General features: G+C 71.3%; 41 protein-coding genes (1 of these 41 running past the window's edge). 20 read left to right on the top strand and 21 right to left on the bottom strand.

Annotated features, from left to right (window positions below; genetic code table 11):
- Positions 1–156: the 3' end of an undecaprenyl-diphosphate phosphatase gene (locus GTY96_RS26295; RefSeq protein ID WP_143902548.1), read on the top strand. 738 nt of this gene lie to the left of the window's left edge; only the last 156 of its 894 coding nucleotides appear in the window; its start codon lies off the left edge, out of view; its stop codon occupies positions 154–156.
- 14 nt (positions 157–170) lie between these two features.
- A complete protein-coding gene (locus tag GTY96_RS26290) occupies positions 171–794 on the top strand; it encodes an NUDIX hydrolase (protein WP_161666172.1) in 624 nt (207 codons plus the stop codon).
- A gap of 85 nt (positions 795–879) precedes the next feature.
- Here the strand turns inward: GTY96_RS26290 and GTY96_RS26285 are convergent, their stop codons facing one another.
- From GTY96_RS26285 to GTY96_RS26260, 6 genes are all read right to left on the bottom strand, one after another.
- On the bottom strand, positions 880–1,485 hold the full coding sequence (locus tag GTY96_RS26285; protein ID WP_143902544.1) for a hypothetical protein: 606 nt from the start codon (positions 1,483–1,485) through the stop codon (positions 880–882).
- A 3-nt stretch (positions 1,486–1,488) separates the two neighbouring features.
- Positions 1,489–3,852: a BamA/TamA family outer membrane protein gene (locus GTY96_RS26280; protein WP_235685878.1), complete on the bottom strand. Its 2,364-nt coding sequence runs from the start codon at positions 3,850–3,852 to the stop codon at positions 1,489–1,491.
- Positions 3,853–3,984: 132 nt separating this feature from the next.
- The gene (locus tag GTY96_RS26275) at positions 3,985–5,340 is read right to left on the bottom strand and encodes a sigma-54-dependent transcriptional regulator (RefSeq protein ID WP_161666171.1); all 1,356 of its coding nucleotides are present in this window, start codon (positions 5,338–5,340) and stop codon (positions 3,985–3,987) included.
- Complete coding sequence (locus GTY96_RS26270; RefSeq protein ID WP_161666170.1) at positions 5,337–6,572, bottom strand: sensor histidine kinase; 1,236 nt, start codon at positions 6,570–6,572, stop codon at positions 5,337–5,339. Before GTY96_RS26270 ends, GTY96_RS26275 begins: the two co-directional genes overlap by 4 nt.
- Before the next feature lie 522 nt (positions 6,573–7,094).
- Positions 7,095–8,567, bottom strand: a complete 1,473-nt coding sequence (locus GTY96_RS26265) for an MBOAT family O-acyltransferase (protein WP_161666169.1) — start codon at positions 8,565–8,567, stop codon at positions 7,095–7,097.
- A 3-nt stretch (positions 8,568–8,570) separates the two neighbouring features.
- Positions 8,571–11,309 (bottom strand): GDSL-type esterase/lipase family protein, encoded by a 2,739-nt coding sequence (locus tag GTY96_RS26260; RefSeq protein WP_161666168.1) that lies wholly within the window; start codon positions 11,307–11,309, stop codon positions 8,571–8,573.
- Positions 11,310–11,487: 178 nt separating this feature from the next.
- Here GTY96_RS26260 and GTY96_RS26255 point away from each other — a divergent pair, with 178 nt between their 5' ends.
- The 4 genes from GTY96_RS26255 to GTY96_RS26240 all read left to right on the top strand — a co-directional run bounded on the left by GTY96_RS26255 (position 11,488) and on the right by GTY96_RS26240 (position 18,214).
- Entirely contained in the window at positions 11,488–12,549 is a 1,062-nt protein-coding gene (locus tag GTY96_RS26255; protein ID WP_143902533.1) for a mannose-1-phosphate guanylyltransferase, read from the top strand.
- Positions 12,550–12,764: 215 nt separating this feature from the next.
- On the top strand, positions 12,765–15,692 hold the full coding sequence (locus GTY96_RS37895; RefSeq protein WP_235685877.1) for a protein kinase domain-containing protein: 2,928 nt from the start codon (positions 12,765–12,767) through the stop codon (positions 15,690–15,692).
- Positions 15,693–15,860: 168 nt separating this feature from the next.
- Positions 15,861–17,231, top strand: coding sequence for a phosphomannomutase/phosphoglucomutase (locus GTY96_RS26245; protein WP_143902531.1), 1,371 nt, complete (start codon positions 15,861–15,863; stop codon positions 17,229–17,231).
- A gap of 50 nt (positions 17,232–17,281) precedes the next feature.
- Positions 17,282–18,214 (top strand): ROK family protein, encoded by a 933-nt coding sequence (locus tag GTY96_RS26240; RefSeq protein ID WP_143902529.1) that lies wholly within the window; start codon positions 17,282–17,284, stop codon positions 18,212–18,214.
- A 143-nt stretch (positions 18,215–18,357) separates the two neighbouring features.
- Here GTY96_RS26240 and GTY96_RS26235 read toward each other — a convergent pair whose 3' ends face one another.
- From GTY96_RS26235 to GTY96_RS26225, 3 genes are read right to left on the bottom strand one after another with little or no spacing between them, the layout of a single operon-like run.
- Entirely contained in the window at positions 18,358–19,419 is a 1,062-nt protein-coding gene (locus GTY96_RS26235; protein ID WP_161666167.1) for a WD40/YVTN/BNR-like repeat-containing protein, read from the bottom strand.
- A 19-nt stretch (positions 19,420–19,438) separates the two neighbouring features.
- Positions 19,439–21,094 (bottom strand): DUF4135 domain-containing protein, encoded by a 1,656-nt coding sequence (locus GTY96_RS26230; RefSeq protein WP_143902525.1) that lies wholly within the window; start codon positions 21,092–21,094, stop codon positions 19,439–19,441.
- A gap of 9 nt (positions 21,095–21,103) precedes the next feature.
- Positions 21,104–21,997 carry a DUF547 domain-containing protein gene (locus GTY96_RS26225; protein ID WP_255442247.1) on the bottom strand — a complete coding sequence of 298 codons (894 nt, stop codon included), beginning with the start codon at positions 21,995–21,997 and terminating at the stop codon, positions 21,104–21,106.
- Between the two features lie 108 nt (positions 21,998–22,105).
- On the opposite strand from GTY96_RS26225, the gene GTY96_RS26220 reads away from it, so the two are divergent.
- The gene (locus tag GTY96_RS26220; RefSeq protein WP_143902523.1) at positions 22,106–23,140 is read left to right on the top strand and encodes a Rieske 2Fe-2S domain-containing protein; all 1,035 of its coding nucleotides are present in this window, start codon (positions 22,106–22,108) and stop codon (positions 23,138–23,140) included.
- 50 nt (positions 23,141–23,190) lie between these two features.
- On the opposite strand, the gene GTY96_RS38380 is transcribed toward GTY96_RS26220, so the two are convergent.
- The gene (locus GTY96_RS38380) at positions 23,191–23,322 is read right to left on the bottom strand and encodes a hypothetical protein (protein ID WP_268903979.1); all 132 of its coding nucleotides are present in this window, start codon (positions 23,320–23,322) and stop codon (positions 23,191–23,193) included.
- Between the two features lie 222 nt (positions 23,323–23,544).
- Positions 23,545–24,930: a TolC family protein gene (locus GTY96_RS26210; protein ID WP_143902519.1), complete on the bottom strand. Its 1,386-nt coding sequence runs from the start codon at positions 24,928–24,930 to the stop codon at positions 23,545–23,547.
- A gap of 202 nt (positions 24,931–25,132) precedes the next feature.
- Here GTY96_RS26210 and GTY96_RS26205 point away from each other — a divergent pair, with 202 nt between their 5' ends.
- Entirely contained in the window at positions 25,133–25,618 is a 486-nt protein-coding gene (locus GTY96_RS26205) for a MarR family winged helix-turn-helix transcriptional regulator (RefSeq protein ID WP_143902517.1), read from the top strand.
- Positions 25,619–25,651: 33 nt separating this feature from the next.
- Here GTY96_RS26205 and GTY96_RS26200 read toward each other — a convergent pair whose 3' ends face one another.
- The 4 genes from GTY96_RS26200 to GTY96_RS26185 all read right to left on the bottom strand — a co-directional run bounded on the left by GTY96_RS26200 (position 25,652) and on the right by GTY96_RS26185 (position 28,808).
- Entirely contained in the window at positions 25,652–26,446 is a 795-nt protein-coding gene (locus GTY96_RS26200) for an energy transducer TonB (RefSeq protein ID WP_143902515.1), read from the bottom strand.
- A gap of 13 nt (positions 26,447–26,459) precedes the next feature.
- Positions 26,460–26,897 (bottom strand): ExbD/TolR family protein, encoded by a 438-nt coding sequence (locus tag GTY96_RS26195; RefSeq protein ID WP_143902513.1) that lies wholly within the window; start codon positions 26,895–26,897, stop codon positions 26,460–26,462.
- A 3-nt stretch (positions 26,898–26,900) separates the two neighbouring features.
- Positions 26,901–27,593 (bottom strand): MotA/TolQ/ExbB proton channel family protein, encoded by a 693-nt coding sequence (locus GTY96_RS26190; protein ID WP_143902511.1) that lies wholly within the window; start codon positions 27,591–27,593, stop codon positions 26,901–26,903.
- A gap of 219 nt (positions 27,594–27,812) precedes the next feature.
- Positions 27,813–28,808: an aldo/keto reductase family protein gene (locus GTY96_RS26185; RefSeq protein WP_161666166.1), complete on the bottom strand. Its 996-nt coding sequence runs from the start codon at positions 28,806–28,808 to the stop codon at positions 27,813–27,815.
- A gap of 156 nt (positions 28,809–28,964) precedes the next feature.
- Between GTY96_RS26185 and GTY96_RS26180 the strand changes: the two genes are divergently transcribed.
- From GTY96_RS26180 to GTY96_RS26135, 10 genes are all read left to right on the top strand, one after another.
- Positions 28,965–30,494 (top strand): hypothetical protein, encoded by a 1,530-nt coding sequence (locus GTY96_RS26180; protein ID WP_161666165.1) that lies wholly within the window; start codon positions 28,965–28,967, stop codon positions 30,492–30,494.
- Positions 30,495–30,513: 19 nt separating this feature from the next.
- Positions 30,514–31,512 carry an AAA family ATPase gene (locus GTY96_RS26175; RefSeq protein WP_143902505.1) on the top strand — a complete coding sequence of 333 codons (999 nt, stop codon included), beginning with the start codon at positions 30,514–30,516 and terminating at the stop codon, positions 31,510–31,512.
- Positions 31,505–33,280, top strand: a complete 1,776-nt coding sequence (locus tag GTY96_RS26170) for a hypothetical protein (protein ID WP_328701012.1) — start codon at positions 31,505–31,507, stop codon at positions 33,278–33,280. The genes GTY96_RS26175 and GTY96_RS26170 overlap by 8 nt, the downstream gene beginning before the upstream one ends.
- Positions 33,277–34,260, top strand: coding sequence for an ABC transporter ATP-binding protein (locus GTY96_RS26165; RefSeq protein ID WP_161666164.1), 984 nt, complete (start codon positions 33,277–33,279; stop codon positions 34,258–34,260). The genes GTY96_RS26170 and GTY96_RS26165 overlap by 4 nt, the downstream gene beginning before the upstream one ends.
- Positions 34,257–35,774 carry an ABC transporter permease gene (locus GTY96_RS26160; protein WP_161666163.1) on the top strand — a complete coding sequence of 506 codons (1,518 nt, stop codon included), beginning with the start codon at positions 34,257–34,259 and terminating at the stop codon, positions 35,772–35,774. The genes GTY96_RS26165 and GTY96_RS26160 overlap by 4 nt, the downstream gene beginning before the upstream one ends.
- Positions 35,775–35,782: 8 nt before the next feature.
- Positions 35,783–36,631, top strand: coding sequence for a DUF58 domain-containing protein (locus tag GTY96_RS26155; RefSeq protein ID WP_201756401.1), 849 nt, complete (start codon positions 35,783–35,785; stop codon positions 36,629–36,631).
- 126 nt (positions 36,632–36,757) lie between these two features.
- The gene (locus tag GTY96_RS26150; protein ID WP_161666161.1) at positions 36,758–38,491 is read left to right on the top strand and encodes a vWA domain-containing protein; all 1,734 of its coding nucleotides are present in this window, start codon (positions 36,758–36,760) and stop codon (positions 38,489–38,491) included.
- Positions 38,488–41,232 carry a VWA domain-containing protein gene (locus GTY96_RS26145; RefSeq protein ID WP_161666160.1) on the top strand — a complete coding sequence of 915 codons (2,745 nt, stop codon included), beginning with the start codon at positions 38,488–38,490 and terminating at the stop codon, positions 41,230–41,232. Before GTY96_RS26150 ends, GTY96_RS26145 begins: the two co-directional genes overlap by 4 nt.
- 107 nt (positions 41,233–41,339) lie before the next feature.
- Positions 41,340–43,028, top strand: a complete 1,689-nt coding sequence (locus GTY96_RS26140; RefSeq protein ID WP_161666159.1) for a hypothetical protein — start codon at positions 41,340–41,342, stop codon at positions 43,026–43,028.
- Between the two features lie 98 nt (positions 43,029–43,126).
- Entirely contained in the window at positions 43,127–44,107 is a 981-nt protein-coding gene (locus tag GTY96_RS26135) for a DNA alkylation repair protein (RefSeq protein ID WP_161666158.1), read from the top strand.
- Positions 44,108–44,163: 56 nt separating this feature from the next.
- Here the strand turns inward: GTY96_RS26135 and GTY96_RS26130 are convergent, their stop codons facing one another.
- From GTY96_RS26130 to GTY96_RS26120, 3 genes are all read right to left on the bottom strand, one after another.
- Positions 44,164–45,480, bottom strand: coding sequence for a hypothetical protein (locus GTY96_RS26130; protein ID WP_268903978.1), 1,317 nt, complete (start codon positions 45,478–45,480; stop codon positions 44,164–44,166).
- Between the two features lie 111 nt (positions 45,481–45,591).
- Complete coding sequence (locus GTY96_RS26125; RefSeq protein WP_161666157.1) at positions 45,592–50,352, bottom strand: translocation/assembly module TamB domain-containing protein; 4,761 nt, start codon at positions 50,350–50,352, stop codon at positions 45,592–45,594.
- Complete coding sequence (locus tag GTY96_RS26120; protein WP_255442239.1) at positions 50,349–52,520, bottom strand: BamA/OMP85 family outer membrane protein; 2,172 nt, start codon at positions 52,518–52,520, stop codon at positions 50,349–50,351. Before GTY96_RS26120 ends, GTY96_RS26125 begins: the two co-directional genes overlap by 4 nt.
- A 165-nt stretch (positions 52,521–52,685) precedes the next feature.
- On the opposite strand from GTY96_RS26120, the gene GTY96_RS26115 reads away from it, so the two are divergent.
- Complete coding sequence (locus tag GTY96_RS26115; protein ID WP_143902484.1) at positions 52,686–52,988, top strand: hypothetical protein; 303 nt, start codon at positions 52,686–52,688, stop codon at positions 52,986–52,988.
- Positions 52,989–53,049: 61 nt separating this feature from the next.
- On the opposite strand, the gene GTY96_RS26110 is transcribed toward GTY96_RS26115, so the two are convergent.
- Positions 53,050–54,603, bottom strand: a complete 1,554-nt coding sequence (locus GTY96_RS26110) for a 4-alpha-glucanotransferase (RefSeq protein ID WP_161666156.1) — start codon at positions 54,601–54,603, stop codon at positions 53,050–53,052.
- A 660-nt stretch (positions 54,604–55,263) separates the two neighbouring features.
- Between GTY96_RS26110 and GTY96_RS26105 the strand changes: the two genes are divergently transcribed.
- On the top strand, positions 55,264–55,809 hold the full coding sequence (locus tag GTY96_RS26105; protein WP_161666155.1) for an FmdB family zinc ribbon protein: 546 nt from the start codon (positions 55,264–55,266) through the stop codon (positions 55,807–55,809).
- Between the two features lie 511 nt (positions 55,810–56,320).
- Here the strand turns inward: GTY96_RS26105 and GTY96_RS26100 are convergent.
- Together GTY96_RS26100 and GTY96_RS26095 are read right to left on the bottom strand one after the other, a co-directional pair.
- A complete protein-coding gene (locus tag GTY96_RS26100) occupies positions 56,321–56,791 on the bottom strand; it encodes an NUDIX hydrolase (RefSeq protein WP_161666154.1) in 471 nt (156 codons plus the stop codon).
- A partial coding sequence (locus GTY96_RS26095) for a DUF2380 domain-containing protein (RefSeq protein ID WP_161666153.1) occupies positions 56,788–57,671 on the bottom strand: 884 nt, incomplete at its 5' end. The genes GTY96_RS26095 and GTY96_RS26100, both read right to left, overlap by 4 nt.

Below are 57,671 nucleotides of genomic sequence, written 5' to 3'. Positions count from 1 at the left end.
ACCACCTTGGTGTTCGTGGTGTACCGCATCGCGCTGGGCGTGCTGCTCCTGGGGCTGTTGCAGGCGAGCGTGCTCAAGCCGATGTCCGGCGTGGAGAACCTGGCCACGCCCGAGGCTCCAACCAAGCCGCCCGTGGAGAAGCAGGTCACGGATTGAGGAAGGGGTAGGTCGTGCGCGTGGAGGTCCTGTTCGATGCGCTGGAGGCGCGGCTGAAGGCGCGGCCGGCGCGGACGTTCGAGCTGCCTGGCCGGGCGCTGCGCGAGGCCGCGGTGCTGCTGCCGCTGTTCGAGCGGCAGGGCGTGCCCTACGTCCTCTTCACCCGGCGGCCCACGAACCTGCGCACGCACGCGGGCCAGTACGCGTTCCCGGGCGGGGGGCAGGAGGCGCGGGACGTCACTCCGCTGGAGACGGCGCTGCGCGAGACGGAGGAGGAGCTGGGCATCGCGCGCGGCGACGTGCGCGTCCTGGGCCTGCTGGACGAGACGCCGACGACGTCGTCGTACCGCATCCGTCCCTATGTGGGCGTCATCCCCGGTGACGGGAAGTACGTGCCGAATCCGATGGAGGTGGACCTGGTGCTGGAGGTGCCGCTGGCGGCGCTGCTGGACCCGTCCATCGTGCGCGTGGAGCGCCACATGTGGGAGGGTTTGGAGCACGACGTGCACTTCTACACGCACGGCGAGCACGTCATCTGGGGCGCCACGGCGCGCATCCTGCGCAACTTCCTTCAGCTCGTGGTGGACGTGCCGGACGTGCGCGACCTGCTGGACGCTCCCCTGCCTGCCGGCCCCTGAGCCGCGCGGCCCAGGGGACGTTTCTTGCGAGGCGCTGGAGAAGGCGCCTGCCGCGACCGGAGAGGGCATCGCGCAGGCGCCGCTCTCAAGGCTGCCGGCTCACGTCGCAGCGGGTGGACGCCTGCCGCGCGAGGTCCTCCGCGACGGAGCGCAACAGGCTCCCCAGCAGCGGTGTCCGGACCTCGGAGTCCGCGTCCGGCGCCTCCCCCTGGGTGAGCCACCGCGCCATGCGGCCCAGGCTGGCGGCCGTCACGACGTGCAGCCGCACCTCCACCTGCACGAAGAAGTGCTCGTCCGTGGCCACCCGCGCATCCAGCGTCCAGGCCACGCGCTCCAGCTCCAGCGTGCCCACGCCTTCCGTCAGGAGCCGTCCATCCAGCAGGTAGCTCGCGCGGGTGAACGCGAGCACCTGGGTCACGCGCGCGCTGTCCACGCGCGTGTCGAACCAGAAGGCGCGGCGCCGCCAGAGCGTCAGCTCCACCTCCAGCTTCCCCGCGAGGCCCAGGCGGATCAGCCGGTCCAGTTCGGGTGAGATGAAGGCGCTCGCCTCCGGCCGGACCACCACGCGCCGTCCGGAGACCGTCGCGGTGCAGGAGGCGGAGGCCTCCTCCGCCCGAACACCGGAGGCGAGCAGGCCCGCCGCGACGACGAGCGCCGCGCCACGCCTTCGCTGTGTCTCGAACCTTCCCATGGCTCAGAAGGTCCGGACGAAGAGCAGCCGCGCCTCGGGCGTGACCCGGACCTGGTCGTCGATGCGCCACGCGGCCTCGAAGCGCACGCCGTCGCCGAAGTGGAAGCTGCCGCCCAGGCCCAGCTGCGCGTCCGTCCACGCCCCCGCGGTGTGCACCGAACCCAGGTCCGCGAAGACGCCCAGGCCGTGCCAGCGGTACTCCGCGCTCGCCAGCACCGAGCTGTCGCCGTCGCGAAACTCCTTGAAGCCGAAGCCGCGCAGCGCGCTCCAGCCGCCCAGCGCCTCCTGCTTCTGGAGGGGCAGGTTGTGGCCCGTCGCGGCCCGCAGGCGCAGGCTCAGGCCGGTGTGCCAGCTGACGGGCATGTCCATGGCGACGTCGCCCACCAGCTTCCAGAAGCGCTCGTTCTGGCCGATGGCTCCAGGGCCTTCGCCCACCTCCAGCGTCACGAAGCCGCGCAGCGAGGGGTCACGCTTCCGGCGTTCGAGGTGCTCGAAGAGCGGCGTCTCCGGCGTGCGGAAGAGGGAGCCCACGCGCGTGTCGCGCTCCGCGTTGCCGCTGTACTCCAGGCGCACCACCGCCGAGCGGAAGCGCCCTTCGTTCACCGGCGCGTTCGGGAAGGGCGCGGTGCCGCGCCGGAAGAGGCTGAGGGGCGGAGTGAAGGACTGGAGCGTGCTGACCGTGTCTCCACGCACCTCCACGCCCGCGAGCCACGCCCGCGCCCAGCGCCAGGTGGCGAAGGCCACGAAGCCCTGGCGGCGGAAGTAGTCCCGGTCCGGCCGGTTGATGAGGAACGAATAGAAGTACGAGTCGAAGTCGCCCAGCCGCCAGCGGTCGAGCGTGTCGATGAAGTCGTGCGCCTGCGCGCCCAGCTCCGCGAGCCCCAGCGCGGGCAACTGCACCTTGACGCCTCCCAGCAGGTTGACGTGGCGCTGACGGCGGGTGCCTTCCGGATCATCCGGCAGGCGCTGCCCGCCCAGCCGCAGGGGGATGAAGAAGGCCCCCTCCAGCGTCGTGTGCACGCGGTCCTTGGAGTCGAAGAAGCGCAGGCTCGCGGAGAGCCCTGGCGCGAAGCCCGTCACCTGCGTGTGCACGGGCAGCAGGTCCACGTCCAGGTCCGGACGCCGCGGGCGCATGTGCACCACCAGCCGCTTCCCCTCCAGGGTGAGGCCATCGCTCCCGCCGTCCCACCCGTGGAAGAGGCGCCGCCAGCCCACCTCGAAGTCCACGTGCTCGCGGCGCCGCGACTCGCGCCGCGCCTCCTCCTGCGTGCGGAAGCGCCGCGTGCCGTCGGCGTCGCGCTCCTCGACGATGCGCACGCTCCCGCGCCGCTCCTGGAGGTCCTCGCCCTCGTCGGCCCTCAGGAAGGGCAGCCGCGACTCCAGCCGCTCCATGGCGCGGCGGGCATCGCTGCGCAGGAAGACGTCGCCCGGCTCCAGGCCCAGCGCTTCTTGGACGCGTACCGCCATCGCCGCGTCCACGCCCCGGACCTCCACGGCCTCCAGCTGGCCCTCGTCCACCTTCACGACCAGCCGTCCCTCGGGGGACAGCGTGGCGCTCAACGTCGCCAGCAGGTAGCCATCGTCCTCCCGGAGGGTGTTCAGCGCGCGCTCGAGCGCGGCATCCAGGCCGCCCAGCATGATGCCGGGGCGGAACGTTCCGGCCTCCGTGCGCGCCAGCCACCGCCGGGGCGGGCGCGGCATCGGACACGGGGTGACGACCCTCAGCGTCCCGCGGCGCTTGTGGAATCGCAGTGTGGCGCTCTGCTCCTCCGGGTCCTGCGCATCGTCGACGCCGGGGAAGCGCGACGGCAGCACGAGCAGCGCGTCCCGCAGCTCGTCCGGGCGGAGGTCCTGAAGGCCCTCGAACTCCACCGAGGTGACGGTGGGGTTCTCCGTGAGCAGGACCTCGAGCAAGGCGGGCCCCTGCTCGCTGACGCGAACGCGAGGCTCCACGCGGGCGAAGAGGCCGGTGCGCGCCAGCCGATGCAGCAAGGTCTGCACCTCGCTGCCCGACAGGGCGCGCGTGTCGTCCGCGGGCGGCGCTCCCACGAGCTTGCGCACCTGCGCGTCGGTGAGCCGCTGGAGCCCGCGAAGCTCCATCCCCATGGGGGTGAGGCCCCGGCCGTCGACCTCCACCTGCGTGGGCGCGAGGACCTTGGCGTCCGTGAACGCCCCGTCATCGTTGTTGAAGGAGTCGGGACACGTCGAGGTGTCGGAGTCCTCTCGCGCTTCGTCTTCCGGTGGAGGACGGGGCGCGGTGACGGCGTCCGGCATGCCGGCATCCGGTGGGGGTGGTTGGGCCAGGGCCGCGAGCGAGACGAAGCAGAGTGCCAGTGCGAGACGGTTCATGGCGGGAGGCAGGAGCATGCGCCGTTCCAGGCAGGGGCCCACGGCAAGTGCCCGGAACGACGAAGGGCGATGGGGTCGGCGGATGTCATGGACACATCCGGATGTCATGGGCGGTTGTGGCGGTGACATCACGCGGCTTCCGCGTCCCGGTCAGGAGGAGAGGGGCAGGCCCAGGGCCTTGATGCGGCGGTAGAGGTTGCCGCGGTCCACCTGGAGGAGGCGCGCGGCCCCGGCGATGCTCTCTCCCTCGCGGAGCGCGGCGCGGATCAGGTCCCGTTCGAAGTCCTCCACCTGTTCGCGGTAGCTCTTGTCGCCCAACGTCCTGCGCGGCGCGGGCGTGGCGCTCGTGGGCGAGGCCACCACGTCCGGGCGCAGCTCCAGCGGGCCGTCGCCGCGGAGCAGGTTCAGCCGCTCGATGACGTTGCGCAGCTCGCGCACGTTGCCGGGCCACGGGTAGGCGCGGAGCGCGGCCTCCGCTCCCGGCGCGAGCACGAGCGGCGTGCGGGGCCCCGCGAGCTCCGCGGCGAAGACGCGCGCGAGGGGCAGCAGGTCCTCCGGGCGCTCGCGCAGGGGCGGCAGGTGCAGCGGCAGCACATTGAGTCGGAAGAAGAGGTCCTGCCGGAAGCGGCCCTCGCTCACCGCGCGGCCCAGGTCCTGGTGCGTGGCCGCGAGGATGCGCACGTCCACGGGCACGGGCAGCGTGCCGCCCAGCCGTTCGACCTGACGGGTCTCCAGGACGCGCAGCAGCTTGGCCTGGAGCTCCAGCGGCATGTCTCCCAGCTCGTCCAGGAACAGCGTGCCGCCCTGCGCCTGCTCCACCCGGCCCACCCGCCGTGACACCGCGCCGGAGAAGGCGCCGCGCTCGTGGCCGAACAGCTCGCTCTCCAGCAGCGTCGCGGGGATGGCCGCGCAGTTGACCGCCACCAGCCGGCCCTTGCGTCCGGAGGCCTTGTGCAGCGCCTGCGCCACGCGCTCCTTGCCCGTGCCCGTCTCGCCGGTGATGAGCACCGCCGAGTCGCTGGGGCCCACGCGCGCGATGAGCTGGCGCAGCGCGTCCATGGCCGGGCTGTCGCCCACCAGGTGTCCCGGCCGGGCCAGCGCGTCCAGCAGCCGTTCCCGTTCCTCGCGCAGCGCGCCCAGCGCCAGCGCGTTGTGGATGGCGGTGAGGAGCCGCTCGGGAGAGGGGGGCTTCTCCACGAAGTCCGTGGCCCCCAGCTTCAGCGCCTGCACCGCCTCCGACGGAGAGGCCTCTCCCGACAGGACCACCACGGGCACGGACAGCGGCTTGGGCAGGCGCGCCAGCAGCTCCAGGCCTGTCTCGCCCGGCATGCGCAGGTCCAGCAGCATCAGCGCGAAAGGCGCGTCCTGCGCTTCGAGCAGGCGCATGGCGTCCGCGGTGGAGCGGGCCTCCAGGGGGGAGAAGCCCTCGTCCTCCAGCAACCCGCGCACGGCCCGGAGCACGCCGGGGTCGTCGTCGACGAGGAGGATGCGGGCCCCGGGCTTCACGCGGCCACCCCGGAGGATTCGGAGGAGAGAGTGCGCGGCAGCGTCACCTGCGCCTGGGTGCCACCTTGGGGGCCCGGCTCCAGGCGCAGGGTGCCGCCATGTTCGTGGGCGATCTTCTGCGCGATGGGCAGGCCGAGTCCGCTGCCACCGGGCTTGGTGCTGAACAGCCCTCGGGTGAGGACGGGGCCCTCCAGCACGCCGGAGACGCCGCTGCCGCCGTCGCGCACGGTGACGTGCACGCGTCCGTCTTCCTCCGTGTGGAGTGCGACGCGCACGGGAGGTGCGTTTGGCGGGGAGGCCTCGGTGGCGTTCTTCACCAGGTTGCCGAAGAGGCGGCGCAGTCCGTCCGGATCCGCGAGCAGCGACACGTCCTCGCCGGGCTCCAGCACCACGGGCACGGGGGAGGTGCCCGCGTACAGCGTGCACACCTCCGCGAGCAGGACGCGCAGCGACACGTCCTGGAAGCGGGGGGCGGGGAGGCGGGCGAAGGTGGAGAAGCTCTGGGTCATGCGCATGAGCAGGTCCACCTCTTCTTGGAGGAGCGCCACCGCTTCGGTGAGGCGCGCGGGGTCGGGCGGGGTGCTGGCATCCTGCCGGGACAGACGCGCGAGGGAGAGCTTCATTGCGGTGAGGGGGTTCTTCAGCTCGTGGGCGAGGGCGCGTGCGACGTCCTGCCACGCGGCGATCTGCTCGGCGGCCTTGAGGCGCTCCTGTTGGGCCAGCAGCTCGTGGCCCATGCGGTTGAACTGGCCCATCAGGAACTGGAGTTCGTCGCGCGCGGGTTCGGGGACGGGGAGGCGGACGGACAGGTCGCCGCGCGAGTAGGCCCGCATGCCCTCCAGGAGCGTGGACATGGGGCGGGTGAGCACGCGGCCGAGGAGCACCGCGGACACGGCGAGCACGACGGCGGCCACGATGCCGACTCCGGCGATGAAGACGGGCACGCGGCGCACGAGGGCACGCCGCGCCAGCTCCGCCTGCGCCAGGTTCAGCCGCGCCTCGTCGAGGGTGTCCGGTGGCAGGCCGCGGCGGATGAGCTCCTCGGACACGCCGTCCAGTACACCCTCCACGGGAGCGATGGAGACGGAGAGCACGCGCTCCAGCACGCCTTGGGCGAGCGCACCCAGCAACGCCAGCGGGATGAGGCCCGCGAGCAGCATCACCGCCAGCAGGCGTCGGCGGAAGCGGGACGGAGGCGGGGACGGACCCCTCTGCGGCGGTGCACGGCGCATGGCACGGTGTTCATACCGCAGCTGCACCAGCACAGGGGATGTGGAGGGGATTCACCTCGGCCTCCTTCCACTGGCATTCTGGATGGGTCGGCTTGTTTCAACGAGGCAGGTCAAGAAGCCATGGAGGTTTCATTGCGGCGCGCGCTTCTCCTGGCTCTCGTATCCGGACTGGCCTGTGCGAGTTCCAGGCTCTACTCCCTGCGCTCCGAGCTTCAAGATGGTGGAGTCGATGGAGGGGTGAGCGCTCCTGTCGAACCTGTAAATACGACTTACAAGTTGCCGCCTCGTCGAGTTCACCCTCCGCGAAGATGTCCTTCAGGTGCAGGGTGACGTTCTGCGGGGTCGTTTGGAACAGCTCCGCCATCTGTGCCTGGGTCAGCCAGAGGGTCTCTCCCTCGAAGCGGCACTGGATGCGCGTTCGCCCATCTTCGGTCTGGTAGAGGATGAGCCCGGAGCTGCTGGCCTCGTTGGTCATGGGGGGCTCTTCAGCGTGCGTCCCAGGCCCCCATCAACCGTCGAAGGTCAGAACTGGAGATACACGTACGGCCGCGTCTCCATCGTGGAGAGCTGCTTGATGCCCAGCCCCAGCAGCACCAGCACCACCGCCCGCGCGGGCGCCGGCAGCTTGAGGAACGCGAGCGCCGCGACGTCGTAGACCTTCATCGGCACGGCGTGCGCCGCCACCGCGATGGCCAGCATGCTCCACACCAGCGGGCCCACGTTCGCCAGCCCCGGGATGCCCTGCATCATCCGCGCGTAGAACTCACTCGCGTGCGCCATGTCCGGCGCCCGGAACACCACGCGCGTCAGCACCACCAGCGTGAACGTGGCCAACATCCCGAACGCCACGCGCACCGGGCCCGGCTCCTGCTCCTTGCCCTTGAACCACCACCAGCACCGCACCGCGCACAACGCCACGCCGTGCACCGCGCCCCACACCGCGAAGCGCCAGTCCGCCCCGTGCCACAGGCCGCCCAGCACCATCACCATCATCAGGTTGAAACACACCCGCGCCTTCGAGCGCCGGTTGCCGCCCAGCGGGATGTACAGGTAGTCCCGCAGCCACGACGACAGGCTCATGTGCCAGCGGTTCCAGAACTCGAAGAGGTTCTTCGCCAGATACGGCCGCGCGAAGTTCTCCGGGAACTTGAAGCCGAACAGCGTCGCCACGCCAATCGCGATGTCCGAGTACCCCGAGAAGTCGTAGTACAGCTCCAGCGTGTACGCGACCGCGGCCACCGCGCACTCCGCCGACGAGTACGCATGCGGGCTGCTGAACACCGGATCCACGATGCCGCTGCCCAGCACGTCCGCGATGACCAGCTTCTTCACCAGCCCCACCGCGATGCGGAACAGCGCCTTGTTCCCGTCATCCGACGACAGCGTGGGCACCTCGCGGAAGTGCGCCATCAGCTCCGACGCCCGCACGATGGGCCCGCTCAGCACGCGCGGGAAGAACAGCATGTAGAGCAGGTGCTCCACGAACGAGTGCTCCGGGCTCGCCTTCCCCCGGTACACATCCACCGTGTAGCTGATGGACTGGAAGACGAAGAACGCCAGCCCCACCGGCAACAGCAAGTGGAAGGGCTCCGTGCGCACCTCCACGCCCCAGGGGCCCAGCAGCGATACCGCCGTCTTGCGCAGCAGCTCCAGGTACTTGAAGCCCGCCAGCAGCCCCAGGTTGGAGACGACGGACACGACCACCAGCAGCTTGCGCACGCCCGGCTGGTCCGTGCGCCCCATGCCCTTCACCAGCAGGTGGTCGACCGTCACGCCCGCCAGGAAGATGAGGAGCGGCAGCAGCTTCACCGCCAGCACCCCGACGGGCAGGCCGCCCGCGAGCTCCGGCAGCGAGACCTGCAGGAACGACGCATACACCAGCAGGCTGGCCCCGAGCAGCACCAGCATGCGCGGCCAGTAGTACCGGTGCACCGCCCAGTAGAGGGCGAACACCCCGATGACGAAGACGACGTACTGGAGGCTGTGGGACAGCACGGCTCAGGGCGCTCCCGCGGCGGAGGCTGTCGGCTCGCCGCCCTTCTTCTTCGTGGACTCGTACGCCGCCATCAGGTCCTTCACGAACGCGTTCGCCAGCACGCCGTAGCCCGCGGGCGTCAGGTGCACCCCGTCCGAGTGGCCCAGCGGCTCCGGCTGCCGCTGCCAGCGCTGCATGGCGCGCTCACCGCCCATGGCCGCTCGCGCGGACCAGTACGCGCACCCCGCGTCCTTCGCCACCTGCGGCACCACCGCGAGCACCTTCCCCAGCGACGGCGCCTCCGCCCACCGGCCGTCCGCGTCCTGCTCGAGCCGGTCCGTGGGGCCGATGATCAGGCACTCCGCGCCCGTCGCCTTTCGCAGGCGCGACACCAGCGCCGCGTAGTCGTGGCGCAGGCCGTCCGCGTCCAGGCCCGGCAGCTCCGCCTCGTTGGTGCCGTACCAGAACACCAGCAGGTTCGGGCGGCGCGCCGAGAGCTGCGCGTCCAGCGCCGCCGCGTCCATGTCCCGCGCCGTGAAGACCGTGGCGCCGGGCAGGCCCAGCGCGTCGTACACCAGCCCTGGCGTGTCGTACTCCAGCGCCGCGCCCAGCACCGTCGCGCTCCCGCCACCCTCCGGCACCGTCACTTGCACCGTGTGCGCCACGCCCGTCACCGGGAAGGAGCGGATGCGCACCGTGGGGTGCGTCAGCGGTTCAGGAGGCGGCGCTTCGGGGGGAATCGCCTCGCCGTCCACCGTGATGTCCGGCGACGCGGCGCCCGGCGCGTCCAGCGCGTACAGGTCCAGCCGGCCCTGCCGGTCCTTGTCCGCAGCGCAGCCTTCGCAGAAGGAGATGCCCAGGCTCGCGCCGGGCGCGCCCACCGCGCGGATGCCGGTGAGGCCCCAGAGGCCGCCTGGCGTGCTCCTCGCGTCCTCCACCGTCCACGGGCCGTCCAGCGTGCGCGACACGTGCGCCGCCTCCAGCCGGGGCGAAGGCTTGCCCGCCGCGATGAAGCCCCGGCCCGCGTCGCCAAAGCGCTTCGTCAGCGCGTCGCGGACCGCGTCGGAGAAGAAGTGCGCCGCCGTGTGCGACGCGCCCAGCTGCGCGATGCCCACGCGCAGCTTCGCGCCGGAGTCGCGGCGGGCCAGCGACTCGAAGGTGTGGAGCAGCGCGGGCGTGGCGTTCTGCAGGCCGCTCAGGTCCGTGCCCGGCACGTGGGGCGGATGCGTGCGCGCGAAGGCCCGCTGCAACGCCAGGTCGAAAAGGTGGCCCAGCAGGTTGGAGCCGCGCACGCGCGGGTGCACGAGGTCCTCCAGCATCAGGCCGGACTCCAGCCACTTGAGCGCGGAGCCCTCGCCGCCCATCGCCGCCAGCGTGTCGTAGAAGGCGCAGCCGCCGTTGCGCGCCTCCTCGCGGAACACCTCCGTCACCTCCGCCGAGTGCCGGCGCGTGACGAGCTCTCCGCTCATCGTGCGCACGCCCGCGTCGATGGGCGACATCACGAGGCACGCCGCGTCCGGCACCGCCGAGCGCACGCGCGACACCAGCTCCTTCATCTGCGAGCGGACCTCGTCCACCGTGGTGCGCTCGCGCGACAGGAAGAACGCCTCGTTGCCGCCCACCATCAACACCACCAGCGACGGCTTGCGGTGCTTGAGCTGCGCGCGGAACGCCTGGGGCTGTGCGCGCAGGTACACCTCCGCCATGCCGCCCAGCAGGCCCACCGTGTCGTAGACGACGCCCGGCGTGCCCGACTCCACCGCCACGCCGTGCAGCTCCGTCTTGCCGCTGGCGGTGAGCGTCAGCGTCTTCGCGCCCTCCGGGAGCCTCAGCCGGGCGAAGGCCGCCTCCGACTTGGGGCCGAACGCGCGCGTCTGGAGGCGCTGCGTGTTCTTGCCGTCCACCGCCACCTGCACGGCGCCATTGGCGGGCTGGGCCAGGAAGAACAGCTCCGCCTCGCGCGCGCCCTCCACCGAGTAGCGGGTGGCCTGCGCCGGTCCGCTCGTGGAGAAGGCCACGCCCGTCCAGCCCACGCGGTCCTTGGGCCAGTGCGTGTCCACCAGCCGCTCCATCTTCCAGCCGTCCGTGCTCGCGGTGCCCGCGCGCGTGGCGCGGCCGGCGCTCGCCAGCCGGTGGATGTAGAGGAAGCCCGGGCCGCCCGAACCGAAGCGCTCCTGGAGCCGGTCGCGCACCAGGTCCGTGATGTAGTCCGAGGCGATCAGCGAGTCGCCCAGGTGCACCACCCGCACCGGCGTGCGCCGCGCGTCCGAGCGCAGGTCCCCGAGCGCCCGCATGAACGGCGCCAGCCCGTCCTCCTCACAGGTGCCGTCCGCGCGCGCCTTGCGGCAGTTGAGCTCGATGTCCACGTGCTTCGCGCCCATGCGCTCGCGCAGCGCCTCCAGCTCCAGCGCGTTCGCCAGGGTGGGGGCGCTCAGCTCCTCCAGGCCGATGCCGGGCACGGCCGGGGCCTCGCCCACGACGGGGCCCGCCTTGGGGTTCGTGTCGTTGACGGCGGTGTCCGCCTCCGCGAGCGCGGAAGCCGGGGCGTCCGGCGCCAGCGCGTCGGCGGGTGGACGCGGGGCCTTCACCCCGCGCAGGGACGCGGGCAGCACGAGCGCCGCCAGCTTGGGCCCGAGCGAACCTTCCTGTCGAAGGGTGGGGAGGGGGCGGAACTTCTCCGGCAATGGCGCCAGGGACAACCCCACCGCCAGGAGCACGGTGAAGGCCAGCGTCCATCCGGTGGATGTGGGCTTGAGGCTCAACGCCGGGGCATGAGACTGGCTTTTCGGGGGCGGGTCAAAACTCTGCCCACATTGTCGCGCCCCATCCCTTGGGGGGCAGGCGGCCGGGCCCCCTTTCGCGGGCGGCGCGAAGCGCTATGGTGCGCCGCCGTTCGCGCCGGGTGTGGCCCGGCGTGTCCCTAGGAGCACGCACCCGCATATGGCCCTCTACCCCGTCATCATGGCCGGAGGCTCCGGCACCCGCTTCTGGCCGCTGTCACGCCAGGCCCGTCCGAAGCAGTTCCTCCCGCTGGCCTCCAAGCAGCCGCTGCTCACCGACACCGCCCAGCGCCTCAGGGGGCTGGCGCCGGTGAAGAACACCTTCATCGTGTGCGGCCCCGTGCACGCGAAGACGGCCGCGAAGCTGGTGAAGGGCCTGCCCAAGGGCAACCTGCTGGTGGAGCCGGTGGCGCGCAACACCGCGCCCGCCATCGCGCTCGCGGCGCTCCAGGTGGCCGCGCGCGACCCCCAGGGCGTGCTCGCGGTGCTGCCGTCGGACCACCACGTCGCGGACGTGAAGGGCTTCCAGCGCACGCTCGCGGAGGCGGCGCGCATCGCGGAAGGGGGCCACATCGTCACGCTGGGCATCAAGCCCGCGCGTCCGGAGACGGGCTACGGCTACATCCAGGTCGGCGACGCGCTGGAGGGCGGCGGCCGCCGCGTGAAGGCGTTCAAGGAGAAGCCCGACCTGCAGACGGCGCAGGCCTACGTGGCCGGCGGCGACTACCTGTGGAACGGCGGCATCTTCGTCTTCCGCGCGGACGTGATGCTGGCGGCCTTCCAGAAGCACATGCCGGAGATGCGCAAGGGCCTGGAGGCGCTTCAGGGCGCCGTGGGCAAGCGCACCTTCCCGGCGGTGCTCAAGCGCGTGTTCCCGAAGCTGCCCTCCATCTCCATCGACTACGGCGTGATGGAGAAGGCGGAGAACATCGCGGTGCTGGACGGCGACTTCGGCTGGTCCGACGTGGGCTCCTTCGCCGCCATCCCGGAAGTGCGCCCCGCGGATGCGCAGGGCAACGTCGTCTCCGGCGACGCGGTGCTCGTGGACTGCACGAACTGCGTGGTGCTCGCGGACAAGCGCACGCTGTCCGTGGTGGGCATGCACGACGTGGTGGTGGTGGACTCCGGTGACGCCGTGCTCGTCGTCCCCAAGGACAAGAGCCAGGACGTCCGGAAGGTCGTCGAGGCGCTCAAGGCGAAGAAGCGCAAGAAGCTGCTGTAGGCCCCGAGGCGACTCCGCCGCCTGTCTCCTCCCCACACCTTTCTTCCTGGGGCTTCCTGTCATTTCTACAGGGAGCCCCGGTTCGTTTTGCGGGGTTCGATGGCACTTTGGGACGTTGGAGTGTCGCCGGGTGGACGGAGGTGGCCCCCGGGCATGGGGCGCGGAGGTTGCAAGCCCACCCCGGGTCCGCCCCATTCCCGGGGCGTCAGGCGGGGATGGCGATGGGCTGCAAGCGCTGCGTGGGAGAGCACCGGAACGGGGAGGCCTGCCCCGTCGCACCGCCACCGGTCCCGGGGGATTCGCTGGAGGGGCAGCGGCACGGGCCGTTGCTGCTGAAGCGCCGGTGGGAGGTGGGGGCGGTGGCGTCGGTGTACCTGGCGGAGTACGTGCCCACGGGGCACCGCTTCGCGGTGAAGGTGCTGCATGCGCATCTGGCGGCGCGGCCGGCGGTGCGCTCGCGGTTCATCGCGGAGGCGCTGGCCCAGCGCTCCGTGGTGCACCGCCACGTGGCGCGCGTGCTGGATGTGCGCCCGGGGCCGAGGGGCCTGCCGTGCGTGTTGATGGAGGCGCCGGAGGGGGAGCCGCTGAGCGCGATGCCCCTGCCGTTGTCGCCGGTGGAGGTGGGGGAGGTGTTGGATCAGGCGCTCGCGGGGCTGGAGGCGGCGCACTCGCGGGGGTTGGTGCATGGGGACCTCACGCTGGATGCGCTGGTCGTCGCGCGCGACGCGAAGGGTGCGCGGCACGTGCGGGTGCGCGACTTCGGCGCGGGTGGGGTGCGGGACGCGGCGCTGTCGCCCGAGGAGCGCGCGCAGGGCGTGATGGTGGGCTCGCCTACGTTCATGGCGCCCGAGCAGTGCGCGGGGACGCGTGGAGGTCCGCGCGCGGATGTGCATGCGTTGGGCGTGGCGGGGTATCTGCTGGTGACGGGGCGGCTGCCGTTCGGGTTGGGGCGGTCCGCGGACGTGGCGCTGTTCCCGCCGCATGCCATCAACGCGAGCGTGCCGCCCGCGCTGTCCACCGTGCTGCTGCGCGCGATGGCCGCGCGTCCAGAGGAGCGCTTCGACAGTGCCTGGGCTTTCCGTGTGGCGCTCGCGCAGTCACTGGGCCTGAGCGCGCCCGTGCGGAACGCAGCGGCTGATGCGCGCGAGGACGTTTCCGAGGAGTTCGTGACACAGCAGGGAGCGGAGTCGAGCGGTGCTTCGACAGAGGCCGTCGCGAGCGGAGAGAAGCCGCTCGGTGCTTCGGCGGAGGCCGCTACGCGCGAAGTGAAGTCGCACGGCGCTGCGACAGAGGCCGCTACGCGCGAAGTGAAGTCGCACGGCGCTGCGACAGAGGCCGCTACGCGCGAAGTGAAGTCGCACGGCGCTGCGACAGAGGCCGCTACGCGCGAAGTGAAGTCGCACGGCGCTGCGACAGAGGCCGCTACGCGCGAAGTGAAGTCGCACGGCGCTGCGACAGAGGCCGCTACGCGCGAAGTGAAGTCGCACGGCGCTTCGACAGAGGCCGCTACGCGCGAAGTGAAGTCGCGCCACGCTTCGGCGGAGGCCATCGCGAGCGGAATGAAGTTTCAGGGCGTGGCAGGCGATGATGTCGTCGCGAACTGGGCGGCCCAGCGAGGCACTTCGACCGGCGCCGTCACGCGCTCCGTGATGGAACGCGACGCGGCGGAGGACTTCGAGATCGTGGAGGACGTTCCCGAATGGGGCGGGGTCGCCACGTCCATGGAGGACGCGGCACTGCGCGCGGCGGACATCGCGCACTCCAATACCCGCGCCGGTGAGGTGGCCATGCGCGCGGAGGTGGCCGCGTTCTGGGCCTCGGCCGTGGCACTGCTGGAGCCCACCGAACCCGAGCCGCCTTCAGCGCTTCACACCTTGCCCGTCGCCGCGGAGGCCGATTCCTCGGGCCCCACCGCTTCCGGCGCCATGCCCGGCCCTCACCCGGCTCCTGCTCCGGGGGCTCCCATCCTCCTGGTCCATCCAGCCATGAGCACCGCCCCCATCGAGGCGGCTTCGGACACGAACACCGCACGGTCCCGTGCCCCCATCCTGTTGGTGGATCCGGCTTCGCCCCTGGCCGTCACGCCGATGCCCGCGGTGAGCCCCACGTCCACGCTGGGCGCCGCCGCCATCCCTTTCATGACCCTGGCCCCCTCGCTGGACGCCGCGCCCATTCCGCTCGTGAACCGGGTGCTCGACGCGGCCTCCACGCCCCTGCCGCTGACGGACGCCGTGGCTCCCTTGGAGGCCTCCGCGCCCCGCACGGATGCGCTCGCGGACCTGCGCGTGCGCCTGGGCCTGACACCGGGCGAAGGCCTCCAGCCTGTCTCCGTGAGCGACGTCGCCCCCGAGGGCCTCTTCGCGGAATGCCAGGGCGCGCTGCCCCCGCTCGCCGCGCGCCTGACCGTGGAGGTGTCCTTCCGGGGCGACACGGTCCTGGGCTCCTGCGACGTCGTCCGCCACGTCACCTTCGACGAGGCGCGCACCTGGAACGTGCCCGCTGGCGTCTTCGTCCACTTCTCCGACGAGTCCCCCGCCCTGGGCCGGCTCCTCTCTCGCGCGCTCATCGAGGACGCGGAGCCCGCCCCCGACGCGGAGCTCGCCCGCCTGCTGTCCCGCGCGGAGGCCGTCGCCCGGGACCCCTACGCCCTGCTGGGCGCGAAGCCCGGCGCGGACTTCGGGGACATCCACCACCGCGCCCAGGCCGCCCTGCGACGCCTGGTCGCCTTCCAGCTCCGCCCGCTGCCCACGGCGCAGTGGCAGGCGCTTGAAGCCCTCCGCGTCCGCGTGCTGGCCGCGCAGCGCATGCTCGGCGAGCCGCTGTCCCGCGTCGGCCATGACGCCACCCGGGGCAACCTGGCGGGGCTCGCCCGGTGCGTCGCCGCCGGGGTCCCCGAACCCACCCTGGAGGCCCTGCGCAGCGCCTTCCTCGCGGCCCGGCCGGAGGTCGAATCGAAGGCCCGCGCCCTGTTCACCCAGGGACATGCGTTGGAGGTCCAACGGGCCATCCCGGCCGCGCTGGAGCGGTACGCGGAGGCCCTCAAGCTGGACCCGCTGAACACGTCGTGGCTGAAGCACTACCAGGCCCTGTTGCGGCAGGTGCCAGGGGAGGCGGGGGCCCGGATGGGAGGGGGCATGGCCTGATGGGGGCCATTACCCACTCCCGGGGGTAGTTCCCCACTCCCGGGTGGCCTGTGCGTTCAACAGTCGGCCGGGCGCGTTCGGGTGTGTGCAGCCCCCGGGCCCGCTCGTGTAGTGTCCGGCCCCTTCCGCTACGCCCTCCCGGTTCCAGACGAGGGTGGGGACACTGCCATGAACGCGCACATCTTCCGCGAGTACGACATCCGAGGCCTGGTGGACAAGGACCTCACCATCGAGGTGGTGGAGCTCCTGGGCCTGGGCCTGGGCACCATGATCCGCCGCAAGGGCGGCACCTCCATCGCGGTGGGCCGCGACTGCCGCGAGTCCTCCACGCGCTTCCGTGACGCGCTCGCCAAGGGCCTCACCACCACCGGCCTGGACGTCTACGACGTGGGCGTGGTGCCGACGCCGCTCACGTACTTCGCGGCGAACACGCTGCCCGTGGACGGCCTGGCGATGATCACCGGCAGCCACAACCCGCCGGAGTACAACGGCTTCAAGATTGGCGCGGGCAAGACGACCTTCCACGGCCACGAGATCCAGGAGCTGCGCCGCATCATCGAGGCCAAGGACTTCGCCACCGCGAACAAGCCCGGCCAGGTGACGCCCTACGACATCGTCACGCCCTACAACCACTTCATCCGCCAGACGGTGAAGGTGGGCCGCAAGGGCATGAAGATCGTCATCGACGCGGGCAACGGCACCGGCGGCGAGATCGCCGTGCCGCTGTTCCGGAGCATGGGCTTCGACGTGGTGCCCCTGTTCTGTGAGATGGACGCGAACTTCCCCAACCACCACCCGGACCCCACGGTGGTGGAGAACCTCCAGGACCTCATCGCCGCGGTGAAGCGCGAGAAGGCGGAGGTGGGCATCGCCTACGACGGCGACAGCGACCGCATCGGCGTCATCGACGACCAGGGCAACGTGCTCTGGGGCGACCAGCTGATGGTGCTCTTCAGCCGCTACGTGCTGAAGGAGTCCCCGGGCGCGGCCATCGTCGGCGAGGTGAAGTGCAGCTACACGATGTACGACGACATCGCGAAGCACGGCGGCAAGCCGGTGATGTGGAAGGCGGGCCACTCCCTCATCAAGGCGAAGATGAAGGAAGAGCACGCGGAGCTGGCCGGCGAGATGAGCGGCCACATCTTCTTCAAGCACCGCTACTTCGGCTTCGACGACGCGGTGTACGCGTCCGCGCGCCTGCTGGAGATCCTCACCCACGAGAAGCAGTCCATGTCGCAGCTGCTCTCGGACGTGCCGAAGACCTTCGCCAGCCCCGAGCTGCGCTTCGACACGAAGGAGGAGAAGAAGTTCGCGATGGTGAAGCGCGCCACGGAGATCCTCCGGGACGCGGGCCACAAGGTCGTGGACGTGGACGGCGTGCGCGTGACGTTCCCGGACGGCTGGGGCCTCATCCGCGCGTCGAACACGCAGCCCATCCTGGTGCTGCGCTACGAGGCCAGCACCGAGCCGCGCCTGAAGGAGATCCAGGCGCTCATCGAGAGCACCGTCGCCCGGGCGCAGAAGGAAGTCGGCGCCTAGGAAGCCGACGCTTCACGCGCAGCACACGCACGCAACGGAGGGAGCTGGCCATGCCGACGCTGGGAATCGACCTGGGTGGGACGTTCGTCCGCGCCGCGGTGGTGGATGAAAAGGGCGTGATCCTCGCGAACGCCAAGATCGCGTTGCCAGACCGCAAGCCGGCCGGGGTGGTGGAGACCATCGCCCAGGCGGCGGATGCCGCGGTGAAGAAGGCGGGCGTGAAGGTGGACGGCTGCGGCGTGGGCGCCGCCGGGCAGATCCACAAGGACAGCGGCGTCGTGTCCGTGGCGCCGAACCTGGGCTGGCGCGACGTGCCCCTGGCCGACCTGCTGACGAAGCGGCTGGGCTTCCCCGTGAAGGTGGTGAACGACCTGGCCGCGGCCGCGTGGGGCGAGCTGCACGCGGGCGGAGGGCGTGGGGCGCAGGACATGCTGGTGGTGTTCGTGGGCTCCGGCGTGGGCAGCGCCATCATCGCGGACGGCCGGCTGGTGAACGGTGGCGGCGGCGTGGCGGGCGAGCTGGGTCACATCAAGGTGATCCCCGGCGGCCGGCTGTGCGGCTGCGGTGAGCACGGCTGCCTGGAGGCGTACGCGGGCGGTCACAACCTCATCGCCCAGACGCGCGAGCTGATGGCGACGGGCAGCTCTCGCATCCTGGAGAAGCTGACCAGCGATGATGCGGACTCCATCACTCCGTTGACGCTGGAGACGGCGGCGGAGGCGGGCGACGCGAAGGCGAAGGAGATCCACGACCGGGCGGCCCACTTCCTGGGGCTCTCCATCGCCAACCAGGTGACGATGCTCAACCCGGCGCGGCTGCTCCTGGGCGGCGGTGTGCTGACACACTGTCCGGGCATCCGCCGGCAAGTGCTGGACGGCATCCAGCAGTGGTCGTCGCGGACCTCGCGCGAGGGGCTGCTCATCGCCGACGCGGAGCTGGGCGACGACAGCGGCATCATCGGCGCGGCGCTGCTGGTGGCGTGACGCGGGTGCCACCGGCGTAAGGAGGTGCGGTCTTCGCGCGAGAGGCGTGCCTCGCGCATGGCCGCCCCGCCCCGGAGCCCCGAGGCGGAGCCCCTTCATCGCGAGCGGTCCGCCTGTCCCCAGCCGAGGCGTCCGGGGAGGACCTACGGCTGCTTCGGGGCCGGCGCTGGAGCCGCGGTGACGAGCTTCGCGATGCGGCCCTCCTCGCCCACCGCCCAGGCCGTGTCCCGAGTCCGGGGCGGCGTGGACACGGCATGGAAGCCGGTGGTGTCCAGCGGCTCCCAGCTCCTTCCCGCGTCCTTCGACACATCCGAACCCGTGGGGCCCACCGCCAGGAGCCACATCCTCCGCTCACGCGTGAGCGGGGCCACGCAGGAGCGATAGCCGTGGGGCGGGTTGCCCGCGGGTGCGCTCCACTTCTTCTTCCCCGCGTCCAGCGTGAGGGCCACGTTGCCGGTGGCCACCTCCGGCTGCTTGTAGTTGCCGCCCACCGCGATGCCCGCGGACGGGCTCCAGAAGTACAGCGAGAAGACGCCCGCGCCCTCGCCGGAGGCCATGGGCGTCGTCGCGACGCTCCAGTCGCGGCCCCGGTTCGCGGAGTGGAACACCCTCGCCGCCGAGCCCCCCAGTCCGAACCAGACGTCGGACGTGCCGTGCACGGCGATGCTCGTGCCGCTGGCGGCGAAGCCCGCCTCGCCCGCGAGCGCGGCCGGCCGGACTCCCGACGGCGCCGGCTTCCACGTCGCGCCGCCGTCCTCCGTGGTGATGACGACGAGCTGTCCCTCCACCGGGTCGCTGAACGCGATGCCGTGCTGTTCGTCCCAGAAGGCCATCGCGTTGAAGAACGCGCCCGGCAGGGCGTTGGTGAACTGGAGCGTCCAGTGCTCGCCCCCGTCCGTCGTCTTGTAGATGCGCGACTTGTCACCCGCGCCGATGGACAGCAGGTACGCGGTGCGCTCGCTGAAGGCATCCACGTCACGGAAGTCGAGCCCCTCCGCGCCCGGCACGGTGGCCGCCTTCCACGTCTTCCCTCCGTCCGTGGTGCGCACGAAGGTGCCCTTGTCGCCGCTGGCCCAGGCCACGCGCGCATCCACCGCGCTGACGCCGCGCAGCCGCACCGTCGTCCCGCTCGTCTGTGGCTCCCACTTCACGTCCGCGCTCCCCAGGGCCAGCCCCAAGGCCAGCCACACACCCGCCGTCGTCATGTCCCGCGTCCCTCCCGCTTCAGGTCAACACGCCACATTGCAGCTTGTTCTCCAGGTCGGCCTTCAAGCTCGCCTTGAGGTTCGCGACGCCCTGGGGCGTGCTCAAGCGGTTCATCGCGTTCCAGACCTCCGTCAGGTGCGCCACGGCCACGCCGCCCGCGGTCGCGGTGCCGTAGGTGACGCCGAGCGTCCCCGTCGGGTCGTAGAGCACCTGACGGCTGTGCGGCTGGAACAGGGCGCCGGGCACCGCGTTGTACTTGCCGCCGTACCACCGCAGCCAGTCGTCGAAGGCGAGGTGGGGCGCCTGGGCATCCGTCTCCAGGTTCCCGACGAGGTACCGCTTCACGCCGTTGACGTGCAGGCTGCACATGTCCGACGTGTTGAGGATGACCCGCGCGACGGGCTTGACCGCGTACATGAGGCCAATCCACTTGTGCACGCGCGCGAGGCGCAGCGAGATGCGATCCACCATCTCCCGGATGCCGTGCAGGAGGACGTTCGGGTACGTGGCCCCGCCCACCCAGGCCCCCTGCGCCCCTGACTTGAAGCCCGCGTTGATCTCCGTGGGGTCGTAGGGCCCGGAGATCTTCGAGACCTCCCAGGCGCCCCGGTAGATCTCCGCGGAGAAGACGCCGCCCACGTTGCTGTACTGCTGCGGGTGGATGTCCAGGACCCGGTGCAGCGACGAGTGGTCGAGCGTCCCCACGCCCTGTCCCGGATAGGAGAACCCCATCTCCGCGTCGATGAGGAAGGGCCCGTCCGCGGTGGCCATCACGTTCTCCTCATGGAGGTCCGTGATGCCGAAGAGGCCCGCCACCGTGATGAGCCGCCCCAGCTTCCGGAAGTAGGGCCCCTGGTCGTTGACGGCGATGATGTTCGCCTTGGCGACCATCTGCATGTAGCCGTACTCGCCCTGCCGGTGCGGCATCGCGACGATGCGGATCGCCGGCAGCTCCGGGTCCAGGGCCGTGAAGAGGCTGTCGGTGTGGGGGAAGAGCGCGGGGTAGTGCCCGTGGCAGACCTGGAACGAGGTCGGGTCGCCCATCAGCAGCAGCTGGAACGTCAGGTCCGAAGGCTTGTAGACGGTCCGCCGTCCGTCGGAGAAGCGCAGCAGCACCACGCGGTGCCCGGTGCGGTGCGGGTCGCTGCCGGTGACGGTCAGCCCGTTCAGCGTGCCCGTGATGCCGAAGGCGCGGTTCAGCAGGCTCCGGTCCCGCTGGACGCGGGCGAGCAGGTCCGACCCGAACTGCACGTGGCCCGCCACCACCCGTTTGATCAACGCCCAGACGCGGTCCGTCACCGTCTCCGCGAGCGTCGTCACGGTGCCCAGCAGCCCGCGCGCGATGCTCCAGGCCGCGCTCCGGCCCCGGCCGGAGCGGACGTTGTCGACGATGCCCCACTCGCCGCGCCCGGACTGGATGGCCGCGCACAGGCAGGGGCCGTACAGGTCCACCGCCGCCCGCATGAGGAAGTTCGAACCCAGGAGCACCGGCAGCAGGCTGCCCGTCCCCTGGATGCCGCAGCTCGCCTCCAGGTCCCCCACCAACATTTGGAGCGCCTCCTTGACGAACGGCTTCGCCACGTTCGGGGTGGGCGTGGCGCCTCCGGAGATCATCGACGTCAGCAGGAACTGCGAGGCGTCATTCAGCGCGGTGGTGATCTGGGCGTCGTACATGAAGGGAGCTCAGGGACGTCGAGGAGTCGATGCGTCGGGGAGCGAGGTGTCCTCGGGCATGAAGGCGGTGGGGCAGGCGTCCAGCTTGGAGCCGCAGGCGCGGTCCAGGTCGCCTCGCGTGTCGCAGCCCGGGCGCTCCTCGCAGCTGTCCGGCAGGAAGGCCCACACGAACTGGAGCACGTTGCCGCCCCGGCCCTCCGGCAGGGCCGCGAGGAAGTCCTGCCGCCGGGTCTCGAACAGCCGGGCCAGGTGCACGGTCTTGTCCACCAGCCGCACGTGGCGCGCATCCTCCATGTAGCGGCGGCTGGCGTCGTTGAGCTGCGCGTCCAGGAAGTCCGGCTGGTACGGCGCACCATCCAACCGGGGCCCGCCGCGCGTCCCCCGGAAGAGGGCGAAGTGCACGCGCGGGTCGGCGTACTCGCCAAACAGGATGCGCTGTTCAATCGCCCACGGCGTCAGGAGCTCGCCGCCCACCGGCCACGCATGGCCCCAGTAGAAGCGGCCGAACCACTGCGCCTCCGCGCCCTCCGGGTAGCGCTCCACCAGCTGCTGGAGCACCAGCGCGTTGTACGCGTTGATCCAGTACGCCAGCCCGTCCTCGGGCAAGGGGAACAGGTCCGGCCGGTTGTGCGGCGACACCGCCGCCAGCGCCGCGATGAACCGCTCCAGCGCCGCGCGCTCGCTCCGAAGGCCCTCGAAGTCCAGGTCCCCGCTGGGACGCACGTTGTGGCTCAGGGTTCGCGCGTAGTCGTCGGAGACGAAGGGCCCGTCCGCCGCGGGCACCGGCGCCGGAAGTGCGCCCCGCACGTACAACACCGCTCCGGTGACGAGCGTCACCAGCAGGGCGAGGGCCACCCCGGCGAACCAGCGCGCGCGGTGTCGGGAGGGGACGGGAGCATTCACGGCCGGGCAGTCTATTCCACCCGCGACGTCTCCCACCGGCGTCGACCCGTTCGAGCCCGAGCAGACCCACCGGGGTCAGCGGCGACAGGCCGCTATACTGCCGCGCTCATGGAGCCTACCCCCGACGTCGTCCGGCACTTCCATCCGGTGCTCCCCTCCCGTCAGCTCCGCCGCCAGCCCGTCCGAGTGGAACTGGCGGGTCACGCCTACGCGCTCTTCCGGGATGCCAGCGGCCGGGCCGCGGCCCTGGCGGACGCGTGTCCCCACCGCTTCGCGCCGCTGTCGCGCGGCACGGTGACGAAGGAGGGGCAGCTCCAGTGCCCGTACCATGGCTGGCGCTTCGACGCGCGGGGGCAGGGCTTCAACCCCAGCCAGCCGGAGCTGCGCCACTGCGACGCGAAGAGCTTCCAGGTGGTGGAGCGCCACGGCTACCTCTGGCTCGCGAACGTGGAGACGCCCGTGTCCGCGATGCCCACGCTCGCGGACGACAGCTACGTCTTCGGTGGCACCTTCTCCACGCTGTTCCAGGCGCCGCTGCACGTGGCGCTCGACAACTTCAGCGAGGACGAGCACACGCCCTTCGTCCACACCCGGCTGGGGTGGGGCGGCGAGCAGACGGGGGCGGTGGAGTTCGACGCGCACAACCACGACGACCGCACGGAGGTGCACTACCGGGCCCCGCAGCGGCCCGCGCCCGTCATGCGCCTGCTCGGGGTGGGCCGTGGGGACGTCTTCCACAACGACTGGGTGACGCGGTTCGACCCGGTGCGCAGCGCCTACACCATCCGCTGGACGACGCCTGACGGCAGGCCGCGCCCCTTCATCACGCAGGCGCACATCTTCTTCGTGCCGGAGACGGCGCGCACCACGCGCCTGCACGTCTTCTCCTTCCTGCGCACGGAGGTGTCCGCGCTCAGGCCCTTCCTCCCGGTGGCGGCGAAGGCCGCGCTGGGCCTCACCTGGTGGGAGGTGCGCGACGACGCGCGCTTCATCTCCACCGTGGCGGACACGCCCTACAGCCACAAGGGCATGCGGCTGGACAAGTTCGACAAGCCGCTGGTGCACCAGCGCAAGCTCATGGAGCGCATCTACTACGCGCACGAGCCGGAGCTGCGCCGCGTCCACGATGCCACGGGCACCTAACCTGGGGTGCGCCGGGGCATCGCGAGGACCGGGCTCGGCCGCGCGGGCCGTCAGTGCATCGGCGCGGGCTCCTCTCGGATGGGCACCGACTCCCCGGCCTGCGCTTCGAAGGCGTTGCAGCCGCTGTCGCCGGAGACGACGAGCGCGAACTTCTTGAGCTCGGATTGGTTGCAGCCCTGCACCGCTTCGTCGCTCGGCTCGTCGCTGTTGCCGGCGAAGAAGCGACAGTTCTTGCAGTTGCCCTAGGATGCATCCGCCATGATTCCCTCCTCGTGGAAGCGGGTCCTGAGAGGAGGGTGGGGCCTGCGGCGGGCCCCTACAACGCGCGACCTGCTTCCCGCCCGGGAGGGCAGGGGACCCGGCGCCCCCGCGAGGGACGCCGGGAATTTCCCTTCACCCCGGTGCTACTGCTGGGGCGCGGGCTGCTGCGGGGCCGGCTGCTCCTGCGCCGGCTGCTCCTGCGGCATCGCGCCGGCGCCGGGCTTCTCTCCCAGGGCGGCGGCGTCCTTGCGCACCGAACCGGACTCGAAGGAGCCCAGCGAGTTGAGCAGGCGCAGCGCGGCCAGGGACGCCTGGAGGCGCTCGGACACGAAGCCCACCTCCGCGTTGGTGAGCGCGGTGTTGGAGTCCGCGACCTCCAGGTAGGTGGCGACGCCCGCCTTGAAGCTCACGTCGGTGAGGCGGCTGGACTCGCGCGCCAGGCTCAGGGCCTCCTCGGCCTTGGAGCGGTTGGCCAGCGCGTTCTCCAGGTCCAGCTTGGAGCGCCGCACCTCTTCCTTCACGCGGGCCTGGGCCAGCGCCTGGGTGACGGTGGCTTCGCGCACGCGCGACGACGCCTCGGAGAGGTTGGCCTCACGCAGGCCGCCGTCGAACAGCGTCCAGCTGGCGCCGAAGGTGATGGCCCACGTCTCGTTCTGCCCGGTGAAGCCCGCCGCGTTCGCGATGCGGTAGGCGCCCGTGACGCCCAGCGTGGGCAGGTAGCTCAGGATGACGCCCGTCTTGTTGATGCGGCTGAGCTTCAGCCCGACCTCGGAGGCCTGCACATCCGAGCGATCCTGCAGCGCCTGGTTCACCAGCGCCTCCGGCGACGCCTGCGCCGGCACCTGCGGCTCCGGCGGCGCGGCCAGCTCGAACTCCGGCTCGCGCTGGATGAGCGTGCCCAGCGCCAGCTTCAGGCCCGCGAGCGCGTTCTTCGCGCGCACCAGGTCCTGCTCCGCGCGCGAGCGGTCCAGCTGCGCGCGCAAGAGCGCCACGCGCGTCACCGTGCCCGCGTCGAACCGGGCCTGGGTGTCCTTCTCCCGCGCCTGGTTCAGCTCCAGCAGCCGCTCCTGGGCGCGCAGCGCTTCCTGCTGCGCCGCGGCGCCGTAGTACGCCTGCGCCACGCCGAAGAGCACCTGTCGGCGCGCCGTCTGCGTGTTGAGCTCCGCCAGCTTCACCGACTTGTACGACGCCGCGATGCCCGCCCACAGCTGGGGCGCGATGATGGCCTGCCGCACCTCCGCCTGCGCGCCCTGCTGGATGAGCGGCTGGATGGTGATGTCCACCGGCGCGATGACTCCCGCCGGGATGATGGCCGCCACGTTGTTGCGCGTGATGGACGCGCCCACGCTGATGTTCGGCAGGTAGCCCGACCATGCCTTGCGCGTCGCGAGCGATGCCTGCTCGAAGCGCTCCTGGGCGATCTTCAAATCGAGGTTCTGCTGGCGGGCGGACTCCAGTGCCTCATCCAGCGTCAGTACAGGCGCCGCGGCCAGGGAGGCCGACAGGGACAGCGCCAGAAGGGTACTCATACCGCGTCCTCCTCACCGGCTCGCGGGAGCGCGCGCCGGACCCGTCCAATGGACGACTGCTGCGATGCGTCCTCTACCCGACCCCGGAGTCCCTTGAAAGTACTCCGCACTGCCGGATGTTGGAATATGCGGAATGTAGTACCGGTCAATGGTTGATGGTGTCAATTGTTTATGTAGGTCCGGTGAATTAACATGAAGAACCATGAACGGATTCAGCGACGGTCCTAGCGAGCAGGTGGTGCGTCGGCCGGTGGCGGACGGCGGTGAGGGCGACGGAGGCGGGCTTCCCCAGCAGGCGTGGACGCTCCTGTTCGAGCTCTTGCACACCCACATGCGCAACTTCCCGGCCCTGGCGGCGGAGTTCGACCTGTCGCCGGTGCAGGCGCACGTGCTGAGGCAGCTGGGCGAGGGGGCGCTCGCGATGAGCACGCTCGCCAACTACCTGTCGTGCGACGCGTCCAACGTGACGGGGCTGGTGGACCGGCTGGAGGCGCGCGGCCTGGTGGAGCGCAAGAGCAGCGAGCAGGACCGGCGGGTGAAGATGCTGGTGCTGACGGAGGCGGGCGCGGAGGTGCGCGGCCGGCTGATGGCGCGGCTGAGCGCGCCGCCGCCGCTCATCGCGGCGATGTCGGACGAGGACCTGACGGCGCTGCGCGACATCATGCGCCGCGCGCTCAAGACGCAGTAGCACGCGGGCGCCCGTGCCTCGGGCGCCGCGGGGTCAATCCAGCAGGAACGTGTACGAGTACTTCATCTCCGTGGCCACCGCCTCGCCGCCCTTGATGGCAGGCTTGAAGCGGAAGCGGCGGATGGCGTCGCGCGCGGCCTCGTTGAGTCCGTAGCCGGGTCCGGAGAGGACCTTCACGTTGCTCACCTTGCCGTCCGCGTCGATGGTGATGGACAGCGTGACGGTGCCCTCGATGCCCGCGCGGCGCGCCTCGTCCGGATAGGGGATCTTCACCTCGGACGCGACGGTGGGCTCGGAGTCCACCTGGTAGACGGGCACGTACTTCGGCGCGGAGTAGCCCTTCACGTCCTGGGGGTCCTTCGCGGTGCCGTTGGCCTTGCCGTAGGCCGTGTTGCCCACGGGCGCGGCGAAGGAGCCCGCGCTGGTGGTGGACGACATGGTCATGCCCACGACGAGCGGCGGGGGCTTGGCGGACGGCTCCGGCGGCGGCGTGTTGTTGGGCGGCGGCGGCGCCTCCGACGGGGGCGGGGGCTTGGGTGCCTCCGCGACCTTCACGGGCGGCGGCTTCACCGGCTTCACCTTCGGGGGCGGGGGAGGCTTGGGCTCCTCCTTCTTCTCCTCCGGAGGCGGCGGGGGCGGCGGCTTCTGCACGTCCACCATGACCAGCTCCACCGGGCGCTGGACGGCCGCGTGCTGCCTGCCCTCCATGGTGGAGAGGAAGCCGAAGCCCACGCCGTGCAGCGCGAGCGACACGAAGAGGAACAGGAGCACGAACCGCGTGGAGCGGTCGCGCTGGGGAAGGGAGGGGTCGAGGACCGCCGGGTTCATCACGCGGGCCTCGTCAGGGCGTGGCGGGCGCGGCCCGGGCGGGGGCCGCGTCCTTCTCGATGTTGAGGGCGAACTTCGCGATGCCCTGGCCCTTCACCACGTCGATGAGGCGCATCACGCGGCCGTAGGCGAGCGTCTGGTCCGCGCTGATGATGGCGCGCGTGTCCTTGTCCTTGGCGACGGCCTCCACCACGCGGCGGGACAGGTCCGCCTCCGTGACCTCCGCGCCGTCGAAGTAGAGCTTGCCCTCCTTGTCGAGGACGACGTTGACCAGCCCCTGCACCGTCTCTCCGCCGTTGGCGGCGCGGGGCAGGTCCACCTCCACCGTCTCGCGGACGATGAAGTTGGCGGTGACCATGAAGATGATGAGCAGCACCAGCACCACGTCCACCAGGGGGGTGACGTTGATGCCGGAGATTTCCTCGTCGCCGTCGTTCGCGCCGCCGGCCATGGGCTAGTTGCTCCCCGCCGCGCCCGGCTTGCGCGCCTTCATGGCGCCCACGAGCGCGTGGCCCAGGGACGTGGTGCGGCTGGTGAGCGTCTTCAGCTGGCGGTTGAAGATGTTGAAGGCGACGACGGCGGGGATGGCCACCGCGAGGCCCACGGCGGTGGCGACGAGCGCCTCGGAGATGCCGGCCATCACGGTCTGCTGGATGGCGCCGCCCTTGGCGTTGAGCGCGCCCAGGTCGTTGAAGGCCTTGATGATGCCCAGCACCGTGCCGAACAGGCCGATGAACGGGGCGTTGTTGCCCAGGGTGCCCAGCACGGAGAGGAAGCGCTCGTACTGGGGGCGCTCGCGGGCGACGGTGGACGCGATGACCTGCTCCACGGTGTCGGGGCCCTGGTGCGCGGAGGCCAGGGCCTCGCGGATGACGGCGGCCTCCATGCCCTTCTGGTTCTTCACCTCGCTGGCCACGGCGTCGAACTCGCCGCGCGCCAGCCGCACCGCCAGCGCCTCCGAGTTGGGCAGCCGGTGGCGCGAGAAGTAGACGGCGCGCTCCAGCATCACCGCGATGGAGAAGATGGACAGCGACACCAGCAGCCAGAGCACCCACTCGGCGCTGCCCAGCGTCACCCCGAGCAGCTTGCTGCTCAACCAGCCGATTTCGGGTTGGGCCGCCTGGGCCAGGAGGAAGGAGGACGTCATGTGGGAGATGCCCGGTTCAAGAGTGGGACCGCGTAACGCGCGGGGCACTCTCTTGTTCCCGCCGACTCAAAAGTCAAATGGAACAGGCGGAGTTCACGGCTGCGTGGCGGTCCAGTGGACGGGCGTGGCGGGCGGAGGGCGCGGATGTCGGATGGCGGGCACCGGCCGGGACGGGCGGGCATGGGAGGGCCCGTCCCGGGAGGGTCGCCGGGGATGCGCTCAGGGCCGGCGGCTGGGGCTGGTGGTCTGCGCGGGGTCTCGCTCCACGACGGGGTCGAGGATGGCGTCGATGCGGCGCAGGAGGGCCGCGTCGAGCTTCACGCCGGAGGCCTTCACGTTGTCCAGCACCTGCTCCGGCCGGGTGGCGCCGATGATGGCGGAGGCGACGCTCTTGTTCTGGAGCACCCACGCGACGGAGAGCTGCGCGAGGGACAGTCCGGCCTCCTGGGCCAGGGGCTTGAGCTGCTGGACGCGGGTGAGCACGTCGTCGGTCATGAAGCTGGTCATGAACATCGCGCCCTGCTGGGTGGCGGCGCGGGTGTTCGCGGGCGGGGGCTGGCCGGGGAGGTACTTGCCGGTGAGGACGCCCTTGGCGAGCGGGGACCAGACAATCTGGCCCAGGCCCTCCGCGTCGGACGTGGGGATGACCTTGGACTCGATGACCCGCCAGAGCATGGAGTACTGGGGCTGGTTGGAGATGAAGGGCACGCGCAGCTCGCGGGCGAGCTTCGCGCCGGCGGCAATCTGCTCGGCGGTCCATTCGGAGACGCCGATGTAGAGGGCCTTGCCCTGGCGGACGATGTCCGCGAAGGCGAGCATGGTTTCTTCCAGGGGCGTCTCCGCGTCGAAGCGGTGGGCCTGGTAGAGGTCCACGTAGTCCGTCTGGAGGCGGCGCAGCGAGCCGTGGATGGACTCGATGATGTGCTTGCGCGACAGGCCGCGGTCGTTCTGGCCGGGGCCGGTGGGCCAGTAGACCTTGGTGAAGAGCTCATAGCCTTCGCGGCGCTGGCCCTTGAGGGCGCGGCCGAGCACGGCCTCCGCCTTGGTGCCGGCGTAGACGTCGGCGGTGTCGAAGGTGGTGATGCCCGTGTCGAGCGCGGCCTTCACGCACGCGACCGCGGCGTCCTCTTCCACCTGGGAACCGTGCGTGAGCCAGTTGCCAAAGGAGATCTCACTGACCTTCAGGCCGCTGCGACCAAGGAATCGGAAGTTCATGGGGCGGGCAGACTAACCGCCGGGTCCCGGGCTTCGCACGGTTTCGCGGCTTCTTGGCTTCTGGAGTCAGGCGGACGACCGTCCACGGCGGCATTCGACCGTTCCCGCGCGTCGCTTGTGAACGGTGGGCCGGGTATCCGACACTGGCTTTCACGCATGGCCGCCAGTGACGAACGCCGCTTCCAGTCCCTCGTGCTCGCGCCCATCCGGCGCGTGCGGCGGCGCCTCAACGCCGTGGCCTGGACCGGCGCGGGCCTCGCCCCCGTGTGGGCCACCGCCACCGCCTGCGTGCTGTCCCGGCTGCTCCTTCGCGGCGCCGCCGTCTGGGCCGTTCCGCCGCTCGTCGGCGCGGGCCTCGCGTGGTGGTTCGTGCGCGCCCGCTCCCGCGGTGTTTCGCTGGAGTACGCGGCGGTGCTCGCGGACCGCTCCGCCAACGCCGGGGGCCTGCTGCTCACGCGCCTGGAGCGCCCCGTCGGTGAGTGGGAGCTGAGCCTCAACCAGTTCGCCCAGCAGGTGAAGCCTCCGGACGTGCCGTGGCGCAGGCCCGTGGGCGCCTTGCTGGGCGCGCTCGTGTTCCTCGCCATCGGGTTCCTCGTTCCCTTGCCGGCCCCTCGCGCCTCGAACATCAACGCCGCCGCCGCGACCCAGGTCGCCGCCGTGCAGGCCCAGGCCGAAGCCCTGGCCCGCGAGGAGCCCCTGGGCCCCGACGTCGAGGAGGAGCTGCGCCGCCTGTCCGACGAGGTCGCCCAGGGCCGGTTCGACTCCGCGGACTGGGAGGCAGCGGATGCCCTGGAGCAGCGGCTCGCCGAGCGCGCCTCCGCCGCCGCCGCCGAGCTCAACCGCGCCTCCGAGGCCGCCGCCGCACTGGAGGATGCCCTCAACGCCTCGGGCAGCGCCGAGGCCGCCACCCGCGAGCGCGAATCCCTGGAGCAGGCCCTCATGGCCCTGGATGCGCGCGCCAGCGGGAACACCGACCCCACGTCCCCCGCTCCCGGAGAGGAGACCCAGGCGGCACGGCAGGGGTCGCAGGGCCAGGGCGCGGGTGAACAGGACGGCGAGCAGCAGGGCTCGCGGCAGGCTCAAGGCGACGCGTCCCGCGATGCCCAGGCTCGCGCTTCCGCCCAGGCCCGGGCCTCCGGTTCGCCGGATCAGATCGCCGACCTGCGCCGCACGCTGGAACGTCGTCAGCAGTCGCTGGCCCAGCGCTTCGGCCAGGAAAACACCGCGCCGCGGAACCGCGCGGCCCAGGCGAGACGTCCCACCGGGCGGCAACAGTCCGGGCAGGGCCAGGGACAGAAGGGCCAGGGACAAGGCCCGGGGCAGGGCGAAGGACAGGAGGGCGACGGCGAGGGGCAGCAGGGCAGCCAGCATGCGAGCCACGGCGTGAAGCAGGGCAACGGCGCGGGCGTGGCTCGGGGTGGAGAGAGCCAGCCGCTGGTCTTTGGCGGCGAGGCGGAGATGGATCCGGACCGGCTCGCCTTCCAGCCGCTGCCGGAGGGACACGGGGGCGAAGCAGAGGAGCTGTGGGGCCTTCGCGCCGCGGATCCGCGGGCCCGCACGGGTCCGGCGGGCGCCGCGGGGGCGAAGGGCACGGGCGCGAAGGGCGATGCGACGGCGGGACCGACCTCCGGTCCGCTGCTGCCTCGCAACCGCGACCTGGTGAAGCGGTACTTCGGTGGTCCGTAGTCCAGAAGGGGGAAACGACGTGGCAGCGGAGCTTTTGAGTCCCGCCGAAGCACAGGGCGCGGCGGACGTAGCCTCCCGGCTCAAGGCCGGGCTCAATCAGGTGATGCTCGACCAGGAAGGCGTCGTCGAGCAGGTCGTCACGGCGGTGCTCGCCCGGGGCCATGTGCTCCTGGAGGGCCTGCCCGGCCTGGGCAAGACGGAGCTGTGCAAGGCCCTGGCGCGGCTCTTGTCGCTGCCCTTCCGCCGCATCCAGTTCACCCCCGACCTGCTGCCCGGCGACATCACCGGCACCTACGTGCTGGAGGGCGAGGCGCGCCGCGACTTCGTCTTCCGCGAGGGCCCCCTCTTCGCGAGCCTCGTCCTCGCGGACGAGATCAACCGCTCCAGCCCGAAGACGCAGTCCGCGCTGCTGGAGGCCATGCAGGAGCGCTCGGTGACGGTGCTGGGCCAGACCCGGCCCCTGCCGGATCCGTTCTTCGTGCTCGCCACCCAGAACCCCATCGAGCTGGAGGGCACCTATCCGCTGCCCGAAGCGCAGCTCGACCGCTTCCTCTTCCGCATCCTGGTGCCGCCCGTGGGCTCCAAGACGCTGCGCACCCTGCTCACCACGCGCGTGCGCGGCACCCCACCCGCGCTGGAGCCGGTGCTGGACGCGGAGGGACTGTCGCGCCTCTTCACCGCCGTGGATCGCGTGCACCTGCCCGGCCCGGTGGCGGACTTCATCGGCCGGCTGGTGGAGGCGTCCGACCCGCGCCAGCCCTCCGCCCCCGAACCCGTGCGCCGCTTCGTGCGCTTCGGCGCGAGCCCCCGCGCGGCGCTGGCCCTGGCCGCCGCGGGCCGCGCGCGCGCGCTGCTCGGCGGCCGGCCCAACGTGGGCTTCGACGACGTGGTGGCCGCCGCGCCCGCGGCCCTCAACCACCGCCTGGTGCTGGCGTACGAAGCCTCGCTGGAGAAGGTGTCCGCGCCGGACGTGGTGCGTGAGCTGCTCAAGGCCACGCCCGAGGTGCCCCGTGGCTAGGCGGGTGTCGCTGGCGGCGCTCCTCGGCGTCCTGCTCTGGACCGGTCTCCCGGGCGTCCCCGGAGGGACGGAGGCGTTCGCCACCCGGATGGCCGCCGCCAAGGCCGCGGCGGCGACGGCGGTGGAGCCTGCGTCCGAGCCCTCCGGTTCCGGCTATCGCGAGGTGGTGGAGACGCCCGAGACCTTCCCCGACGAGGGGGACCTCAGGGCCACCCTGCGCGCCGCCACGCTGATGCCGAACCGGGGCTACACCCCCATCCAGGTGACGGTGAACAACGTCGGCGGACAGCCGCGACCGGTGCGTCTGTCCATCCACTCGCCGCACGGGCGCGTCACGGAGCGCTCGTTGCAGCTGGGGCCTCGCGAGCGGGTCGTCACCTGGCTCCTGATGCCCGCGGACCTCCAGACAGGACAGCTGGTGATGGAGTCGCCAGAGCTGCCCTCCGCCTCCCATGGCTTCTACCTGGATGGCTACCGGGGCGAGCGGGTGATGGTCCTGGGGGACGTGAAGGCATTCGAGAAGGCGACCGGGCTGGCCCGCGTGGAGCAGAGCGAGGAGCCGCTGGTCGCCACCCGCTTCGTGGAGCCGCGGACCGCGCCGCGCGAGCTGGCGGCGTACAGCGGCTACGAAGCGGTCATGGTGGCGGCGCCCCCGGATCAGGTGCCCGATGACGTCTGGGCGGTGCTGGAGACCTTCGCGGTGAGCGGCGGAAAGCTGGTGCTCGGCCAGCCCCCCAACAATCCGCGCCTGCACTTCCCGTTGCTCAAGGACGCCCAGGCGGAGCTGTCACTCTATGGCTTCGGCTCCGTGCGCCAGTTTCGCGGCTGCCGGACGGAGTCCCAGGGCTGCGGCATGTCCCTCTGGGAGGACGCGGCGCGGTCGCCCGTCATGGTGGCCCCCGCGGGCCCGCCTCCCCGGTGGGAGCGCAACGACCTGCTGCGCGATGGACAGGTGCCGCTGCTCGCGAGCGCGCGCGCGCCCGTGGGCCGCTTCCTGCTGCTCATCTTCCTCTTCACGCTCGCGGTGGGGCCCGGGGGGCTGATGCTCGCTCGCCGCAAGGGGCCGCTCGCGGTGCTCATCGCCGTGCCCACGCTGGCGGCCCTCACCTGCCTGGGGCTGGTGGCGTGGTCGGTGCTGGTGGACGGCTTCGCCGTGCACGCCGCGCGCTACAGCCTCACGCTGCTGGACCGGGAGCGCTCGCGCGCGGTGACAGTGGGCCTCAATGCCTGGTACGCCAACCTCGCCGAGGAGAGCGTGCGCATGCCCGCCTCCAGCGTGCTGTTGGCCCCGCAGGACCCGGAGGACCCGCCGCGCTCCGTGGACTGGACCCAAGGCATGGTCCTGAGGAACAGCTTCCTGCCTTCGCGCACCTACCGCGAGTGGGGAGAGATCGCCGTACTCCCGTCTCGCGCGCGGCTGACGGCGCGCAAGGGCGAGGGCGGCGTCCAGGTGCAGAACGCGCTCGGGGCTCCGCTCCAGGGCGGCACGCTGAAGCTGGATGGACAGCTCTGGGTCCTCCCCGAGCTCGCGGAGGGCGCGGAGGGGCAGGCCGTGCCGCACGTCACGGATGACGAGCCCGTAGGGCTCGTGGACGAGGCGCGCAAGCGCTTCCCAGGCTCGGTGGCGACGATGGAAGCGGAGCTGGACGAGGGCGCCTTCCTGGCTCGGCTGGGCGGACGCGGCTTCACGCCCACGGCGGCGCTGGACGTGGCGTTGGAGGACGCGGTGCACCTGGTGCGCGGTCAGGTCGAGGAGGGGCGGCGATGAGCCTGTTGGAGGTGAGGGGGCTGCGGCGGGACTACGGGGCGCTGCGCGCGGTGGACGACGTGTCGTTCACGCTGGAGGCCGGGAGCATCCTGGGCTTCATCGGGCCCAACGGCGCGGGCAAGAGCACCACGCTGCGCATCCTGGCCACGCTGGACGTGCCCACCGCGGGCACGGTGCTGCTGGACGGCACGTCGCTGGTGGACGCGCCGGACCGGGCCCGGCCGCTCTTGGGTTACATGCCGGACCGCTACGGCACCTATGACGATGTCACCGTGAGGGAGTTCCTGGACTTCTTCGCGCGCGCGTATGGGCTGAAGGGCGCGCAGCGGAGGCAGCGGGTGGACTCGGTGATGGAGTTCACCGGCCTGGGACCGCTCTCGGAGAAGCTGACCACGGAGCTGTCCAAGGGCATGCGCCAGCGCGTGGCCCTGGGGCGCACGCTCCTGCACGACCCTCGGCTGCTGTTGCTGGACGAGCCGGCGGACGGCCTGGATCCGCGCGCGCGCATCGAGCTGCGGGAGCTGCTGCGCGCGCTGGCGGACCAGGGCAAGGCGGTCATCATCTCCAGCCACATCCTCACGGAGCTGGCGGAGATCTGCGACAGCTGCGTCATCATCGAGCAGGGGCGCCTGCTGGCCCAGGGCAAGGTGGAGGACCTGCTGCGCCAGAGCGCGGGCCCGTCGCGCGCGATGGAGCTGACGGTGCGGCTGGCGGCGGGAGCGGAGGGCGAGGCGGTGTGGACGCGCGCGGAGCGGACGCTGCTGGAGCAGCCGCGCGTGAAGGATGTGGCGCGCGAGGGCGGCGCGCTGCGCGTGCGGTTGGAGCTGGAGGCGGACACCGGGCCCGCGCAGGCGGAGGTCGCCGCGGCGGCGCTGCTCGCGGCGCTGGTGGCGCAGGGGCTGCCGGTGTGCGCGTTCAGCCCGCGCGAGCGCAACCTGGAGGATGCGTTCATGACGGTGACGAAGGGGAGGGTGGCGTGAGCACGCAAGCCAGTCCGGCGTCGGGCGCGACCGAGTCCGCCCCTGGGGTTCCCGCGGCGGCGTCCGACCGCTGGGAGAAGTGGGGCGACCGGCTCAACCCGCTGGTGGTGAAGGAGGTGCGGCAGGGGCTGCGCACGCGCGTCTTCTGGGTGAGCTTCGGGCTGCTGCTGTTGGCATGCCTGGTGCTGTCGCTCATCGCGTACGCGAACGTGCATGGCGCGGCGTACTCGCGAGAGGGACGCGCCTACTTCTTCTCCTTCTTCGTGTGCCTGGGGCTGGTGCACTTCGGCGTCATCCCGTTCAACGCGTACCGGTCGCTGGCGCGCGAGCGCGAGGACGAGACGTGGTCCCTGCTGCTGCTCACGGGGTTGGGGCCCCGGCGCATCCTGCGCGGAAAGGTGACGTCGTTCCTGGTGCAGGCGGCGCTGTACGCGTCGGCGGTGGGGCCGTTCCTGCTGTTCAGCTACTTCCTCAACGGCATCGACCTGCCCACCATCCTGATGGTGCTGCTGATGGGTGGGGCGTGGCTGGTGTTCCTCACGCTGGTGTCCGTGTGCGCGGCGACGCTGGCGGACAGCCGGATGGGGCGGGCCTTCGTGCGCTTCGCGCTGGTGGGCGCGCTGGTGGTGACGTTCTTCCAGTCGCTGACGTTCGCCTTCGTGGTGACGCAGGATCGCGGCAGCGGGTTCTCGTTCGACCGGGACTTCTTCCTGGGGCTGGGCGCGGCGTTCTGGGTCCTGCTGTCGGACGGGTGGCTGTTGTTCGAGGCGGCGGTGGCGCGGCTGTCTCTTGTGACGGAGGACTACACGCGCCATCCCCGTCGGGCGCTGGTGGTGCAGACGGTCCTGACGTTCGCGGGCATGGCGGCCGTGTGGTGGTACCTGGACCGGAAGAACGAGGTCCCGGGAGTGGTGGGCCTGTTCGGGGTGCTGCACCTCATCCTCACCGGGCTCTTCACGGCGACGGATGTGGATGGGCAGTCGCGGCCGCTGCGCGCGGGCACTCGGCCCTGGTCGTTGTTCAAGCCCGGGGCGGTGCGTGGCTTTCGACTGGCGGTGTTGCTGCTGATGGGCTGGGCGGCCGCGTGCGTGGCGCTGCTGTGGGTGTCGGAGAGCTCGACCGACAACGTGCGGATGGGCAGGGCGCTGGTGGCGCTGGCGCTCTACGGGGTGCTGTACCTGTCGGTGGCGTTGCTCCTGGGGCGGATGCCGCGCTCCGGGAGGTTCGCGTCGCCGGTGGCGGTCCGGTTGCTCTTCGTGATGGTGGGGGTGATGGGCTCGGGGTTGCCGCCGCTGCTGGCGGTGTTCCTGAACCTGGAAGGGGACGATGCGCTGCTCAACCTGCTCAACCCGGTGATGGGCACCTTCAACTTCGGCCGCCGCGACTGGAGCAGTCCAGATGGCTTCGTGCTGCCGCACTGGCTGCTGCTGTGCATGGGGCTGGTGGCGCTCCTGGCGGCGTTCGCCGCGGACCGGGTGCTGGTCGAACGCGAGCGCCGGGCCCACGCGCCGTGAGTGCCCGGTTGGACGAAGCGGAGGTGGCGCGGCTGGCACCGGGGTTGGTCCTGGCGCTGCCGCGCGCGCCTCAGCGGGGACGGGTGGGCGAGGTGCGCGCCACGTCCGCGGGCAGCGCGATGGAGCTGCACGACTTCCGCGCGTATCAGCCGGGGGATGACCTGCGGCAACTGGACTGGAACGCGGTGGCGCGCACGGGGGAGCTGGTGTTGCGCGTGCGCCAGGACGAGGTGTCGCCGCGCGTGGAGGTGGTGCTGGATGGCTCCCGCAGCATGGGGTTGTCGCCGCGCAAGGCGGCGGGGGCGCGCGAGGTGGCGCTCCTGACGGTGGAGGTCGGGGGGCGGCAGGGGCTGTCGCCGACGGTGTTGTGGGGCGGGGCGCGGTCGGAGCGGGTGCAGGGGCCGGCGTGTCGCTCGGCGCTCAGGGGCGCGGAGTTCGAGGCGCGGGATGATCTGGTGTCCGCATTGGGGCGGCTGCCGCCGTTGCGGCCCTGTGGCGTGCGAGTGGTGGTGAGCGACTTTCTCTTCGAGGCGGACCTGGAGGCGCTGTGCGCGCGGTTGTCGCGTGGGGCGTCGGCGCTGTTCCTGGTGCAGGTGCTGGACGCGGAGGACCTGGAGCCCACGGGCGGTGAGGGCGCGCGGCTGGTGGACGCGGAGAGCGGCGTGGCGTTGGAGGAGCTGCTGACGGATGGAGTGCTGGCCGCCTATGCCCGCCGCTTCGCGGAGCACCAGCGCGCGTTGCGGCGCGCGGCGGCGCGGGCGCGGGGGGCGCTGCTCACGGTGAACGCGGCGGATGGCCTGCGGGCACAGGTGGCGGGGCCGCTGCGCTCCCTGTTCGTCGCGGGGGGCGGGGCGTGAGCTTCGGGCTTCCGTGGGGCTTGGTGGAGCAGCGCGCGTTGTTCGTCGCGGGGGGCGGGGCGTGAGCTTCGGGCTTCCGTGGAGACTGGTGGAGCAGCGCGCGTTGTTCGTCGCGGGGGGCGGGGCGTGAGCTTCGGGCTTCCGTGGGGATTGTTGGCGCTGGGCGCGCTGGTGCCACTGGTGGCGGCGTACTTCCTGCGCCGCCGACAGAAGCCGGTGGTGGTCAGCGCATTGTTCCTGTGGCGCACGCCGCGGCCGCGCGCGGAAGGAGGCCCCCGCTGGGAGCGCTTCACCCGCGAGGCCTCGCTGCTGCTGGAGGCGCTCGCGGTGCTGGCCGCGGCGCTGTACCTGGCGGACGTGCGCTGGGGAGAATCCGCTCGCCGCCGGCACCTGGTGCTCGTCGTGGATGGGAGCCTGTCCATGTCCGCGCGGAGTGCGGACGGAAAGACGGTGCTGGAGCACGTGCGCACGGAGGCCGCGAAGCGCGTGGAGGCGGAGGGCGCCACGCAGGTGACGGTGCTGGCGAGCGGCGTGTCCCCCCGTGTCATCGCCGGACCCGAGGCGGATGCCTCGCGTGCCCTGGGAGCGCTGGAGTCCTTCGCGGCTCGCGGACCGGACCACGACGTCACCCCCACGCTCCTGTGGGCTCAGGAGCTGGCCGGGCCCGGCAAGCGCGTGCACTTCTTCACCGACGCGCCGCCCTCGGAGGACACGCTCGTGCCGCCCGCCGTGCGCTGGACGGCGCTGGGCCGCTCCGAAGGCAACGTGGCGCTCGTGTCCGCGCAGCGGCGCGATGAAGGTGGACAGGCCACGGTGACGCTGCGCGTGGCCCGCTTCGGTCGTGGGCCCTCGGAGGTGGAGGCGCGAGTGCGCGCGGCTCCGGGCCCGGGCGCGCGCGAAGGCACCGAGCGCATCGAGCGCATCACGCTGCCGGAAGAGGGCGCCGCGACGGTGCGCCTCACCTTCCGCGAGGCCGGCGACGTGGAGGTGTCCCTGCCGGACGACGCGCTCCCCGAGGACGGACACGTGCGGCTGGCGCCGTCGCCCGTGATACCGGTGGCCGTGGGGCTGACGGAGGGACTGTCGCCCGCGTCGAGACAGGCCCTGGAGCGCTTCCTGGCGGTGTCGCCGGACGTGGCGCGCGGCCCCGCCATCACAGGTGCGCCGGTGCTGTCGGTGGGGCCGGCGAACGCGGAGACGCGGGTGACGCTGGGCGCGGAGGGGCCGCTGCGGACCTTCGTGGGGCCGTTCTTCACGGAGAAGGGCAGCGCGCTGATGGACGACGTGCAGCTCGCGGGCGTGCGGTGGACGGCGGGCGCGAATCCCCCGGGACGTCCGTTGGTGACCGCGGGCGAGGCCGTGCTGGTGTCGGAAGAAGAGGGCGGACGACTGCACCTCAACGTGGACCTGGCGCGCTCCAACCTCCAGCGCACGACGGCCTGGCCGGTGCTGCTGGGCAACGTGGTGCGCGAGGCCCGCCGCCTGCGCGAGGGCTTCCCCCGGCACCAGCTCAACCTGGGCGAAGCGCTGCCCGTGGTGACGGAGGCTGGCGGTCGCTACGCGCTGAACGGACCGTCCGGGCGCAAGCCGGTGTTCGGCGCGGGCGCGTTGAGCCTGCCCGCGCCCATGAGCCCCGGGCGCTACGTGCTGGAGCGGGACGGCACCGACGTGGACTCCGTGGAGGTCCTGGCGCTGGACGCGCGTGAGTCGGACCTGCGCGGCCGGGGCAGCGCCGATGTTGCCGCGAAGGAGACCGGCGAGGACGCGGCGGGGAGCGGCGCCCAGGAGCGCGCCCGCTGGCCACTGGTGGTGCTGCTGGCCGCGCTGCTGGCGGACTTCTACGTCACGAGGAAGGCATGACCTTCACCCTTCCCCAGGCGTGGTTGCTGCTGCTGCCGCTGGGCCTCTTCTTGTGGCGCTACGGCCGGAGGCCCGGGCCGCCCATGGTACTGCGGTGGGGGCTGCTGGTGCTCGGCGTGGGTGCGCTGGCCGGGCCGGAGCTGCGGCTGGCCAACGCGGGCAGCGACGTGGCCGTGGTGGTGGACCGCTCCCGCTCCATGCCGCTGGACGTGGACCGGGTGGCGCAGGAGCTGATTTCGCTGGTGGAGTCGCAGCGCCGGCCGGGCGACCGGGTGGGGGTCATCACCTTCGGTCGTGAGGCGCGGGTGGAGTCCCCGCTGTCGGAGGTGGGCCGGTTCGGCGGCTTCACGCGGCCCGTGGACGCGGAGGCGTCGGACCTGTCGGCCGCGCTGGATGCCGCGGGAGCGCTCATCCCCTCCGAGCGCACGGGCCGGGTGCTGGTCGTCTCCGACGGGCGGGCCACGGGCGCGGATGCTCGGGGCGCGACGCGGCGGCTGGCGGCGCGGGGGATCGCGGTGGACTACCGTCAGGTGTCCCGTCCGGAGCCCGCGCTGGACGTGGCCGTCGTTTCGCTGGACGTGCCCGCCACTGTCTCCGTGCGCGAACCCTTCCAGTTCTCCGCCACGGTGCAGGCCACCTCCGCCGTCACGGGCACCGTGCGCCTGGAGCGCGACGGCCACGTGCTGGTGAAGGGGCCCTTCGACTTCAAGCCCGGGCCGAACCTGCTGCCCCTGCGCGACCTGCTGGAGGAGCCAGGGCTCGTGCACTACCGGCTCACGGTGGAGGTGCCGGGCGACGGCGTTCCAGAGAACGACGTGGGCGCGGGCGTGCTGCGCGTGGAGGGCCCGCCGCGCGTGTTGCTGCTCACGCAGCAGCCTGGCGGCACGCTGGCGAAGGCGCTGGGGGCGACGGGCATGACGCTGGACGTGCGGGCGCCCTTCCATGTGTCACTGGATGCGCTCGACGGCGTCGGCGTGGTGGTGCTGGAGAACGTGGACGCCAACGCCCTGGGCGAGACGGGGTTGAACGCGCTGGCGGACTACGTGGATCAAGCTGGAGGCGGGCTGGTGATGACGGGAGGGCGCTCCAGCTTCGGCGAGGGCGGCTACCGGCGTTCGCCCCTGGAGCCGCTGCTGCCCGTGTCGCTGGAGATGCGCGAGGAGCAGCGGCGCGCGTCGGTGGCGATGAGCGTGCTCATGGATTCGAGCTGCTCCATGGGCGTGCAGGTGCCGGACGGGCGCACGAAGATGGAGCTTGCCGCCGAGGGTGTCACGGCGGCGCTCACGCTGCTCAACGGGGGCGACGAAGCCTCCGTGCACATGGTGGACACGGAGTCGCATGAAATCTTCCCCCTGAGCCCGGTGAGCGACGGCCTGCCGCTGAACCAGGTGGCGCGTGGCTTCAGTGGCGGCGGTGGCATCTACGTGGGCGTGGCCCTGCGCACGGGCCGCAAGGAGATCCTCCGCAGCGACAAGCCCACGAGGCATGTGGTGCTGTTCTCCGACGCGGCGGACTCGGAGGAGCCCGGCGACTACCAGGCGACGCTGGCCGCGCTGCGGGAGGCCAACGTGACGGTGTCCGTCATCGGTCTGGGCACCCCGGCGGACTCGGACGCGGAACTGCTGCGCGACGTGGCCCGGCGGGGCGGGGGACGCATCTACTTCGCCGAGGACGCGATGAGCCTGCCGCGCATCTTCAGCCAGGAGACGCTCGCGGTGGCGCGGGCCACCTTCGTGGATGAGCCCGCGTCCATGGAGGCCGCGCCGGACCTGCCGCTGCTGGGTCCGCTGCCGACGCAGGGGCTGCCGCAGCTGGGCGGCTACAACCTCACGTACTTGAAGCCACGGGCGAACGTGGCGCTGCGCACGTTGGACACCAATGCCGCGCCAGTGCTGGCGCTGTGGCCGCATGGCGCGGGGCGCACGGTGGCGCTCACGGCGGAGGTGGACGGCAAGTACACGGGAGAGCTGCGCGAGTGGCGCGCGCTGCGAGCGACGCTGGAGGCGGTGGTGCGCTGGTCGATGGGCAGCGCCGCGCCGAAGGGGGAGGCGGTGGTGCGCTCGGAGCGTCAGGGCAACCTGCTGCGCGTGACGCTGGACCTGCCGCCGGGCGAACCGATGCCGGGGGCTCTGCCCACGGCGGTGCTGCTGTCGGGAGATGGGCGCTCTGGCGTGGAGAAGCCTCTGCATTGGGAGGACGAGGATCGGCTGGTGGTCGAGTACCCGTTGAGCGGCAGTGGAACGTGGCACCCGGTGGTGAAGTGGGGTGGCCGCGTGCTGAGGGCTCCACCCGTGGCATTGCCGTACGCACCGGAGTTCGAGCCGGGCAGCGCCAGGGAAGGCCTCAAGCTCCTGCGCGCGTTGGCGGCGGTCGGAGGCGGACAGGAGCGGTTGTCGATGACGGGGCTGTTCGCGGAGGCCCCGGAGTCGGAGGGGCGCGTGGCGCTGGCGCCGTGGCTGGTGGTGTGCGCGCTGGCGGTGATGCTTGCGGAAGTGGCCGTGCGCCGGTTCCTCTCCGCGCCCCGCGTGCGGGTCGCCCGGGAGCGGCCCGCGAAGCAAGCCCATGCGCGACGGCCCATGTCCGTCACACCGGGCCCGGAGGCGATGTCCCCCGGCAAGCCGCCCGCACCCGGCCCAGAGGCGCCGCCGGAGCAGAAGTCAGAGCCCGCGAAGGAGCCTGCTGGAGTGGACTCCGCGCTGGAGGCCGCGCGCGCCAGGGCCCGGCGTCGGACGGGGCGCTGAGTCCGGATGTCGGAAGCGCGGTCTCGGCATCGCGGAGCCGGGGCCGCGCGCCAGGGCCCGGCGTCGGACGGGCTGCTGAGCCCTGAACCCCGAGGCGCTTTCGCGGTATGACGGCTCCGATGACGGAGTCGCGGGCCGTGCGGTGGGGCCTTGGCGTCGTCCTGGGCGTGCTCGCGCTCCAGGCCGTGCGCCTCTCACTGCACAAGGCATTCAGCATCGACGAGTTCCAGTACGCCCACTCCGCGTGGCTCATGGCCCACGGACAGGTGCCGTACCGAGACTTCTTCGAGGTGCACTTTCCGCTCGTGTACCAACTCCTGGCCCCGCTGTTCCGGCTGCTCGGGGATGATCCGCGCAACGTGCTCGCCCTTCGCGCGGCGATGCTCGTGCCGCTCGCGGGCGCTGGCGTCTCCGTGTTCCTCCTCAACCGGCGCGAAGGACGCATCGCCGCGCTCCTGGCCCCGCTGCTGCTGCTGAGCACCCCCGCGTTCCTTCACTTCGCCACCGAGGTGCGCCCGGATGCCCTCACCGCCGCGCTCTTCCTGGGCGCCCTCGCCGCGCTGACCGTGCGCTCCGCACCCTCGTCCTTCTTCGCGGGTGCGCTGCTCATCGCCTCCGCATGGGGTTCGCAGAAAGCGCTCTTCTTCGGCGGACTCGTGGGCGCGGTGCTCGTGGGCGACCTGCTCCTGCGCCGGGGCCGTCCTCCCGCGCTCATCGCCGCGCCGCGCGCCTTCGTCCTTGGTCTCCTCACCGCTTCGGGGGCCGTGGCCGCGTACCTCACGGTGACGGACTCCTGGAGCGCATGGTGGCACTGGTGCTTCGTCTGGGCCTCCGAGCACCAGCGCCACTACCCGGGCTTCTCCTGGCGTGAGTACCTGTTACCCATCCTGGGAGAACAGCCTGCGTTCTTCCTCCTCGCGACTGTCGGCTTCATCGCCACCTCGCTGTCTCAATGGAGGGATGCCCGCACGCAGGACCTGCTCCTCGTCGTGGCCGTGCCCGCGACATTCGGTGCCTACGCGCTTCAGCGCGCACCGTTCCCCTACAGCCTGCTGCCCTTCCTTGGCGTGCTCTCGCCCTTCGCCGCGCGCGGCGCCGTCGCGGTGCTCGCATGGCTGCGCACTCCGCTCATCCGCGCCGTGGGGCTCGTGGGATTGGGAGGGCTGTTCGCGGTGCAGGCCGCGCACGTCGAGGCGCTGATGGATGGCGGCGGCAACGCGCGGCAACGTGAGGTGCTCGCTCGCATCGCCACGCTCACGGGGCCGCGGGACGTCGTCTACGACAACTCGGGCGGCTTCGTGAGCAGGCCGCACGCGCACTTCTACTTCTACACGGATGCGTATCTGCGCGGCTCGCTCGTGGACCTGCTGTCCGACGACATGCCGCGTGCGCTCGTGGAGCAGGGCTGCGTGGCGCGCGTGGACGACCTGCGCACCTCTGGCCTGCCGCCCGCGTTGCGACGCTTCCTGGACGCGCACTACCAGCCCTACGACGGCGATCTCTTCCTCTGGGGCCAGCGCTATCGCGTGCCCGTCGACGCAGGCGTGCTGGAGGACCACTTCCTCGCGGTGCGCGCGGATCGCTATTTCCTCCAGCCCGCGAGCGCGCTCGACACCGGCGCGCTGTTCATCGACGGTGCGCGGATCTCCACGCCGGAGTTCACCCTGACCCGGGGCGAGCACACCCTCCGCTACGAAGGGCGTGCGCAAGCCTTCCAGCTCCTGTGGCTGCCCCGGGATGGGCGGCGATGGACGCCGCGCCCCGGAGCGCCGCCGACCTACTCGCGCCTGTTCTGAGAAGGCCTCGCGAGGCAAGGGACGTGGGGGGCGAGCCACTGGGAGCGGCTGTTGGCGCCTGCCCGAGGGGCCCCGGGCCGTGCCAGACTCCGCGCGCGATGACCCTCAAAGAGACGATGGCGGAGCTGGAGCGGCTGGGCTCTCCCCAGACGCGGAAGACCTTCTTGCGGCACGGTGCTCCCGAGCCGCTGTCCGGAGTGAACTTCGGCCCGCTGACGGCGCTGAAGAAGCGCATCGGCACGGACTCCGTGCTGGCCCGTGCCCTGTGGGCGACGGGGCATGCGGAGGCGCGGCTGCTGGCGACGATGGTGGTGGACGCGCCCGCGTTGTCCTGGGCGGAGCTGGACACCTGGGCGAAGCAGCTTGATTGGTACGCGTTGACGGACGTCTTCGTGACGAACGTGGTGCTGTCCTCACCGCATGCGGTGAAGGCCCTCGAGTGGACGCGCTCCCCGGCTGAATGGCTGGGGCGCGCGGGTTGGCAGACGCTGTCGTCGCTGCTGGCGAAGACACAGTTGCTCGAAGCAGAGGACCTGCGGCCCTGGGTGAAGCGCATCGAGCAGGAACTGCCGACCGCGAAGAACCGTGTCCGCGATGCGATGAACCGTGCGCTCATCAACCTGGGGGGCACCGGGGGCGCACTCCAGGGCGCGGCGCTCGCGACGGCGAAGCGGCTGGGCCGGGTGGACGTGGATCACGGCGACACCGCCTGCGAGACGCCGGATGCCACGCAAGCCATCCACAAGCTCCAGGCCCGGAAGGAAGCCCAGGCCGCGCGGAAGCCAGCCCGGGCGCAGAATCCGGCCCGGAAGGAGGCCAGTGCTGCGCGGACGCCGGCCCGGAAGCAAGGTCAGGCCGCGCAGAAGCCGGCCCGGAAAGAAGCCCGTGTCGCGAAGAAGCCCGCCCGGAAGGCTCCGGTCTCCGTCGCGACGAAGCGCACGACAGGCGCCACGGAGAAGCCGTCACGCAAGGCGCCTGTCGCGACGAAGCGCAAGACAAGCACCGAGGGGAAACCGTCACGCAAGGCGACGACCGCGAAGAGGCCCGCGGCACCCAGGCGAGCGCGGGCGCGCGCGTAGGACCGGAGTCCACCGCGCCCGGCCACATCGCCGGGCGCGTGGCACCGCTCACCTGCTCAGGGCTTCACGCACGCGGCCTGGCCGCCCGCGTCCTTGTAGGCCTTCACGCGCTTGAGGAGGTTGCCGCCGTCCGACTCCGGCGTGGTCTGCTCGTAGTTGCCCGCGCCGAAGAGCATGCCCACGCCGCCCGCCGCGGCCACCTCACCCGGGTGGGTGAGGAAGTAGTCCACGCGGTTGTCGCGCCACTGCTTGTCGCGGTTGGGCAGGCTCATGTTGCCCAGCGGGAGCTGCCACCACAGGTGCGGCTTGTTCAGCCGCGCGGAGACGGCCTTCGCCCAGGTGAACGCCTGCTGGAAGTGCGGCAGCTTGCGGTTCTCCGGGTCCCACCACGTCGCCTTGTCCTGCGTCTCCTGGTACCAGCCCGCGTCGCGGTCCGACGCCTCCACCGTGACGAAGTCGGTGTCCCCGGCGCCCACGGACAGCAGGAAGTCCGCGACCTTGTTCGCCTCCCCCGCCACGTTGAACGACGCGTCCGTGTTCGCCGACACGTCCGTCTTCGTCGCCCACGCGCTCGCGTGCAGGCCCACCTTCGCGTTGGGCGCGTACTTGCGCGCCATGGCGATCATGCACTTGCCCAGGCCCGCGGCGTTGTTCTCCTGGCCACCGCAGTCGGTGGGGTTCGCCGCCTTCACCGCCACCGCCGTGGACTGGGCCTTGCCATCGGCCGGGAAGAACTGGAGGTAGGCCCACATGTCGGGCTCGATCTGCAGCAGCACCTTCTCCTGGCCCACCTGCTTGAGCAGGAACCGCCAGTCCGCCAGGTAGCGCTCCAGGAACTTCGCGTCGTTCAGCGCCGCCAGCTGCTGCCGGCCTTCGCTGTAGCCGCTCGCCTGGAACTCCTCGTAGTAGGTGATGAACGGCAGCTGTCCCTGGGCCTTCGTCGCGGCGATGAAGTCCCGCACGTAGGCGCCAGGCGGCTCCTGGTCGTACTGCCAGCAGCCCCACCACCCGCAGCCCGGCCCACTGTTGGAGCACGACGTGCCGCCGGAGGTGCACCCGGACGCGCACGAATTGCACGCGTCCTTCGAATCGAACAGGCCCGCCGCGATGTACAGGTAGCGCACGTCGAAGGGCGCCTTCGCCGCGGTGGCGTCCTCCATCTGCGCGCCCACCAGCAGCTTGCTCTTGCCCAACGAGTCCAGGAACTTCGCGCCCAGGCAGTCCGTGCCATCGCCCGGCGTCACCCCAGGCCCATCCGTCCCGGGTCCGGGCTCATCGCCCGGCGAACTCGAATCCGAGCAGCCCGCCACCGCCAGCAGGCCCACGGCCAGCAACGACCAACACTTCCGACGAATCAGCGCAGGGGTCCCCATGTCCGAAACTCTACCCCGCCCCCACGCCCCCATGTCCCTCGCACCTGGGGGTCGATTCGCTGCTCCCATGCGGTTCTTGAGTCAGGCCGGCCCCACCCGTGCGCGCGGCCTTCAGTATTCCTTGGTCCAGATGAGGTCCAGACCGCCGGAGCGCGCGTCGCCGTACATGCCTTCCAGGCTCCAGCGCGGGCTGAACAGGTACTGGAAGCGCACGGCGTTGGCGTTCTCCCCCTTCTGGAGGTTGGCGCCCACGCGGCCGGTGTAGCCCACGTAGATCTTGTCCGTCACGTACGTGCCCACCTCCAGCTTGGTGCCGGCGATGCCGCTGTCGCCCGCTTCGATGGAGAGCACGTCCAAGGGCAGCTTCGCGGCGATGGCCTTGCGCGCCTCGTTGGCGACATACGAGCCCACCACCGACGCGGCCTGCGCGCCCGCGTTCACCGACGCGCCGGAGCCGCGCTCCAGCGTGCGCCGGCCGGTGGCGAGCAGCGTGTAGATTTCCGACTCCGGCAGGGCCGGGTCGCTGCTCGTCTTGAGGGTGATGTCCTTCCCCTGGCCGCGCACGGTGACGTAGACGGTCACGGCCGCGTTTTCGTTGCGGTACTCCGCCGTGACGTTGATGTACGGCGTGAGGACCGGGCCGGTGAAGCGCACCTGGCTGTCGCGCTGCACGTCGAAGCGGCGCCCCAGCACGTCCACGCGGCCCAGGAGGACCATCACCTCGCCGAACATGCGCGCCTCGTTGGCGTACTCGACGCGGAAGCCCTCGGACAGGCCCAACTGGATGTTGAGGTCCGAGCCTCGCACCCACAGGTTGCGGGGCGCGTTGATGTTCACCCAGAACTGGCGCTGGGGCGCTTCCTCCTCCTCTTCCTCGCTGTTCTCCAGGTCGGCCAGCCGTGGCTCGGCCTGCGGCGGTTCGTACTGCGACGGGGGATTGCCCGCGCCGCCGCTGGTGGCGGGCGTGCCCGGGTTTCCAGGCGTGCCGGGCGCGTCCGGGGCGTTGCGCGGGTTCGCCGCCTTCTGCTCCGCCTCCACCTGCGCGGGCGTCGGCTGCTTCCGCTTGCGTTTGTCCACGGGCACGCCGTTGCGCACCATCACCACGTCGGCGGGGCGCTCCAGCGGCTGCAGGTCCTTGCGCTTGGCCTCCGGCAGCTCGACGTGCGCCTCCGGGATGGAGAGGTCGCTGATGTTCACCAGCCGGTCGGTGAGGCTGCCCTTCATCGACAGGTTCAACGACAGGAGGGCCAGCAGCTGGTCCTCCACCACGATGGGCAGGTTCTTGGTGTTGCCCTTGCCCTCCAGCATGAACTCGCCGTTCTTGCCCTGGCGGTTCGCCGTGGCCGTCAGCTCCAGGGTGCCGTTGCCCGACTTCGCGGTGAGCTGCTTGAGCTCGATGCGCTCCTGCGACGCGTTCAGCGCGAGCTGGATGGCGTTGTACTCGCCAAAGCCCATCAACCCCAGCCGGCCGTCCTTCCAGCCCAGGCTGCCCTTGAAGGTGGGCGCGCCCACGGTGCCGCCCAGGTTCGCGTCCGCCTGGATGAACCCGCCCAGCGTGCGCACGTAGGGGGAGATGCCGGAGAGGAACGTCGGGTCGAAGCGGCGCGCGCGCAGCGACAGCTCCACCGGCGCCCGGTCCAGCTTCTTCGCGGGCCCCTGCTCGGACTGGAGCGCGGGCAGGGACAGGTCCAACTCCATGGTGCCGCCCAGCACCAGCGACCCGCCGCCGGGCGCGGTGAGCATCGCGTCGATGAGGGACTTCGCCTCTGAATACGAGTAGTGCAGCCGCGCCTGCCCCAGCGCCGTCTGCGCGACGCCCAGGCCCTGCAGGCCCGCGTTCAGCTCCACCTCGGGGGCCTCGGGGGTGCCGCGCGCGACCAGCTCCATGGACAGCACGCCCTGCGGCCCTCGGTTGCCGTGGCCCTGCTGGGGCACCAGTCCGGGAATCTCATCCAGGGGCACGGGCCCCACGCGGCCCTTCAGGCGGAAGGGCACGCGGCCCGCCACCTCGCGGTCCTGGAGCGACCCCAGCGGCGCCAGCACGCGCGCCTCCAGCGTCGCCAGCGGTCCGTTGGGGCGCTGCACGTCCAGCGTCAGCTTCACATCGTCGTCGCCCGCCAGCACCAGCGCGGAGCCGTTGAGCGGCGGCAGGCCATTGGCCGTGACCGCGCGACCCTGGAGCTCCACCCGGCCCACCGGCGCGAGCGCGGTGCCCGTCACGTCCGCCTTCAGCGTCACCATGCCGTCCGGCTTGTCCACGCCCTCCATGCCCTGGAGCAGCCTGAGCGGCAGCTCCGCCACCAGCACCTCCAGGCGCAGCGGGGTCTCCAGGGCCCGCGCGGGCGTGGGCGGCTTCGCGATGAGGCCGCTCAGCGTGAAGGGCGTCTTCAGCACGACATACGCCTGCGGCGCGAGGCCCTTCACGTCCAGCCGGGCGCCCAGCGTCGCGTCGTTTTCGTCGGAGTTCGCGTTCAGTTCGAAGCCCAGCGTCTGCGCGAAGAGGTCCTCCGGCCGGCCCGGGTAGCGCAGCCCGTCGCCCACCACCTTCATGCCCAGGCGAGGGTCCTTCGCGGAGCCGGTCACCGTCAGCCTGCCGGCGATCTGCCCGGACGGCCCGGGCGGCTGGCCCGCGAGCTTCAGCGCCTCCGCCACGTCCAGCTTCTCCAGGTTCACGGTCAGGGACAGGGGCTCGTTGCGCCGCCGCAGCACGCCCTGCACCGGCACGTCGAACTGGGAGGACACGTGCCCCGCGCTCAGGCTCGCGGCCAGCGTGCCGGTGGCGCGGTCCTTCGAGTATTGGGCCTTGAGCTGGAGCCCCAGGCCCGTATAGCCGCGCGCCCGGCCATCCACCCAGGCGAGGTCCACGTCCGCGTCCGGCCTCGTCAGGCGCCCCTTCGCCGCGACGTGGCCGGACAGCATGCCGCCCAGCCCCAGCGACTCCGGCACCGCGAGGCGTGGCAGCTTCGACAAGTCAAAGGCGCCCAGGTCGATGCGCGCGTCCACGCGCTCGCCGTCCTTCACCGCCGCCACCTTCAGCGTCTGCGACTCCGAAACGAGCGACAGCGGCGGCGCCAGCGCGATGCGTCCTCCGCCGAAGGCGAGGTGCGTGGGCTGCTGGAGCGTCCAGGTGGCCTCCGGCCACGACAGCGAGAAGGTGCGCATCGCGAGCCCTTCGTTGTCCGCGTCCACCGTGCCCTCCACGCCCACCGCGAGCTTCGCGTCGCCGTCCACGCGCACGCTCGCCTTCAGCTCGCGGTTCGCGCTGGTGGTGAGCGCCGCGGACAGGTCGCGGAAGGTGCGGCCCCCGGTCTTCAATTCACTCACCAGCACGGTGGCGTCGGTGGTGAGCGGGCGGGTGACGTCCCGCACGTTCGCCTTGAGCGACAGGTCCTTGATGGCGATGTCGCCGTAGTTCAGCGCCACGAAGTTGCCGTCCGCCTTCACGCCCGGCGAGCGCGGAGGCCCCTGGACCTGGAACTCCAGCGAGCCGCTGCCGGACATGGGCGGCACGGTGCCCCCAGGCAGCAGCTTGTCCAGCGCCTGGGACAACAGCTTCAGGTCGCCCGCGGACAGGCTGCCGCGCGCCTCCAGGGACTTCGCGGTGCCCTGACCCGAGGCGATGAGCGCCGCGCCCGGCATCAGCACCCGCAGGTTGCCCACCTGGTAGTGGCCGTCCTTCGCGGTCGCCTTGAGCTCGATGGGCCCCACCGACTGGCCCCGGTACTCCGAAGGGGACACCGTGAGGGCCACGTCGCCCTCCAGCGTCTCCACGCTGTCGCCGCCGCCGTGCGCGGTGAGGTCCGCGGCGATGCGGGTGGGGATGCCGTCCTCCATCAGCTCCGCCAGGTTCACCCCGCGCGCCTTCACGGTGGCTTCCGTCGTGCGGAGCGTCTTGAGGTTCACGTCGCCCGTCAGGTCCAGCGTGGCCTTGCCCGCGGACGCGCCCAGCTTCGCGCGCGCGACGTCTCCGTCCAGGGACGCGGTGCCCGTCGCCTCGACGGGCACCACCAGCGGGTACGCGGGCACGAAGGCCTTCACCGGTCCGGGCGGCACCACCAGCTTGCGCAGCTCCACGGACGCGGCCTTCTCTCCGGTCTGCTTCGCGCCCAGGTCCGCCTCCACGCCCGCCAGGCCCAGCCGCGCCTCCACCTGTCGCGCGACGTCCTTGCCCTGGCCCTTGAGGGCAAGCGACACCGGGCCCGTGAGCGGACGGGTGAGGCCGCCCGTGGCCTGCAGGTCCGCGGCGAAGTCCATGTCCGCCAGCGCGCAGTGGCCCGCTCCCTTCGCGCCCAGCTCCTCCAGGCGCACCTGCCGCTCGCCGCCGTCGGGCAGCTCCTGTCGGAAGTCCACGAAGCCGTGGCTCAGCTCGAAGTCCTTCAGGAGGATGCGCAGGGCGCTCTGGCTCTGGGTGGGGGGCTCCTCCGGCTTGGGCTCGCGGGGCTCCAGCGCGCGCATCAGGTTGAGGCCCCGCTCGTCCTGGACCAGATACAGGCGCGGCGTCTCGATGCGCACCTTGGTCAGGTCCACCCGCTGGCTCAGGAGCGGCGACAGGTTCAGCCGCGCCTCCACGCGGGCCACCTCCGCCACGAGCTCGCCCTCCGGGGTGTAGAGCTTCACGCCGGTGAGGACCGCGCCGTCCAGGTCCAGGTCGAACCCGCCCAGCTCCAGCCGGCCGGCGAGCTGCTTGTTCACCTGGTCGACGCCAAGGCGGGCGATGCGGGCCGAACCCCCGGCACTGGTGGCGAACACCAGCGCGCCCACCCCCAGGAGCACGATGAGGCCCAGCAGGCCGAGCAGCCCCCACAGCAGCCGCCGTCCCCAGCGCGGGCGCCGGTGGGGCGGGGCGGGTGCGGGGGTCGTGGGCTCGCTCAAAACGCCTCTCCGATGGAGATATGGATCGCGCACAGCCCTTCGGGGGCACCCGCGAATGCGTCCCTGGCGGAGGTCGAGGTCTTGTCGAACTTGCGTCCGAAGCCCAGGCAGCCACCCGAGGACGGATAGATGTATGCGGGGTCGGTGACGGGCAATCCCTGGCCGATGTTCAACCGACGGGCGATGTCCAGTCGGATGGGGCCCACCACCGTGAGGTAGCGCAGGCCGGCGCCCACCGCGTGGTAGTGCTCGGGACCGAACACCTTGGGGGCGTTCTTGCCCACCAGGTTCTCCGTGCCCACGAGGCCGGAGTCGTAGAAGACGGCCAGCATCAGGCTCTGCGTGACCAGGAAGCGCAGCTCCACGGCGCTCTCGAAGAGGCTGTTGCCGCCCACGGGCACCGTGTCCCACGACTCCAGGATGGGGTTGCCGTTCATGTCCAGCAGCACGTTGCCGTCGCCGTCCTTCTTGTAGGTGGGGGCGAGCGGCGTCATGGGCGACAGGCGCTGGCCGTTGAAGCCGCGCATGGCGGCGGCGCCGCCGGAGAAGAAGCGGGTGACGATGGAGCTCTGGCCGCCGCCCGCCGGATCCAACGTGCCCAGGCGCAGCTTCACCGCGAGCGTCACGTTCTTCTTCTCGCCGAGGGAGTAGTAGTAGCGCAGGTCCGGCAGCAGCCGGACGTAGGTGTAGTTGCCGAAGAAGGGACCGCCGCCCTTCTGGATGGAGAACCCCAGGTAGTAGCCGGCGCGCGGCTCGGTGCGGTCATCCCGCCGGTCCCAGGCGAACGCCACCTCCAGGAAGCTCAGCGCGACGTCGCATTTCCCGTTCGGGTTGGTGCAGCCCAGGATGATGGGCGGGACGCTCTCATCCGCGGTCACCTGCCCCTTCAGCCGGTACAGCTGGAGGTTGTACGAGGGGAAGACGGAGAAGGACGGGTGGGGCTGCCAGATGACGCCGGCCTTCAGGTAGCCGCCGTAGAACGAGTACGCCTGCTGGAGGCCCTTCTCCCCCGTGACGGAGGCCTGGAGGCTCAGGTCGCGGAAGAGGAAGCGCGGCTGTTCGAACTCCGTCGTGAGCGTGAACACCGGGCCGCTCTGGGAACCCTCCTCCGAGCGGAGGCTGGACAGCACGCTGGGGATGAACGCGTAGCCCACGCGGCCCCGCAGCGTGAGCCGGCGCAGGCCGCCGCGGAAGTTGCGGTTGGTCCACTCCCCCAGGAGCCGGCCCTCCTGCCGCGCGGCGTCCACGCCGATACCGCCGCCCAGCCGCACGGAGTGGAAGGGCGACTCGCGCACGTCCACCACCACCGGCACCGTGGCGTTCTGCCGGTCCGGCGCGCCCCGGTTCACCTTCACCGCGCCGAAGACGCCCATGCGGAAGACGCGCGCCTGGGCCTCCGCCAGCGCCGCCTCGCTGAAGTAGGCCCCCTTGTGCACGGCGCCCTGCGCCTGCTCGATGATGCGGCGGGGGGGCACCTGGGGGTTGGCGTCCGTGGCGATGAAGATGTTGCCGAAGCGGTAGCGCAGGCCGGGGGTGATTCGCAGGTCCACCACGGCCTTCTGCGTGGCCTCGTCCACGCGCACCTCGCCGCCGACCTCCGCCTCCGCGTACCCCAGGTTCTTGAGCCGCTGGAGCACCAGCTCCTTGGTGGCCTCCCACGTGTCCTCGCGGAACACGTCCCCGACCTTCACCGGCAGCTCCTCCAGGATGCGCTCCCGCTCGCGCCGCGACGGCAGGTCCTTGCCCTTCTCCAGCGACTCCAGGCCGTGCGGCTCGATGGCGTTGATGACGGTGGGGGCGCCCTCGTTGACCACCACCCGCAGGCGCACGGCCTCGTCGCCGTCGGGGGTCACCTCGTTGGATTCCACCTGCGCCTGGTAGTAGCCCTCCGCCTGGTAGAACCGCTCGATGCGGCGCAGGTCCGCCTGCCACGCGTTGCTGTCGAAGAAGTGCGCCTTGCCGAAGGGCCAGAACGCGTACCAGGGCGTGGAGGAGGTGAGGATGCGGTCCTTGATGTCCCCTTCCTTCACCTGTTTCGTCCCCTCGATGTCCAGGGACCTCACCTTCGGTCCGTTGGTCGGATTGGGGGCGGTGGCGCATGCCGTCAACACCACGGCCAGCGCGAGGGGCACGGCGGAGCGGAATCGGAGGAGTCGGACGTCGGCCACGTCACGTTTCTTACCGGATGGCCAGCCCCGACGCGTTTCCCAATGTTTCTTTGTGGGGCGAGTGTCGCATTCCGCGACCTCGGGGGCGGGGTCAGTGTCAGCCAACCTTCGAGCGCCGCCGTGGCGCGTGCAACCGGACCCGGGGTGCGTCAGATTCGGGGACCTATGGTCCGGCGAATCGCGATGCTGCTGTCGGCCACGCTGGTGCTCGCCACCGGCTGCGGCGTGAATGAGGACGAGGTCGTCATGCTCAAGGAGGGCGAGAGCCTCGCGGACACGCCCTACTGCGGCTCGCTCGGGTGCGCGGATCCCTTCCGCTTCTGCGCGGAGCTGTTCCTGGACTTCGGCCGCTCGCCCCCGCTGTGCGTCGTGGAGGACATCTGCGACCGGCTGGATTGCGCCAAGGCCAACCGCCGCTGCGCGGTGTTCGACGGCTTCCCCGGTCAGGTGAAGTGCGTCAAGGACTGACGCCGCGGGGCTGACTCCCGGGGCGGCCGTCGTCCGGCGGCCCCGGGGTGGGAGCGTCACCCTAGCGGCGGGACGAGGCGGTGAGCCACGCGAGGCGCTCCGCGGCGTCCTTCGTCTGCGCTTGCGTGAGCAGCGCGTCCGTGTCCTGCGCGATGCGGTAGGCCCAGTTGGCGTCGCCCATGGTGCCGGGCAGGTTGATGCGGTCGCGCGTGCCCAGCACGTCCTGCCACGGCAGCACGCACAGGTCCGAGCCCGCGTTGAGCGCGGCGGCGAGCGTGGCGCGGTGGATGTCCGGAGTGAAGTCTCGCGTCACGGCCACGCCCTGGAACTCCGGCCACGCGCGGGCGGCGTTCTGGCGCTCGTCTTCACGCGCCTGCTCCCACCACTCGGCCTGCGGCTCCGTGTCGTGCGTGCCGGTGGTGACCAGCGACACGGCGGGGAACGCGTGCGGGTCGCGGTAGTGGTTGTCGTCGCGCTCCCAGCGCAGCACCCGGTAGCCGGGCAGCCGCAGGTCCGCGAGGATCTGCCGCACGAAGGGGGGAATGACGCCCAGGTCCTCGGCGACGATGCCCGCGCCCTCCGACAGCAGGCGGAAGTGCTTCTCGCCCTGGCGGCGCCAGGTGGCCTCGTCCGACGGGACGAAGTAGCCGGTGGGGTTCTTCTCGTCGCGGATCCACTGGCGGAAGTAGCCCACCGCGTGGTCCACGCGGCGCAGGTCGTAGTAGCTGGCCGCCTTGGCCGCGCGCTTCTTCAGCCACGCGTAGCCGTCATTCTCCATCGCGGCGAAGTCGAAGTAGGGCAGGCCCCAGTCCTGGCCCGTGGCGGAGAAGTCGTCCGGCGGCACGCCCAGGCGCGCGTCGCGGCGCAGGATGTCCGGGTGGGCCCAGCAGTCGGAGCTGTCCTGTCCGATGATGAAGGGCTCGTCGCCGCACAGGAGCACGTCCTTCGCCTTCGCCTGGGCGCGGACCTGGTTCCACTGGGCTTCGGCCAGCCACTGGAGCCAGGCGTGGTAGCGCACGCGGCGCTCCAGGCCCTGCTGCTGGATGGCGACCAGCGCCTCCGGCTGGCGGGTGCGCAGGCCCTCCGGCCACTCCCACCAGGGACGGCGGTCCTCCTTCTCGCTGATGGCGGTGAAGAGGGCGTAGCTCTCCAGCCACTCGCCCTGCGACTCACGCCACTTCTGGAACTCCTGGGCGCGCGGCGTGCGCGGCGTCCACTCGTGCTTCTCGAAGTGGTCGAAGGCGCGCGCGAACGCGGCGTCCTTCAGCGGGAACACCAGGTCGTAGCGCACGCGCGGCGCGGCGCGGGCCTCACCCAGTTGATGACGTTGCGCCTCGCTGAGCGCGGCCTCGCCGCCGGTGGCCTGGAACTCCGGCACCTGGGCCAGGTCGATGAAGAGCGGGTTCAGTCCGAACGCGGAGCGCGTGGCGTAGGGGCTGGGGTCGCCGGGCGCGGTGGGGAGCAGGGGCAGCACCATCAACAGGCGCTGACGCGCGGCCTTCATCCACGAGAACAAACCGTCCATGGCGCCAAAGTCGCCAATGCCGAAGTCCGTCCGGGAACGCAGGGAGAAGAGGGGAAGCAGGAGACCGGACAGTCGGCCGGGAGTGGACATGCGGCGCAATCTGCCCCAGCCCCGAGCCGGTGTGAACTGCTGTCGCGACGCGGTGCGCATCTGCCTGCCTGCCGGGTCCGGGAGGTTGGCTGTTGGATGCCAGCGCGTCGCGAAGTGAACAGGGGTGGACGGCCCCCCACCCGAGGCAGGAAGGACCGCGCCGTGCCAAGACTCCCCCGGACCTCGCCCTCATCGATGGGCTGCACCCCTGTCTCAACGGGGTCACGGACACGGAAGGGGTAGGGGAGGACCCGCGAGAACAGTGGGTGGTCCGCGAGGAACGGCCCGGTTCGTTCGTGGCCCTACAGGCGGGCGTGGGGCTGGGAGGGCGCCGGGGGCCTGTTCCCGAACCCACAGACTCCTACCCTGCCTTGGTCAAGCAGCTCTCCGGGGCAATCGCGTCCTGACCTTACAGCTATCGCTTGGGCCTGACGCCCCGGGCGGGAGCGTGGCAACGCATGGCGACGGCCTGGTGTTTGGGGGCACTGCCCGGGCACGGGGAGTGCGGTTCGCTTTGAAATCAATGCAGCGCCAGGTTTTGTTCCGGAGCAGAAATGAAGCTTCATTATGAGATGAGAAGCCGGAATCGACAGACTCTGGTTCAAGGCTCATTTCTGGTGAGATTGTCCATGTGCTGTTTGTGCGGATAGATTTCCTCTCATGGGTGACTCCTTTCAAATCATCGTGGATAAGGACGCGTCCGCGGACGAAGCTCCTCGTCTTGCCGCGCAGATCCGGGACTGGCTTGTCGCGCGGCGCATCATTGAGCCGGAGTTGACGGACTGCGCTCTGGGTGACTCAGGACATCGGCCGGGGCCTGGACGCACCGCTGCAGTGGATGCGCCCGACGAAGAGGCTTGGAGCTGGCGCCTTCAGGCGAACGGCCTCGAGATTGAGATGGGTCGAACGGTCTTCTTCACCATCGGAGGTGAATTGACATGTCGTGCATGCGGAGCGCGATTCGAGCCCGAGGACGGTTGGTCGGAAGCAGTTGACGACTGGTACAGTGGAAACGACGGTGCAGAGTTCGAGTGCCCGGAATGTGGGACGCCTGAGCGGCTCGTGGAGTGGAACGGCGAGTTCCCGTGGGGTTTCGGAAATCTGGGATTCAAGTTCTGGAATTGGCCCCCGCTGTCGGAGCGATTCACCCAAGAGCTGGCTGAGCAATTGGGCCACCGGACACTCCTGGTGCGTGGAAAGCTTTGAGAGGAGCTGACGATGCCTGACACGACGGGCCTGGCGCGCAGGACGCGTCGCTCAGCCGTGCGCGTCGTCGCATAGGCCGCGCCCCAGGTCGCGATGACGTTTGTCACCAGCCTCGCCACCTCGCGAAGCTGCTCGTCCTCCGTCATGCAGCGGAGGCGCTCCCAGTACGCGGGCGACGAGGCGATGAGGGCCACCTGCCATGGGCCGGGGGAGTGGATCGCAGCGGGGTCACCCAAACTGTTCGTAACCGGGTCGGCCAAGCGGATTGCGCTCCGTAGTCGGAGGGCAACGCTCCAGCCGCCCTGAAGGGAATGACTGGAAGCTAGAAAAACAAAAAACAGGGAGATAGAAACCTCAAGCAGGACGCGCAGTTACCCGCTATCTCCCTGATTTCGCTGGGATTCAACATCCCGCCTCGTCCCATGCTGTCCCCTGGTGTGCCCCCTCGAACCACGCTGGAGGGGCACATGGACGCTCCCCGGCCAGGACTCACCAGCCACGGGGCGCGTGGTCAGGCTTCATCGTCTGGTAGGAGTGTCCGGAGAAGCTCGTCGTCGGGACCAAGCGGACGCCAGCCAGCGGGCGGCGGATTGGAGAGGAGCACATCTCCAGCGCGCCTTGCCCGCTCTTCGTGTGTTTCCGGAGTGTATGCGGACCATGAACCAAGTGCCTTGGCTACCTTGAATCGGTTCGCGTCATCCAGCACGGCAGGCCAACCGTTGGGAAGGCTTTGAGACAAGAGGCGCACGAGAACGTCGCGGACAAAACGAGTGACCTGCTTGCGCTGTTCCGCCTCCGCGAGCAACCCGCTCAACACCTGCACCGCTGCAACGTCATCATTGCCAAGCTCGTCGGCCAGCGCGAACAGCGGGACAGCGGGACGCGCATCGGCGAAGGCGGTGAGCGTGTCGTAGCCGCGCGCGCGGACTCGCTCGTACAGGCGTGCCTTGATATTGCCCCGCCAAGCATCTCCGACGCTCATCGTCCTCTCCCGGGCGTGAAGTTCATCGGGATCCGATAGTCCGTCATTCGATCCGCAACGATGTCCAGGACCTCGTTCCGCGTCAACATTCGACCCGCCCGAACCTCGGCATCGCGCAGGGCCTGCATGATCAGGCGGTTCCACTCACCGGGCCACGTGCGCCCCAGCTTCCAGTTCCCTCCGCCGTGAATCGCCTCGTGGTGGGCCTGCTCCAACCGGACGCAGAACTGGTCGATGTCCATGTCGCCCTTGAAGCCGCGCTGCTCGAACCACTCGCGGTGCTCCTGCGGCAGCACATGGTGCTTCGGAGCATCCGACATGCCCGCTCCCGTCCTGCCCGTCACCTGCATGCCGCGAACCTCCGGGCTGTCCCCCAGCGCATCGCGCACGCCCTTGGGCAAGTCCTCATGCGCTTGGGCCATCAGGACCTGTCCGCCCTGAATGAGGACGGCCGCGCTGGCGGCAGGAACGGAGATGACTCCCGCCTGCACGAGCCTTCGCATCATCTCCACCCACTCGGCGGAGACGACAATCCGTGAGCCCACCATGACTCCCCCCGAACTCATCACGAGGCCGACACCGAGCGTCGCTGGGGCGGCGGGAGGGAGCCGTGGCAGCGACATCTTCAGCGTGGAGATCATGGCGACCATCTCCAACGCCTGCATCGCCGCGATAACCTGCCCGCCCAGCTTCAGGGTCTCGCGGGTCTCTCGCTGGAGCGTGTCGAACTCACGCGTCAGCTTCCCCATCAACTCGGGCATCGCGATTGTCGCCGCTTCGACCCGCTCCGGGTCCAGCGAAGAGAGGTCCGCCAGCGTGGGCTCCATCATTCCCTGCACGCGATGAAGGTCGGCGAACAGCTTCTCGACGCTACACATCG

The organism is Corallococcus silvisoli (assembly GCF_009909145.1).
GTDB lineage: Bacteria > Myxococcota > Myxococcia > Myxococcales > Myxococcaceae > Corallococcus > Corallococcus silvisoli.
The sequence above is the reverse complement of the archived record's forward strand: the minus strand, read 5'-3'. Positions and strand labels throughout refer to the sequence as shown.

Excerpts from the sequence above, each read along its gene's own strand:
- GTY96_RS26285 (WP_143902544.1), bottom strand. The coding sequence starts at position 1,485 with ATGGGAAGGTTCGAGACACAGCGAAGGCGTGGCGCGGCGCTCGTCGTC.
- GTY96_RS26280 (WP_235685878.1), bottom strand. The coding sequence starts at position 3,852 with ATGCTCCTGCCTCCCGCCATGAACCGTCTCGCACTGGCACTCTGCTTC.
- GTY96_RS26270 (WP_161666170.1), bottom strand. The coding sequence starts at position 6,572 with ATGCGCCGTGCACCGCCGCAGAGGGGTCCGTCCCCGCCTCCGTCCCGC.
- GTY96_RS26255 (WP_143902533.1), top strand. The coding sequence starts at position 11,488 with ATGGCCCTCTACCCCGTCATCATGGCCGGAGGCTCCGGCACCCGCTTC.
- GTY96_RS37895 (WP_235685877.1), top strand. The coding sequence starts at position 12,765 with ATGGCGATGGGCTGCAAGCGCTGCGTGGGAGAGCACCGGAACGGGGAG.
- GTY96_RS26245 (WP_143902531.1), top strand. The coding sequence starts at position 15,861 with ATGAACGCGCACATCTTCCGCGAGTACGACATCCGAGGCCTGGTGGAC.
- GTY96_RS26240 (WP_143902529.1), top strand. The coding sequence starts at position 17,282 with ATGCCGACGCTGGGAATCGACCTGGGTGGGACGTTCGTCCGCGCCGCG.
- GTY96_RS26235 (WP_161666167.1), bottom strand. The coding sequence starts at position 19,419 with ATGACGACGGCGGGTGTGTGGCTGGCCTTGGGGCTGGCCCTGGGGAGC.
- GTY96_RS26230 (WP_143902525.1), bottom strand. The coding sequence starts at position 21,094 with ATGTACGACGCCCAGATCACCACCGCGCTGAATGACGCCTCGCAGTTC.
- GTY96_RS26220 (WP_143902523.1), top strand. The coding sequence starts at position 22,106 with ATGGAGCCTACCCCCGACGTCGTCCGGCACTTCCATCCGGTGCTCCCC.
- GTY96_RS26210 (WP_143902519.1), bottom strand. The coding sequence starts at position 24,930 with ATGAGTACCCTTCTGGCGCTGTCCCTGTCGGCCTCCCTGGCCGCGGCG.
- GTY96_RS26205 (WP_143902517.1), top strand. The coding sequence starts at position 25,133 with ATGAACGGATTCAGCGACGGTCCTAGCGAGCAGGTGGTGCGTCGGCCG.
- GTY96_RS26200 (WP_143902515.1), bottom strand. The coding sequence starts at position 26,446 with ATGAACCCGGCGGTCCTCGACCCCTCCCTTCCCCAGCGCGACCGCTCC.
- GTY96_RS26195 (WP_143902513.1), bottom strand. The coding sequence starts at position 26,897 with ATGGCCGGCGGCGCGAACGACGGCGACGAGGAAATCTCCGGCATCAAC.
- GTY96_RS26190 (WP_143902511.1), bottom strand. The coding sequence starts at position 27,593 with ATGACGTCCTCCTTCCTCCTGGCCCAGGCGGCCCAACCCGAAATCGGC.
- GTY96_RS26185 (WP_161666166.1), bottom strand. The coding sequence starts at position 28,808 with ATGAACTTCCGATTCCTTGGTCGCAGCGGCCTGAAGGTCAGTGAGATC.
- GTY96_RS26180 (WP_161666165.1), top strand. The coding sequence starts at position 28,965 with ATGGCCGCCAGTGACGAACGCCGCTTCCAGTCCCTCGTGCTCGCGCCC.
- GTY96_RS26165 (WP_161666164.1), top strand. The coding sequence starts at position 33,277 with ATGAGCCTGTTGGAGGTGAGGGGGCTGCGGCGGGACTACGGGGCGCTG.
- GTY96_RS26145 (WP_161666160.1), top strand. The coding sequence starts at position 38,488 with ATGACCTTCACCCTTCCCCAGGCGTGGTTGCTGCTGCTGCCGCTGGGC.
- GTY96_RS26140 (WP_161666159.1), top strand. The coding sequence starts at position 41,340 with ATGACGGCTCCGATGACGGAGTCGCGGGCCGTGCGGTGGGGCCTTGGC.
- GTY96_RS26135 (WP_161666158.1), top strand. The coding sequence starts at position 43,127 with ATGACCCTCAAAGAGACGATGGCGGAGCTGGAGCGGCTGGGCTCTCCC.
- GTY96_RS26130 (WP_268903978.1), bottom strand. The coding sequence starts at position 45,480 with ATGGGGACCCCTGCGCTGATTCGTCGGAAGTGTTGGTCGTTGCTGGCC.
- GTY96_RS26115 (WP_143902484.1), top strand. The coding sequence starts at position 52,686 with ATGGTCCGGCGAATCGCGATGCTGCTGTCGGCCACGCTGGTGCTCGCC.
- GTY96_RS26110 (WP_161666156.1), bottom strand. The coding sequence starts at position 54,603 with ATGTCCACTCCCGGCCGACTGTCCGGTCTCCTGCTTCCCCTCTTCTCC.
- GTY96_RS26105 (WP_161666155.1), top strand. The coding sequence starts at position 55,264 with ATGGGTGACTCCTTTCAAATCATCGTGGATAAGGACGCGTCCGCGGAC.
- GTY96_RS26100 (WP_161666154.1), bottom strand. The coding sequence starts at position 56,791 with ATGAGCGTCGGAGATGCTTGGCGGGGCAATATCAAGGCACGCCTGTAC.